Raw genomic sequence first — 56,797 nt, 5'->3', positions numbered from 1 at the left:
CTATGTTCCGCTTTCCGTCTAGAACGCAATTCGACAAAAACATTGGGTAGGGGATGATTCGAATGAACCTCGTCATTAAAGCTTGCTGGGCCGCCGGCCTGTTGCTGACGGTGCTCGCGCCGGCCGCCCGTGCCGATGATTACCAGCTCAGCCACAACCAGAGGATCTCGTGCAGCCGCGGCCTGGCCCCGGGCAAGCTGAACACCGCGACCTGCAAGTCATACACCTACCTCTTCAACACCAAGACCTCGGAATATTTCCGTTGTCAGGTCTCGCTGGCGCTGACCCGGGACAACAAGGAAGTCATCAACGTCCAGACCGACGGCGGCTGTACCAAGAAGCCGCGCATCTTCGACACCGACGGCCATTACGATTTCGACGCGACCGAGACCGAGCCGCCGAACACCAATTCGTTCTTCGGCCCCGGCGGCTACTCGGTGTGGGCCGCCGACGTCGGCGCGCAGAAGGTGCGCGGCTGCATCATCATCTCCTCCGGCCTCGGCTCCGACATCTCCAAATGCCTGGACATGACCTTCCAGTGAGGGGCTGACCAGACCTGGCTGCGCCACCTCGCCGCACCTGGCGAGTTCCCCAAAAATCGAACCAGCACAGCCATTTACTGCAGTCCTGTTTTGACTTTTGGATGGGTTGACCCGCCCCCCTCATCCGGCCAACTTCCGGCCGGTTTGGGGAGTAGAAAGATCATGAAACGAACGATTTTCGGCGTGGCCGCGGCTCTTGCTCTGGCGGCCTCGGCACCTTGCGCGCAGGCGCAATCCTTTATCAATGTGCTGACCGGTGGCACCTCCGGCGTCTACTATCCGCTCGGGGTCGCGATCGGGAAGATCTACGGCGACAAGATTCCTAACGTGAAGACGCAGGTGCAGGCCACCAAGGCGTCGGTCGAGAATCTGATCCTGCTCCAGCAGGGTCGCGGCGAGATCGCGTTCACGCTGGGTGACTCGCTGAAAGCGGCCTGGGATGGCGACGAGGAAGCAGGCTTCAAGTCCAAGCTCGACAAGCTGCGCACGATCGGCGCGATCTATCCGAACTACATCCAGATCGTCGCGACTGCCGAGAGCGGCATCAAGACGCTTGCGGATCTCAAGGGCAAGAGCCTGTCGGTCGGCGCGCCGAAATCGGGCACGGAGCTGAATTCGCGCGCCATCCTGGCGGCGGCCGGCATGAGCTACAAGGATCTTGGCAAGGTCGAGTATCTGCCGTTTGCCGAATCCGTCGACCTCATGAAGAACCGCCAGCTCGGCGCGACGCTGCAATCGGCCGGGCTCGGCGTGGCCTCGCTGAAGGATCTGTCGACCTCGAGCCCGATCGTGGTGGTGTCGGTGCCGAAGGAGACCGTCGACAAGATCGGCCTGCCCTTCATCGCGGCGACCATTCCCGCCAACACCTACACCGGGCAGGACAAGGACGTGCCGACTGCGGCGGTGGTCAACTACCTCGTCACCAGCTCGGCGGTGTCGGACGATCTCGCCTACCAGATGACAAAACTGGTCTACGAGTCGCTGCCCGAACTCGCCAACGCGCATGCGGCCGGCAAGGAGATCAAGCTCGAGACGGCCGCCAGCGGCAGCCCGGTTCCGCTGCACCCCGGCGCGATCCGCTATTACAAGGAAAAGGGGCTGATCAAGTAACGTCGGCCTCGTTATCGGACGTCATGGCCGGGCTTGTCCCGGCCATCCACGTTCTAAGGCCAGGCGAGAAAGATCGTGGATGCCCGGGACAAGCCCGGGCATGACGGCGCGGATGGACCGTGCCAATGCTATAAGCGCTCGACGATTGGGGATGGGTTGAAATGCTGGAGAAGGCAGAGGGCGCTCAAGAGCCCATCAAGGTCGAGTTCGACAATTTCGAGCACGGTTTTCCGGAAGGCTTTGGCCCGGGCTGGTGGGGCACGCTCGCCTACTGGATCGGCATCGCCTTCGCGATCTTCCAGCTTTATGTCGCGGCCTTCAATTATCTGCCGAGCCAGGTGGTGCGCGGCGTCCATGTCGGCTTCCTCATTCTCCTCACCTTCGGCCTGATCGGCAACTTCACCGCCAAAAGCGATTTCGGCCGCGCGATCGGCTGGCTGATCGGCGGCATGGGCTTTCTGTGCGGGCTCTATCAATGGATCTTCTATGCGGATCTGATCGCACGTGACGGCGATCCGACGCGCCTCGATCTGGTGGTCGGCACGCTGCTCGCCGTCCTGATCTTCGAGGGCACGCGGCGGCTGATGGGCGCAGCGCTCCCGCTGATGTGCGGCGCCTGTCTCGTCTACTGGTTCTTCGGCCAGTATCTGCCGTCACCGCTCAACCATCGCGGCTATGATTTCGACCAGATCGTCACGCATCTGTCGTTCGGCACCGAAGGTTTTTACGGCGTGCCGATCTACGTCTCGGCGACCTACATCTTCCTGTTCATCCTGTTCGGCTCGTTCCTGGAGCGCGCCGGCATGATCCAGCTCTTCACCGACGTTTCTCTTGGGTTATTCGGCAGGACCCGCGGCGGCCCGGCCAAGGTCGCGGTGTTCGCCTCGGGCATGATGGGCACGATCTCCGGCTCCGGCGTCGCCAACGTCGTCACCGTCGGCCAGTTCACGATTCCGCTGATGATCAGGTTCGGCTATCGCCGCGCGTTCGCGGCCGGCGTCGAAGCGACAGCGTCGATGGGTGGGCAGATCATGCCGCCGGTGATGGGCGCGGTCGCCTTCATCATGGCAGAGACGCTCGGCGTCCAATATTCTGAGATCGTGAAGGCGGCCGCGATTCCCGCGATGCTCTATTTCGCCTCCGCCTTCTGGATGGTGCATCTGGAGGCCGGCAAGCACGGGCTCACCGGCATGAAGCGCTCGGAGATTCCGAGCGCCTGGAAGGCCCTGGTGACGCGCTGGTATCTCGTGCTGCCGCTCGCGGCGCTGGTCTACATGCTGTTCGAAGGTTTTACGCCGCTCTATGCCGGCAGCATGGGCCTCGCGCTCACAGTGGCGCTGATCCTTGGCACCGCCATCACGACAGGCGCGTCTTCGATGGCGATCCGCTATGTCTTCTGGATCGGGCTCGCGCTCGTCGTCGCGGCGCTCTCGCGCGACGGCCTTCAGATCGTGCCGGTCGCAGGCGTCGTCGTCGCGCTGATCGTGATCACTGCGTTCGTGCGTGGCGGATTTTCCGCCCTGCGCGCCTGCCGCGATGCCTTGGCTGAAAGCGCCAAATCCGCGATCACCGTCGGCATGGCCTGCGCCATCGTCGGGGTCATCATCGGCATGATGTCGCAGACCGGCGTCGGCACCATCTTCGGCGGCTGGGTGATCGATCTCGGCGAGAAGAGCCTGTTCCTGGCACTGATCATGACCATGCTGCTGTCGATCCTGCTCGGCACCGGCATCCCGACCATCCCGACCTACATCATCACGGCAGCGCTCGCGGCGCCCGCGCTGGCCAAACTGGGTGTGCCCCTGATCGCAAGCCACATGTTCGCGTTCTATTACGGCATCATGGCGGACCTCTCGCCGCCGGTGGCGCTGGCCGCGCTTGCCGCAGCACCGATCGCGAAGGAGAATCCGGACAAGATCGGCTGGGAGGCGATGCGCATCGCGCTCGCCGGCTACGTCATCCCCTTCATCTTCGTCTATTCGCCGGCGCTGATGCTGCAGGGCGGCGATCCCATGGCGGCCAAGCTCGGCTTCTACGGCGCGGTGGCATTGGCGACTGTCAAGGCGCTGGTGGCGATCGCGCTGTTCGGCATGGTCGCGATCGGATTCCTGTTCACGCGCCTGACGTTCCTCGAACGTTTGGTCGCGCTCGGTGCCGCGCTGTGCCTGCTCGGCGACTTCCCGTTCAGCGACACCGCGGGCTTCCTGCTCGCCGCTGCGATCGTGCTGTGGCAGTGGCGGCGGCGGCCGCCGGCGCCGGTCGAGGCGGTGTGAGCCTCTGCCTCGTCACAGCCTCAGGCCTGAAGGCGCTGGCGCTGTCCGCGTTCACACTGGTGTGGACGCATTCGATCGCGAAGGTCGACTGGCAGGAAGACTGGCGCGTCACCCCCGCCGGGCTCGAACTGGTGCAGGCACGCGTGAAGGGCACCGGCCCCGGCATGGAGCCGCCGCCCGAGGCGCGCCTCGTCGACGGCTGGTTTCAATGGAGGCCCGCGCGCGCGCCGATGCCGGAGGTCGTGCTGGGCAATTCGGACGCGGCTGGCGAATGGCGGCTATGCCATGACGGCAAGTGCCGGACGTTGTCCGAGATTGTCGGTCATCCCATTGGTGCTAACGTCACAAAGATGATCGTCTGCAAAGAACAATAATAAGGGAGACACGCGATGGGTCGGCTCACGGGCAAGGTTGCGATGGTGGTGGGTGCCGGCTCGATCGGGCCTGGTTGGGGCAACGGCAAGGCCACCGCGGTCACCTTTGCCCGCCAGGGTGCGCAGGTGTTTTGCGTCGATCGCAACGGCGCGGCCGCCGAGGAGACCGCGAAGATCATCGCGGACGAAGGCGGCCAGGCGAGCGCGTTCACGGCCGACGTCTCGCATGCGCGCGAGGTCGAGGCGATGGTCGCGGCATGCCTCAAGGCCTACGGCCGCATCGACGTGCTCGACAACAATGTCGGCATCGCCGAGATGGGCAGCGTGGTCGAAGTGACCGAGGAAAGTTGGGACCGGGTCTTCAGCGTCAACCTCAAGAGCGCCTATTTCGCCATGAAGCACGTCATCCCCGTGATGGTGAAACAGGGCGGTGGCTCGATCATCAACATCTCCTCGATCGCTTCGATCCGCCACATGGGCATCTCCTACGTCACGTACGGCACCTCGAAGGCGGCGATGAACCAGATGACCCGCACCACCGCGATCGAGTTCGCGCGCCACTATGTCCGCGTCAACGCGATCCTGCCCGGCCTGATGAAGACGCCGATGGTGGAACATTCCGCAGGTCTTGCGAACAGCTATGCCAAGGGCGATGTTGAAGCGATGTGGCGGGCGCGCGATGCGCAAGTGCCGATGGGCCACATGGGCGACGCTTTCGACGTCGCCAACGCCGCGCTGTTCCTGGCCTCGGACGAAGCGAAATATGTGACGGGCATCGAGCTCGTGGTGGACGGCGGGATCACGTGCAAGGCGGGGGCCTAGGCGTCGTTCCGTGTTCGCCGTCGTCCTGGACAAGCGAGCGTAACGAGCGCTGATCTAGGACCCATAACCCCAGGGAGAAGTTTGACGAAGGCTGGCGGCTCCGGCTACTTCAACATTCGGCATTCGGGGTAATGGGTCCTGGCTTTCGCCAGGACGACATCATTGCGCCAGCGCCAGAATCCCGCCGGCGAATGAATGCCATGCCGCCGTTTCGCTGATCGGCCAGTTCAGCACCTTCACCGCCAGCAGCGCGAGCGTGCCGGTGATGTAGACTGGATGCACTCGGCCCGCGGTGCGCCAGTCGCGTACCATGGCGACGACGAGCAGCAGCGAAGCGACCATCGCGGGCGCGATGGTGACGGGCACCGGCGGCGGCCCTGGCGGTCCCGAAGGCGCGAGGAAAGTGAGAAACCAGCGCGCGATCGCGGCATCGAGGATGGAGACCGCCGCGAGCAGCATCAGGCGTTTGTGAATCTCCGGCTTTCGCGTGTTCATGATCGCGAGCACGAATACACCAGCGAAGAACGCGATCCCGCTCATCGGCACGATCGAGAAGGCGATGCCGGCCTCTTTCTGGCCGAGCGCCGCGGAATGCTGCATCACATGGACGGAGGCGAGGAAGCCGAAGATCGTCATCGCGGTCGCGAGCGAAACGCCGGCTATGCCGAGCGCACGGTGATTGACCATGCGGCCTGAGGCGGCGAGCCACGTCTGGATCACGAAATAGAGAGACCAGGTGAAGAACAACAGGCCGTGGAAATGAATGACGGGGCTTGCGGACAATGTCCGGTTCGCGAGCGGCACAAAATAGGTCGGTGCGAAGCCGAGAAAGGCGGTGGCCGCGCAGGCCAGTGCCATGTGGAGATAGAAATATCGTGCGGGCGACGCATCTCGCGCGCGCACACGACGGTCGTCGATCAGGGTCGTCATGAGGGATGAGTCTGGAGAGGCGGCGTTTGGTTCAAACCCCTAGCCACCTGTGCAGGGTGCTTGTCGGGATGACGAAAATCTAACCCCCCGCGCTCAGTTCCGCGCGATCGAGCTCCTCCTCGACCCTGTGAAACGCGTCGTCACCGATCACCTCGGTGGCCCGGAGGTCGAAGATCGATTTTCGCGCGGCTTCGATGGCGCGGCGGCGCAGCGGATCGGCGGGCAATTCGCCGTTGGTGATGCCACCATGGGGATCGTCGTCGGCCTGCATCAGGATGGCACGATATTCGAGCCGCAGGATTTCGGCTTCCTCCGACGGATCGTCCTCGATCGCGTCGAGCGCCGCGCGATAGGCGACGGCGCGGGCGCGCGCGACCTCGATGCCGACGGGATCGTCGTCCTTGAGGCCGAACGCCAGGATCAGCGGCCGCAAGGTCAGGCCCTGCACGACCAGCGTGCCGAGCACGACCGCAAACGCCGAGAAGACGATGAAGTCACGATGCGGAAAGTTTTCCGGCAAGGCAAAGGCGGTGGCGAGCGTGACGAGGCCGCGCATGCCACACCAGGAGATGATGAGGCCGCCCTTGGCGGAGGCGACCTGCTTCGGATCCTTGGGGTGATAGATCCCGTGCGCCACCAGCGTGCGTAGCGTCGTGCGGTAGAGCGTGACCCAGGCCAACCGGACCAGGACCACGGTGAGCAGGATCCAGGCGGCGGCCAGGCAATAGTCCCAGCGCACGTCCGCGTCCAGCCGCGTCCAGATCGGTCGCATCTGCATGCCGATCAGCATGAACGCGAGCACGTTGAGCACGAACACCATCGTATCCCACACCGCGTAGGACGGCACCCGCAACCGCGCCGGCATGCGAGCGGGTGCAGCGCGTGCCATCGTGATGGCGTACACGACGATGGTGAGGATGCCGGAGAGGCCGAGATGTTCAGCGCCGATCCAGACCATGAAGGTAGTGGCGAATTGCATGATGATCGAACTGGGAGCCTCCGTGATCTGCACGATCACCAGTGGCATGACTCGCGCGGCGAGATAGCCGGCAACGACGCTGCCGACCAGCGCCAGAGCCATGGTTGGCGCGACCTGGCTCCATGCCAGATGCTCGGTGGCGATCGCTCCGACGGCGATGCGATAGATCAGGAGCGCGGTCGCGTCGTTGAGCAGGCTCTCGCCTTCCAGGACCTTCACCATGCGGTGAGGCAGCTTCACCTGGCTCAGGATCGCGACCGCGGCGGCCGCGTCCGGCGGGGCCACGATGGCGCCGAGCGCAACCGCGGCGGCCCAGGGCATATCAGGCATCAGCCGGTGCGCGACGTAGGCCACAGCGGCCGTGGTCAAGCCGACCGCGGCGACGACGAGGGTGGAGACCGGAACCCAATTGTTGCGGAGATCGCGCAGCGAGGTGTCGAAGGCGGCATCGAGCAGGACCGGTGCGACAAAAAGAGCCAACGCCAGGTCGGGCTCCAGCGTCCAGGACGGGCTCGACGGCACAAAGGCGATCAGTGCGCCCCCGATTGCGAGAAAGGTCGGGTAGGGGACCTTGATCCGCCGCGCCAGCGCCGATAATGCAACGGCGCCGAGCAGAAGCACGATGATCCATTCGAATGTCGACACGTTGATCCCCGAACCCGATTTGAGCGGCGCCACAAGCTAGCACCAATCCGGTCGTATGATGGATGATGCAGCCCCAAGGCAAGACCTCAAGGCGGACCTTAACTCAAGACTTTCCAACTGTGGCGAGCATGCGTTTTCTCATTCAATGGTCCGGCGCCGGGTTGCTCTTTGCGCTCTCGTTCGTTGCGGCTCATGCTGCGACCGGCGGCGAGCCGGCCGCGGTGCCGCAGGTCGACATCGCGCCGTGCCTCGCGGCCGCCGCAGCCGACGACATTGACAAGGCCGCCACGGCCTGCGCTGCCGTGATCGACAACGAGAAGACGGCGAAAGGCGACCTGATCAGGGCGCTGATCGCGCGCGGCGGGCTTTATGCGCGGCACGACCAAGTCGACCGCGCGATCGCCGACGACAGCCGCGCGCTGGAGCTCGATTCCGGTCTTGCCGATATCTTCAACGCGCGGGGCGAGCTCTGGCTAAGGAAGGGCGACAAGCCCAAGGCGGTGCAGGATTTCGGCGCAGCGTTGAAGATCGATCCGAACCACGAGAAGGCCAAGGTCAATAACAAGGCGATGGCGCGCGAGATCGAGCGGATCGGCGCGCAGATGGCGGTCGCGGGCAAGCCCAGCTTCATTTGCAAGGGTGCGCGCCGTCCCGTCGAGAAGGCGATCTGCGCCAACCGCGAGCTCGCTGATCTCGACCGTGAGGTCTTTGCCGCCAACGCGCGCGTGTTGCGCGAAGCCCGCAATGCAGGCGAAGCGAAGGCGCTTCAGCGCGAGCAGGACGATTTCATCGCCCGCCGCAACGCCGGGTTCGGCCGGCCGGGGTACGATTTGAAGAAGGCGATGCAGGAGCGGCTGCAGCGGCTCAACGGGGTGGACGGGTATTGAGGCTCCTCGTCTCGCTCGTAAGAGCGGGACGAAGGAGGGAAGGGATCGGTGCGCCGCTGGCACGCCTCGATTTGAACCGATTCTTTGGCTGCCGCGACAATGGTGAAAGCCTGATGTCCCGGAGCCCTATGCCATGTGCGGCACGCATCCTTCCGCGCAAATGCTCTCGTTTGCAAAAATCTCGTTTCGCTCGCTCCTGCTCAGCGCGGCAATGAGCGTCGTTCTCGTCGCCTCTGCTTCGGCCGGCGTCGATTGCGTAATCGGGAGCAAGGCCGCTCCGGCTGAGCTGATCCCGGCCTGCAGCGCCATCATCGACCAGGCCTCGAATCCATCCCTCGATCGCGCCGCGGCATTGCTGGTGCGCGCCGACGCCAATGCGCGAACCTCGGGCGGCCTCACGCAGGCGCTGCGAGATATCGATCGCGCCATCGCACTCGATGGCAAGAACGCAAAAGCCTGGCGCCTGCGTGGCGATCTCCTGCGCGAGGCCGGCGGCGATCTCAACCGCGCCGCGGCGGACCTCAGCAAGGCCATCGAGCTCGATCCGCAGGATTCGGAATCTTACGAGCTGCGCGGCGTCGTCTACACCAACCAGCACCGGCTCGACCGCGCGCTTGCCGATTACGACCAGGCGATCAGGCTGAAGCCTGACAATGCACAGGCCTGGTCCGACCGCGGCGTGACCTATTATCTCGGCGGCGACAACGAGAAGGCGATCCGCGATCTCAGCGAGGCGTTGCGGCTCGATCCGAACCGGCCGCGCAGCTACACCAATCGTGGCGCCGCCTACAAGAAGCTCGGCCAGCTCGACAAGTCGGTTGCCGACGACGGCGAGGCGATCCGGCTCGATCCGAAGGTGCCCGAATATTACGATAATCGCGGGCTGGCGCTGGCCGCGATGGGGGAGTACGACAAGGCGATTGCCGATTACGATCAGGCGCTCCGGCTGGCACCGCGGCCGAATTTCTTCACAAACCGCGGCGATTCCTACCACCTCAAGGGCGAGCTTGGCGCGGCGCTGAGCGATTACGAGGCCGCGCTGAAACTGGATCCGAATTTCGCGCAGACCTACAATAACCGCGCCGTGCTCTACAAGAAGATGGGCGAACGCAGGAAGGCGCTGGCCGACTATGAGACCGCGCTGCGGCTCGATCCGGCAACGACAACGCCGCCGCCGGCCGCCGTGCCATGATCGCGGAGATTGCGAAATTCGGCGGCGAGCCGCTGCGGCCACTCGCGGCGAATTCCGGCAATGGCCCGTCGTTCGATTGTGCCACTGCGAAGCGCGAGGTTGAGAAGGTGATTTGTGCCGATCCGCAGCTGGGGGTGCTCGATCGCCAGATCGCCGAGACCTACGAGCGCGTGCTGAAATCGGCCGGGTCCCGCTTCGCCGGCGGCCTCCGTCGCACCCAGCGCGATTTCCTCACCACCCGCAATACGAGCTTCGGCCGCCCCGGCTATGATCTCAGGAAGGTCATGCAGGAGCGGCTGCAGCGGCTGAATGCGATGGATAGCTGAGCATTGTCCTTTTCAGCTTGAACCGCGGCCCGTTCCCGGGAAAATACCCCTCAAACAAGGCCGGTACTTGATCCCTGTCATGGCGGGACGTCTGTCCTGCAACAAGGTCAAGGCCAGGCGAATAAGGGAACGGGAGCGCGGGAATGAACGTCCGAGGAAACATCGACGGAAAAAGTCTCTATCACGAGGTTTATGCGCGCTCGCTGGCTGACCCCAAGGGCTTTTGGGCCGAGGTGGCCAAGGAGATCGACTGGATCGAGCCACCGAAAAAGATATTCGATCCCTCGCAAGGCGTCTACGGCCGCTGGTTCAGCGGTGGCGTCGTCAACACCTGCTACAACGCGCTTGACCGTCAGGTCGAACGCGGCCGCGCCGACCAGGTCGCGCTGATCCATGATTCGCCGCTGGCAAATAGCGTCACCAAATTCACCTACGCCGAACTGCTGGCCGAAGTGCAGGCGCTTGCCGCCATCATGCAGGATTTTGGTGTCGCCAAGGGCGATCGCGTCATCCTGTATATGCCGATGGTCCCCGAGGCCGTCGTCGCGATGCTCGCCTGCGCGCGCATTGGCGCGGTGCACTCCGTGGTGTTCGGTGGCTTTGCCGCGAAAGAGCTCGCCACCCGCATCGACGATGCGCAGCCAAAGTTGATTCTGTCGGCGAGTTGCGGCATCGAGCCCGGCCGGATCGTGCGGTACAAGCCGCTGCTCGACGAGGCGATCAGGCTTGCGGGGGCAAAGCCGAAGGCCTGCATCGTGCTGCAACGTCCGCAGCTCGTCTGCGCCCTCACGCCCGGCCGCGACTATGATTGGGCGGGCCTGCGCCGCAAGGCGATGAACGACGGCAAGAAGGCGCCTTGTGTGCCCGTCGCCGCTACCGATCCGCTCTACATCCTCTATACGTCAGGCACGACCGGCATTCCCAAGGGTGTCGTGCGCGACAATGGCGGCCATCTCGTCGCGGTGAAATGGTCCATGTTCAACCTTTATGGCGTCAAGCCGGGCGAGGTCTGGTGGTGCGGCTCCGACATCGGCTGGGTGGTCGGCCACAGCTACATCGTCTACGGCCCGCTGCTGCATGGCGCGACCTCGATCATGTATGAGGGCAAGCCGGTCGGCACGCCCGATGCCGGCGCGTTCTGGCGCGTGATCAGCGAGCACAAGGCCGTCGCCTTCTTTACTGCGCCGACCGCGTTCCGCGCGATCCGGAAAGAAGATCCGGAAGGAAAATTCATCCGGCAATACGACCTCTCGACGTTCCGCACGCTGTTCCTGGCCGGCGAGCGCGCCGATCCGCCGACGGTGGAATGGGCGGAGCAGCAGTTGAAAGTGCCTGTGATCGACCATTGGTGGCAGACCGAAACCGGCTGGTGCATCGCCGGCAATCCGGTTGGCTTAGGTCAGCTGCCGGTGAAGCACGGGTCGCCGACGGTGCCGATGCCGGGCTATCAGGTCGACGTGGTCGACGAAGCGGCAAAGCCGGTCGGTCCGAACACCATGGGTTCGATCGTCATCAAGCTTCCGATGCCGCCGGGCTGTCTGCCGACGCTGTGGAATCAGGACGAACGGTTCAAGGAAGCCTATCTCACCGAATTCCCCGGCTACTACAAAACGTCGGATGCCGGCTACAAGGACGACGACGGCTATGTCTTCGTCATGGGCCGCACCGACGACATCATCAACGTCGCCGGCCATCGGCTCTCCACCGGCGGCATGGAGGAGATCCTGGCTTCGCATCCCGATGTCGCTGAATGCGCCGTGCTCGGCGTCAAGGACGCGATCAAGGGCGAGGTGCCCTGCGGCTTCCTGGTGCTCAAGGCGGGTGTGAAACGGGCCCCGGCCGAGATCGAGAAGGAGATCGTCGCGCTGGTGCGCGACAAGCTCGGTCCCGTTGCCGCGTTCAAGCTCGCCATCACCGTCGGCCGCCTGCCCAAGACGCGATCCGGAAAGATCTTGCGCGGCACGATCAAGAAGATCGCAGATGGTGAAGCTTGGACCATGCCGGCGACGATCGAGGACCCCAAGGTGCTGGACGAGATCGGCGATGCGCTGAAGGGGCGGGTGTGAGGTTTGCAATGGGGCTTGAATAGGCCGCATTTTTCCGCTCAATCCTCATCCTGAGGAGCGCGCCTGGCGCGCGTCTCGAAGGATGAAAGGCCCCGCTGCGGCAGCTTGGCCTGCATGGTTCGAGACGCCCGCTGCGCGGGCTCCTCACCATGAGGATGAAGGGCCTGCCATGAATTCGAAGCCGTTTCTAGCGATTGCATTTGCGGGCCTCATTCTCTCCGCCTGCTCCGCGCGCTACCAGACGCCGGTGGCGATGGGCGGCGATGATGACGACGCGGTCTGCCAGAGCCGCGGCTATGCGGCCGGATCGCCCGAATACGTGGCGTGCCGCAAGGACCGCGACGTCCAGCGCAGTTCCGCGACCACCCGCGCCGACCGCCGCCAGCGCGACCTCGGCGAATACATGCTGAACCATCCGGACCGGCCATAAAGGCTGCGCTGCGCCGCTGCGCTCGCAATGACGAGGTTGCTGAAGCTTCTTGCGTCAGACTAAAAACGCGGCGAGTTTCCCCGCCGCGTTTGCATTCGATGACGACTGAAGTGGAAGGATTACTCCTCCTCCTGGTCCTGCTTCTTGCCGCCGAGCGTCTTCAGCTTGGCGAACACAGCATCGACGTTGAGATCGTCGCTGGACCTCTCCGCGGGTTCGTACTCGTCCTTCTTGGTGGTTTCTGAGGCCGGCAGCAAAGTGGCGCCGCCATAGGCTGCGTCGATCGGCTTTTCCTTCGCCGCGCGCGCGACCTCGAAATCGAGCTCGATCTGCGAGCAGAGGCCGAGGGTGACGGGATCGATCGGCGTCAGCTGGGAGGTGTTCCAGTGGGTGCGATCGCGGACACTCGCGATCGTACTCTTGGTCGTGCCGACCAGGCGCATGATCTGGGCGTCCTTGAGCTCGGGATGGTTGCGCAGCAGCCAGAGGATGGCGCTCGGGCGTTCGTGGCGGCGCGAGACCGGGGTGTAGCGCGGGCCCTTGCGCTTGGGCTGCGGCGGCAGCACCACCTTGCTCTCCTGGAGGCGGAGCCGGTAGTCCGGGTTGTTCTCGCCCTTCTCGATTTCCTCGCGGGTCAGCTGGCCATTGGAAAGGGGATCCATGCCCTTGATGCCCTGGGCGGCGTCGCCATCGGCGATCGCGCGCACCTCGAGGGGGTGCATTTTGGTGAAATCGGCGACCTGATCGAAGGTCAGCGCGGTATTGTCGAGCAGCCAGACGGCGGTCGCCTTGGGCATCAGAGGTGCGTTGCTCATGGCAAATCTCCTTTGTGCTTCGCCCACCCCTTTGGAGGCGAAACCGGTGGTCATCAGCGATGACTGGGAATTCGCGCTATATAAGCCCGGAGGGGCTAGCCACGCAATGGTTCTGCTATAGATAGTGCCTTGACAGCGCCCGAAAGGGGGCCCAATTCCCTCTGAAGTCTCTGTAAGACCGTACCCAAGCCCTGTTCATCCATCGACCGCTTCCCGCCCATTTGGCGAGGTGATTCGGTCCCGAGATCGCTCAATGTCAGCCAAACCAGACCTCAAGATCGTGCTTTGTTCTCCCCGTGGCTTCTGCGCCGGGGTGGTCCGGGCGATCGACACCGTGGAACGGGCGCTCGATAAATACGGCGCCCCCGTCTATGTTCGCCACGAGATTGTGCACAATAAATACGTCGTCGATGGGTTGAAGAAGAAGGGCGCGATCTTCGTCGAGGAACTCGCCGAGATCCCGGAAAACACCACCGCGCCGGTGGTGTTCTCGGCCCATGGCGTGCCGAAATCGGTCCCGGCCGACGCCACCTCCCGCAATTTGTTCTCGCTGGATGCGACCTGCCCCCTGGTCACCAAGGTGCACCGCGAGGCCGCGATCCATTTCAAGCGCGGCCGCGAGATCTTCCTGATCGGGCATTCCCATCATCCGGAGGTGGTGGGCACGCTCGGCCAGCTCCCGACCGGCGCCGTGACCCTGATCGAGACTGCCGAGGACGCCAAGACCATCGCCCCGAAGGACCCGAACAACCTCGCCTTCGTGACCCAGACCACGTTGTCGATCGACGACACCGCGGAGATCGTGGCGCTCCTGAAGGAACGCTTCCCGAACATCAACGGGCCGCACAAGGAAGACATCTGCTACGCCACCACCAACCGCCAGCTCGCGGTGAAGAAGGTGGCGCCGGTGGTCGACGCCCTGATCGTGGTCGGTGCGCCGAACTCGTCGAACTCGCAGCGCCTGCGCGAAGTCGCCGAACGCGAGGGTTGCCCGATCGCCGTGCTGGCGCAGCGCGCCACCGAAATCGACTGGAAGCGGTTCGAGAACATCACCAGCCTCGGCATCACCGCGGGTGCCTCGGCACCGGAAGTGATCGTCGAGGAGATCATGGACGCGTTCGCCGAGCGCTTCACGCTGCATGTGGAGACGGTCTCGGCCGCGGAAGAGAACGAGTTCTTCCCGCTGCCGCGCCAGGTGCGCCCCGAAGCCGCCGCCGAGTAGACGTTCATGGCGGTCTACACCGACGTTGCCGCCGACGAGCTTGCGGACTTCCTCAACCAATACGATCTCGGCGAGTTGCTCTCCTACAAGGGCATCGCCGAGGGCGTCGAAAATTCCAACTTCCTGCTGCATACGACCAAGGGGTCGTTCATCCTCACGCTCTATGAGAAGCGCGTGGCGAAGAACGATCTGCCGTTCTTCCTCGCGCTGATGACGCATCTTGCCGAGCACGGCGTCAACTGCCCGCTGCCGGTGAAGGGAACGGACGGCGAGGCGTTGCGCGAGCTGTCGGGCCGGTCGGCCGCGATCATCACCTTTCTCGAAGGCGTCTGGCCGCGCAAGCCGAACGCGGTCCATTGCGCCGGCGTTGGCGAGGGGCTCGCCAGGATGCATCTGGCCGGCGCGAATTTCGCGATCAGGCGTGCGAACGCGCTGTCGGTCCCGGGCTGGCGGCCGCTGTTCGATGCCGCATCACACCGGGCCGACGAGGTGCAGCCCGGCCTGCGCGCGTTCCTGAGCCAAGAGCTCGACTACCTCGAGAGCGGGGTCTGGCCGACGCTTCTGCCCGAAGGCGTGATCCACGCCGACCTCTTCAACGACAACGTCTTCTTTCTCGGCGACAAGTTGTCAGGGATCATCGACTTCACTTTCGCCTGCAATGACTGGCTCGCCTATGATGTCGCGATCTGCCTCAACGCCTGGTGCTTCGAGCCGGATCATTCCTTCAACGTCACCAAGGCGCGGGCCTTCCTCAATGCCTATGGCCGCGTGCGAAAGCTGTCCGAGCCGGAAGAGGCAGCGCTGCCGCTGCTCGCGCGCGGCGCTGCGATGCGCTTCCTGCTGACGCGGCTGGTCGACTGGCTCAACGTTCCGCCCGGCGCGCTGGTTCGGCCGAAGGATCCGCTGGAATATGTCCGCAAGCTGCGCTTCCACCAGAGCGTTTCCAGCGTGCGCGACTACGGGCTGATGCCGTCGGGGCTGGTGGCGTGAGCGAGCTTCCGATTGTCACGATCTACACCGACGGCGCCTGCTCGGGAAATCCGGGGCCCGGCGGCTGGGGCGCGATCCTGAAGTTCGGCGACAAGGAAAAAGAACTGAACGGTGGTGAGCGCCACACCACCAATAACCAGATGGAATTGATGGCGGCGATCTCCGCGTTGGAAGCGCTGAAGAAGCCGTGCACGGTCGATCTCTATACCGACAGCCAATATGTCCGTCAGGGCATTACCGGCTGGATCCACGGCTGGAAGCGCAACGGCTGGCGCACCGCCGACAAGAAGCCGGTGAAGAATGTCGAGCTATGGCAGCGCCTGGATGCCGCGCTGAAGGCCCATGACGTGCGGTGGCACTGGGTCAAAGGTCACGCAGGCCATCCCGAGAACGAACGCGCCGACCAGCTCGCGCGCGACGGGATCGTGAAGGCGCGGTTGCAGCAGAGGCTGGCGGAGTAGGCGCGCGGTCGGCGCTCCTTCCTCATGCTCCGCCGTCATCGCCCGGCTTGACCGGGCGATCCAGTACGCAGCGGCCTCTCGATTCAACAACAACTGCTCTGGAATACTGAATGCCCCGCTTTCGCGGGGCATGACAGAGTCGTTTGTGGCTGAAAGCGGCGTCTAAAGCTTACAGCTGCCCGAGCAGCGTATCGCCGCCGGACACCTCGACCTTGCCGGGCATCGCCTCGAGGTTCAGCTTCTTGACCACGCCGTCCTCGACCAGCATCGAATAGCGCTTGGAGCGGATGCCGAGACCGTTGCCGGAGGCGTCGAGCTCCATGCCGATCGACTTGGTGAAGTCGGCATTGCCGTCGGCGAGGAAGATGGCCTCGTCGCGCTGGTCGGTATCGCGCTTCCAGGCGTTCATGACGAAGGCGTCGTTGACGGAGACGATGGCGATGGTGTCGACGCCCTTGTCCTTCAGGGCGTAGGCGTTGAGGAAAATGCTCGGCAGATGCATCTTGTGGCAGGTGCCCGTATAGGCGCCGGGCACCGCGAACAGCGCCACTTTCTTGCCCTTGAAGATGTCGTCGGTGGTCTTCACCTGCGGGCCTTCGGCCGTCATCACGCGGAATTTCGCCTCGGGCAGTTTGTCGCCAGTCTGGATCGCCATCGTCAGTCTCCCTGAAAATCGGTCCCGCTTTTTAGACCGTGCGGCGGCGCTGCACAATGTTGCCGGTAGGGCAGGCGGTGAGGGCGGGACCCTTCACCGTTATGTCATCAGCCGGCGAACCCGCCGCCGTCGAGGAAGGCCTGCTCGTCCGGGGTGGTGTCGCGGCCGAGCAGATGGTTGCGGTGGGGGAAGCGGCCAAACCGCCGGATGATGTCGGCGTGCTCACGCGCGTATTTCAGATTTTCGGCATTGTCGGTGTTTTGAAACAGCGCGACGCAGTGCAATTGGTCGGGCAGGTGCTCGGAATGCATGAAGGGCAAATAGAGGAATTCGAGCAGGACCGGATCGATCCTTTGATCTGCGCCCCGCGCAATGGCGCGGCGGGCGACGTCGCGCGCCAGCGCATCGCTGGCAAAGGCCTGCGACGTGCCGCGAAACATGTTGCGCGGAAACTGGTCGAGCACGATGACGAGCGCGAGTGCGCCCTCATCGGTCGCCTCCCATGACGAGAGTTCGCCGGCGACCGCCTTCTGCCACAGCGCGAGAAAGCGGCGCCTGATCTCCGCGTCGAATGCGTCGTTGCGCTCGTACCAGGCATCGCGGCCGGCCTCGCGCCAGAAGGCGAGGATGCCGGCCGGACTGATGTTGCCGTCGTCGGTCATGAACGAAAGAGGCGCTTACGCCGCCTCCGCCTTCTTCTCGTCGCGCAGCTGCCGCCGCAGGATCTTGCCGACATTGGTCTTCGGCAGGTCGGTGCGGAATTCGATGTGCTTGGGCACCTTGTAGCCCGTCAGCTGCTCCTGGCAGAACTTGACCAGGGCCTCCGCCGTGAGGTTCGGGTCCTTCTTGACCACGAACGCCTTCACCGCCTCCCCCGACTTGGAATCGGGAATGCCGATGACGGCGCATTCGAGCACCCCGGGGTTGCTCGCGATCACTTCCTCGATCTCGTTCGGATAGACGTTGAAGCCGGAGACCAGGATCATGTCCTTCTTGCGGTCCACGATCTTGGTGTAGCCCTTCTCGTCCATGATGCCGATGTCGCCGGTGCGGAAATAGCCGTCCGCGGTCATCACCTTGGCCGTCTCCTCCGGCCTGTTCCAGTAGCCCGACATCACCTGCGGGCCCTTGGCGCAGATCTCGCCGGGCTGGCCGAGCGGCATCTCGTTGCCGTCGTCGTCGCGGATCGAGATCCAGGTCGAGGGCACGGGGATGCCGATAGTGCCGTTGAACTCCGGATTGGTCGTGGTGTTGCAGGTCAGCGTCGGAGATGTCTCCGACAGGCCGTAGCCTTCGGCGATGGAGCAGCCCGTGATGGCCTTCCACTGCTCGGCGACGGGGCGCTGCACCGCCATGCCGCCACCGTTCGAGATCTTCAGCTTGGAGAAGTCGAGCTTTTTGAAGTCGGGATGATGCATCAGGCCGTTGTAGAGCGTGTTCACGGCAGGGAAGTTGTTGACCTGGTACTTCGCCAATTCCTTGATGAAGCCCGGGATGTCGCGCGGATTGGGGATCAGGAGATTGCAGCCGCCGGCGCGCACCGCGAGAAGGTAGCAGGCTGTCAGCGCGAAGATGTGATAGAGCGGCAGCGCGCAAACGACCATGAGTTGATCGACATGCGGCGGCGCGGCCATCGCCGGCTGCAGCCAGGCGTCGTTCTGCAGGACGTTGGCGACGATGTTGCGATGAAGCAGGGTGGCGCCCTTGGACACGCCGGTGGTGCCGCCGGTATATTGCAGGAAGGCGACGTCGCCGGGTGACAGCTTCGGCTTGTTGAAGGCCAGAGAGCGGCCGGCGGAGATCGCGTCGTTGAAGGACACCGCGCCCGGCAGCGACCATGCCGGCACCATCTTCTTGACGCGGCGGACGACCAGATTGACGATCACTCCCTTGAAGCCGAGCAGGTCGCCCATGCTGCCGACGATGACGTGCTTGACTTGCGTCTTGGCGATCACCTGCTCGACGGTGTGGGCGAAGTTCTCGAGCACGATGATGGCTTCGGCGCCGGAATCCTTGAGCTGGTGCTCGAGCTCGCGCGGCGTGTAGAGCGGATTGACATTGACCACCGCGAAACCGGCGCGCAGCACGGCTGCGGTCGCGACCGGATATTGCAGCACGTTCGGCATCATGATCGCGACGCGGGCGCCGCGTTGCAGGCCGCGCCCTTGCAGATAGGACGCCATCGCCAGCGACATCTGGTCGAGGTCGCGATAGCTGATCGACTTGTCCATGCAGATGAACGCCTTGCGGTCGGCGAACTTGGCGAAGCTCTCCTCCAGGAGGTCGACCAGCGATGAATATTGCGTCGGCTCGATATCGGCGGGGACGCCGGGCGGATATTGCTTAAGCCAGATGCGCTCCATGGAAACTCCCCTCATTGACCAGAGCCCGTTGTGTCTCGGGCTTGCCTCGTTGCCGTCAGTATCGAGCCTGCCGGAACGGGTGGCAAGCGGTCGAGGCTTAGGACAAACGTCAGGGAGTGGCTACCGGAATCCTTGCAAATGGCGCTGCCGCAACTGCGAAGTGCGGCGCGGTCTCGCCTCGCGTCGGCTGTTAACTGTTGTTGGCGGGCTTGGCGGGCTTGGTCGCGGCCTTGGGCTTGGCGGGCTTGGCCGCCTCGCCGCTCACCGCAGGCTTTGCCACCGCATCGGGCTTGGCTGCGGCATGCTTGGTACCGGCCGGCTTAGCTGCGGACTTGCCGTCGGCCGGCTTTGCGGCCGCCGCCGTCTTGGCATCGGGCTTCGCCGCCGCCGTCTTGGCATCCTTCGGCTTGTCTGCCGCGTCGGGCTTTTTGGCGACGCGCGACTTCTTGCCACGCGGCTTTGGCGTGGCCTGCTGGTCGGCATCGGCCGCGACCGCCGCGATCAGGGCGGTCCCGGTGCGGGTCGGACCGGTATACACCAGCACGGGCTCGGCCGCCGCCGGGGCCGAGGCCATCAGCTCGGAGGCCTTCATCAGAGGCGGCTGAAGCCCGGCCGTGAAGAAGGTGACTTGGGCTTCGCCGCCGGTGGCCGAGGCGGACCCGGACGTGCCGCCATTGGCCGCGATCAGCGCGTCGTCATCGTCGCTGGCCGGCCGCTTGCGATGGCCGCCGCACATGTCGTCACGCAGGTTCGGCGGCGAGGCGTCGACCGGGACCAGCTTGTCAACGGTGCCGAGCGAGGGGCGGAGCCAGGTGAGATTATCTTGCGAGAAGCCGCGCTCCAGCAGCTGCGCCGCCTTCACCGCGCGCGCGGTCCCGGAGTTGGCGCCCAGCACGACGGCGATCAGCCGGCGGCCGTTGCGGGTGGCCGACGCGACGAGATTGTAGCCGGAGGCGCAGATGAAGCCGGTCTTGAAACCGTCGGCGCCGGGATAGCGGCCGATCAGCTTGTTGAAATTGCCGGTGACGCGCTTGCCGAAGCGGATTGCCGGAATGTGCACGAAGTACTCGTACTCGGGCAGGTCGCGCAGGAACGAGCGCGCGAGAATGCCAAGATCCCGCGCGGAGGTGATCTGTCCGTCGGCGGGCAGGCCGTTCGGATTGACGTAACTCGTCTGCGTCATGCCGAGCTTCTGCGCCGTGTCGTTCATCAGCGCCGAGAAACCATCGATCGAACCGCCAACGCCTTCGGCGAGCACGACGGCCATGTCGTTCGCCGATTTCACCATCATCATCTTGAGCGCGTTGTCGACGGTAAGCTGCGTTCCCGGGCGAAAGCCCATCTTCGAGGGCGACTGCGAGGCTGCCGTCGGCGAAACCGTGAGCAGTGTGTCGAGTGTGAGCTTGCCGTCCTTGACCGCCTTCAGCGTCACATAGGCGGTCATGATCTTGGTGACGGAAGCCGGATACCAGGGAATGGTCGCGTTCTCCGCCTGCAGCACCTTGCCGCTATCGGCCTCGATCAGGAGCAGCGCTTCGGCGCTCGCCGCGCGCGGCGCGAGCAACGCGGCACACGCGAGTGCCGCGGCGAACAGGTTGAACAGGGATTGACGAAGCAGCGGGCGAAGAGCGTGCACTATCCGATTCCGGTCCTTGGAGACCCGCCGGTTCCGGTCGGCTCTCGTGATCTGATGTTCGGTTCTGAAATCCAGCGCCGCCGCTTGCGGCGCCGCAAACCTATACCGGCTGGTGCGTCGGGAATAGGGGCATCAGCCGGGTATTCCGCAATGAAATGGGCCGAATTTCGACGATACGATGGGGACTTGCCAAGGCGGCTTGTTAAGGCGACTTGGCGGCCGTCGCGGCAGCCTCAGCCGCTGTCACGCTGGCCCGTGCGTTCTCCTGAACCATGAATTGAGCCCTGGCGAGGTCGGCGAAATGGCCGCCTTTGGCCACGAGTTCATCGAAAGTTCCGCTTTCGATCACGCGCCCGTTCTCGAACACCAGGATACGCGTGGCATTGCGGATGGTGGAGAGACGGTGGGCGATCACGAAGGTGGTGCGGCCCTTCATCACTTCGTCGAGAGCGGTATTCACCTTGGCCTCGGTGACGGCGTCGAGTGCGCTCGTCGCCTCGTCCAGGATCAGGATCGGCGGATCCTTCAGCAGTGCACGTGCGATCGACAGCCGCTGGCGCTCACCACCCGACAGCATCCGGCCCCGCTCGCCGGCATTGGTCTCGAAGCCGCCGCTGCGCTCGATGAATTCGAGCGCCTGCGCGCGCTCCGCCGCCTTGCGCATCTCGGCCTCGGTGGCGTCCGGCTTGCCGACGCGCAAATTCTCCGCGATCGAGCGGTTGAACAGCAGCGCCTCCTGAAAGACCACGCCGATGTTCCGCCGCAGCGATGTCAGCGTCACCCCGCGCACGTCCATGCCGTCGATCCTGATGAAGCCGGACTGCGGATCGAAGGCGCGATGCAGCAGCGCAATCGCCGTCGACTTGCCGGCGCCCGTCGCGCCGACCAGTGCGATGGTCTGGCTGGGAAGCGCGGTGAAGGAGAGGTCCTCGACCGCCGGCCGCTTGCCGTCATAGGAGAAGGTGACGTCGTTGAATTCGACGAGGCCGGAGAGCCGACCCGCATCGATCGCGTCGTGCCGGTCGTGCACCGCAGGAACCGCATCGAGCACGTTGAAGAACTCGCGCAGGCGCGGGGCTTCCATGAACACGTTGTTGATGAAGCTCACGACCTGCTCCAGCTTCTGGATCAGAAGCGTCGCGAAGCTCACGAACATGACGATCTCGCCGACAGAGGTCAGCCCCTGGTCGTGCAGCGCGATGCCGAAAGTGAAGATCGCGAGCACGGTGATCGTGGTGGAGGCGCGCGTGATGACGGTGACGAGTGCCCACCACGACAGCACCGGCATTTGCGCCGCTAGCAACTCGTCGGCGACGGAGCGCAGGCCCTTCACCTCGGATTCGACGCGGACGAAACTCTGCACCAGCGCGACGTTGCCAAGGGCGTCGGACGCGCGCGCGGAGAGCTCGCTGTAGTGCTCCTCCACCTCCATCTGCATGCCGAAGGTTCTGCGCACCACGAAGGTGGTCAGCGCGGTGAAGACGATGCAGAGCACGAACAGCAGGATTGCAAGCCGCCAGTTCAGGTAGAGCGATAGCGGCAGCAGCACCACGACCGAGAGGATCGCGGCAAAATGCTCTCGAAAGAAGCCGACCCATAACCGCCACAGCGCATCTGTGCCGTTCAGCATCACCTTCATCAACCGGCCCGAATGGGTGCCCGAATGGAAGGTCAGAGGCAGCTGCAGGATGTGCTCGAAATAGTCCGTCAGGACCGCCTGCCGCTGGCGGTGGGAGAGCCGGTCGGCCTGCAACGCTACGACCGCGCTGCAGACGATGGTGAACAGTCCGAACGCGACCCATGCAACCAGGAACGGCCAGGCCGAGTTGGAGCCTGCGACCGTCTTGCCGGAGAGCACATCGACGATCCGGCCGAACAGCACCGGTTCGGCGAATTGCGAGCCCGCAAGCAGGAGATTGACGACCGCAAGCAGCCAGCCCAGCCGTGCCTCCTTACCGAGCAGCTCGAGAACGCGGGTGTAGAGGCGGAGAATGGGCATGGGCGAGGAGCTCGGGCGGCTGGAACGGAGTGAGCGCATACTCTAATCAGGGATCGCCCGTGAGATATAGCGGAAGCTGTCGGTTTTGCTCAGTTGATCAACCGCCCTGCAACTGGCGGCAAGAACCCGCTGTCGAAGATGTCGCCCGCCGCCGGCCGGTTGCGGAATTTGAAATCCTGCCCGATCTGGTCGATCGCGCGATCCATGCGCGCCGGGTCGATGTCGCCGAGGCCGTTGCGACGGACCTCGTCCGTCAGGATGTTGTCGACGAGGACGGTGCGCAGCCGCTCCAGCTCAAGATCGCGATCGCCGCCGTCGATGCGGCTCGCGGCTTCGTCCGCCGCACGCGCCGGGTCCTTGACGGTCGCGTTGATGCCGGCGATCAATGCGCGGACGAATCCCTTCACGGTGTCCGGCTTGGCCGCGGCGAAAGCCGGGTTGACCACGACGGCAAAGCCATAGGCCTCGCAACCATAATCGGCATAGCGAAGCGCGACGAGATCGCCGCCTGGCACGCCGCGGTCGCGCAGGTTCACTGCCGAGAGATAGCTGAAGCCGGCGACGGCATCGACCTGTCCCGCGGAGAGGATCGGCTCGCGCACCGCGGCGCTGATCTTGTGGAATTTCACGTGAGCCGTGTCGATGCCGTTCTGCTGCGCCAGCGCCGGCCACAGCCGCATCGACAGATCGCTATCGGCAACGCCGACGGTTTTGCCGTCCAGGTCGGGCAGGAGGTGGATGCCGCGGCTCCTGCGGGCGACGATCGCGTAGGGCGCGCGGTTGAACAGCACGAATACCGCCTTGACCGGGGTCGCATCCTTGTCGCGGAAGCGGATCAGCTCGTTGATGTCGACGAGCGCGAGCTCGCTGTTGCCCTTGGCGACGCGCGCAAGCGCCTCCGGCGATCCGGCCGCGCTGCTGAAGGAGACGTTGAGACGTTCGGCGCCGAAGCTGCCGTCCTTGGCGGCAAGAAAGAACGGCGCCATGCTCGCATCGATCGGGCGGTCGAAGGTGAAGTGGATCGCAATGGAGGGCACGACGGTCTCGGCCGCGGTAGCATCGCGCGCAGTCAGCACCGCAAGCGAGATTGCAGCGGCCAGCAGACCGCGAAGAGCAATTGTCGTGAATTCGAACATCAGTCGCGCCGGTCCGGTGTTGTTATGGCTTGGTGACGCTCGGAGCGCCGGCTGGCGACAAGCTTGTTCGCGCCAACATGAACGGCGGATGAGCGGCGGTTGCGTCACGATCACGCAACCCCGTTCAGCTTGTGTTGGGGTTGGGGAACCCAACATGGGATGCGGGTGTTTGAGAGACACGAGCCTGTCATCAGGCACCATTCGAGGTCCCAAGGAGGGTCCAGGACATGTTTGACAGATTTTCAGGATTTGCCGGCCGTAAGGCCGTTCTCGCTACCGCCGCGGTGCTGGCGCTGACCGCAATAACCCCGACCGCTTCCTACGCGGGCGGCCGTCATTGGCATGGTGGCGGCGGTGGCGCGGCGGCTGCTGCAGCGTTTGCCGGCATCGTCGGCACCGGTCTTGCGATCGCCGCGACCCGCAACGCCTACGCCTATGACGATGGCCCCTATTATGGCGGCCCCGCCTATTACAGCGGCCCTGCCTATTACGGCGACGGCCCGTATTACGGACCCGGCCCGAACTACCAGTATCAGCGTTACGGCGGCACGGCTCCGTCGGAGCTCTGCGGCCAGGGCCACCGCACCAACTGCTACTAGTTTTGGCCACAACAAAAGGTTGACCACAAACGGGCCGTCGTGCTTGCCGCGGCGGCCCCTTTTTGGGCTCTACTATCGCGCGTTAACGTGCTGGCCATGGGTTTAGAGTAGCGTCGCGTACATGAGTGATTCGCTTGAGCGGCTATATCTGGCTGTGCTCGCGGCCAGGGACCTTGATCCGGCAACATCGCGCACAGCGCGGCTGTTTCAGCGCGGCCCGTCAAAAATGGCGAAGAAGCTGGCTGAAGAGGCCATCGAGGTCGTCATCGACGCGGTCAACGGCGATAGCGAAGCCGTGATCCGGGAAAGCGCAGATCTACTCTACAATCTGACCGTGCTCTGGGCCTCGGCCGGCGTGCGCCCCGAGGACGTCTGGCGCGAGATGACGCGGCGTGAAGACATGCTCGGCATCGCCGAGAAACTGCCGAAGTCGGCTATGAAACTGCCCAAAGTTGCGTCACCGCGTGTCGCCGCCAGGCGGCCAATCGTCGCGCTCGAAGGCCGCACCGCGCGCAAGCGCCACTAGTATTGGCACAAATCGGTCCCATCTCGGCATGGACAAATCCGTCCCATGGTGCTTCATCGCGGCGCCATGCTGAAACGTATTTACGACTGGTGCATCGACGCCGCTCACAAGCCTTACGCGCTCTGGATCATGGGCGCCGTGGCTTTCGCTGAAAGCTCCTTCTTTCCCGTCCCGCCGGACGTGATGCTGATCCCGATGTCACTGGCGCGCCCGCAACGCGCCTGGGTCTATGCGGCGATCTGCACTGCGACGTCGGTGCTGGGTGGCCTTCTGGGCTACGCTATCGGTGCGCTGCTCTTCGACTCGGTCGGCCATTGGCTGATCGAAGTCTATGGCCTCGGCGGCAAGGTCGACGCCTTCCGCGCCTCCTATGCCGAATGGGGCGCCGTGATCATCCTGCTCAAGGGCCTCACGCCGATCCCCTACAAGCTCGTGACCATCACGTCCGGCTTTGCCGGCTACAATCTCGGGCTCTTCATCCTGTGCTCGATCGTGGCGCGTGGCGGGCGCTTCTTTATCGTGGCGATCCTGCTAAACCGCTACGGCGACTGGATCCGGATCAAGATCGAGAAGCATCTCGGATTGGTGGTGGCAATCGGCGCCGCGGTGCTCGTGCTCGGCTTTGTCGTCGCAATCAAATTGATCTAACGCCCAAGGCGCTTTGCCACCGCGCCTCGTTCGGCTACGGTTGCCGCCATGATGCTTCGATCCGGCAATCCGGTCCTGCGACTGGGCACGCTGACATTTGCGGCGCTTTCGGTCCTGCTCGCTGCCGGCGGTACCGGATGGCCGCAATCCGCACCGCCGGCGCTCGGCTTGCAGGAGCAAGGACCGCAGGCCGCACCGGCGCCCTCGACAGCTCCTTCGTCGCCGCCGGCGCACGAGGAAAACCCCGGGCTGATCAACGAAATGGGCAAGCTGTTCGAAAAGCTGCCCTCGATCCTGCCGCCGATCAAAAGCCCGAGCGAGACCATGAACGATTTGTCGCGCCTGGCGAAGCCGTCGACCATGGTGTCGGGACGCGTGGCCTGTCCGGCCTCGTCGAACGGCGCGCCCGACTGCAAGCTCGCCGCCGACAAACTCTGCCAGAGCAAGGGCTACACGGAAGGCAAGAGCCTGAATGCCGACTCCGCGGAAAAGTGCTCGGCCAAGGTTCTGATCCCGGGCAGGCAACGCAAACCGGATGACTGCCGCACTGATACCTTCGTCACCAGCGCGCTGTGCCAGAACTGAGGACGTCGCGCGAGCAAGCAAGGAGCGCCCATGAGCCGCACGGAGCAGGACTTCCTCGGACAGCGTGAGATCGCCGACGACATCTATTACGGCGTCCAGACCATCCGCGGGAAGGAGAACTTCCACATCACCGGCATTCCGATGAACCAGGAGCCTTACTTCGTGAAGGCGCTTGGTTACGTCAAGAAGGCCGCCGCCATGGCCAACCGCGATCTCGGCGCGGTGGACACCAAAGTCGCGGAAGCCATCATCGTGGGCTGCGATCGCGTCATCGCCGGCGATATGATGGACCAGTTCGTCACCGACTTCATCCAGGGCGGGGCCGGCACCTCCACCAACATGAACGCCAACGAGGTGATCGCCAATCTCGCGCTGGAATCGCTCGGCTTTGCCAAGGGCGACTACCAGCACGTCAGCCCCAACGATCACGTCAATTACGGCCAGTCCACCAACGACACCTATCCGACCGCCTTTCGGCTGGCGCTGATCCTGCGGCTCGAGAGCTACATGACGGCGCTGCGTCAGCTCCAGGAGGCGTTCTTCGCCAAGGGCAGGGAGTTCGAGCGCGTGCTGAAGATGGGCCGCACCCATTTGCAGGACGCGGTGCCGATGTCGCTCGGCGCCGAATTCCGCGGCTGGGGCACCACCATGGGCGAGGAGGTCGATCGAATCTCCGAGGCCCGCGCGCTGCTGCGCGAGATCAATCTCGGCGCCACCGCGATCGGCACCTCCGTCACCGCGGCGCACGGCTATCCCAAGCTCGCGGTCCGGCATCTGAGCGCGCTCACCGGCGTCGACTTCATCCTAGCAGGCGATCTCGTGGAGGCGACGTCGGATACAGGCGCCTATGTGCAACTCTCCGGCGTGCTCAAGCGCACCGCGAGCAAGCTGACCAAGATCTGCAACGACATCCGCCTGCTCGCCTCGGGCCCGCGTGCCGGCTTCAACGAGATCAACCTGCCGCAGCTTCAGCCGGGCTCCTCGATCATGCCCGGCAAGGTCAATCCTGTCATCCCCGAGGTCGTCAACCAGACCAGCTTCCTCGTGATCGGGCTCGACACCACCGTGACGCTCGCGGCGTCCGCGGGTCAGCTCCAGCTCAATGTGATGGAGCCGGTGATCTCGTTCGCGCTGTTCTTCTCGATCCGCACCATGGAGCGCGCGGTCAACAGCCTGCGTGAGAATTGCGTCGTCGGCATCACTGCCAACGAGGAGCACACCCGCAACATGGTGCTGAATTCGCTCGGTATCGTCACGGTGCTGAAGCCGCTGCTCGGCTACAAGGACTGCGCCGAGATCGCGCGCGAGGGCTACAAGAGCGGCAAGTCGCTGCATCAGATCGTCGTCGTCGAGCGCAAGCTGCTGACCCAGGAGAAATGGGACGAGATGTTCTCGTTCGAGCGGCTGATCAATCCGGATTTGCTTGCGTGATGTCGTCGGTCCGCGCTGAATTCCGCGGCTTGGAATTGCGGTAACGGCGTCCCTCCACGGCGCTAAAACGCAATACTTGACAGTGGAAAGATTGCCTTGTTGGTATGGCTCCCAACTTCGATGTGACCGCCAACAGAGGATCGTCTCGCAATGTCCATGCCTGCCTTGTTCAAGGGACGCCTGTCGATCCCCGTGATCGGTTCGCCGCTCTTCATCATCTCGGTGCCCGATCTCGTGATCGCGCAGTGCAAGGCGGGCGTGGTCGGCTCGTTTCCGTCGCTGAACGCGCGGCCGCCGGAGCTGCTTGACGAGTGGCTGGCGCGCATCACCGAAGAGCTCGCGGCCTATGATCGCGCGCATCCCGACAAGCCGTCGGCGCCGTTTGCGGTCAACCAGATCGTGCACAAGTCGAACAACCGGCTCGATCACGACATGCAGCTTTGCGCCAAGTACAAGGTGCCGATGATTATCTCCTCGCTCGGCGCACGCGAGGAGCTCAATCAGGCCGTGCACGGCTGGGGCGGCATCGTCTTCCACGATGTGATCAACCAGAAGTTTGCGCACAAGGCGATCGAGAAGGGCGCCGACGGCCTGATCCTGGTCGCCGCGGGCGCCGGCGGCCATGCCGGCACGATCTCGCCATTGGCGTTCGTCGCCGAGACGCGAAAATGGTTCGACGGCCCGATCGCGCTGTCGGGCGCGATCGGCAACGGCAAGGCGATCCGCGCCGCGCGCATACTTGGCGCCGACTTTGCCTATATCGGCTCGGCCTTCATCGCCACCAAGGAAGCCAATGCGGTCGACAAATACAAGGAGATGATCGCGGGCGCGACGGCTGACGACATCGTCTATTCCAACCTGTTCACCGGCGTGCACGGCAACTATCTGAAGCCGTCGATTCTCGCCGCCGGTATGGATCCGGAGAACCTGCCGACGTCAGATCCCTCCAAGATGAACTTCGGCACCGACGCCTCCGGCGAGCGCGCCAAGCCAAAAGCCTGGAAGGAAATCTGGGGTTCGGGCCAGGGCGTCGGCAGCATCGACGGCATCGTGCCAGCCGCCGAAATGATCGCGCGCTTCAAGAAGGAATACGACGAGGCGGTCGATCCGCCGTTGTGAACTTCGCCGGGACGACAGCTTTTGCTCAGCACCGAATGTGCATCACGGAGAAACGATGCCCCCCATCTACCGCGTCGATGGCGACAGCGTCGTCACCAGCCCGGATGCCGCGGGCCCGTGGGACCGGCGTATGCAGCACGGTTCGGCGCCGGCCGCGCTGGTGACGTGGGCGGCTGAGCGCATTCCGACGCCAGTTGCAATGGACATCGCGCGCGTCACCATCGACCTGATGCGCCCGGTGCCGGTGGCACCACTCACGATCGCGACCGAGATCTTGCGCGAGGGCCGCAAGATCCAGCTCTGCGGAGTCAAGCTGCTCGCCGACGGCGTCCAGGTGGTCGGCGCCACCGTGCTCAAGATCAAGCGCCAGGCGCTGACGCTGCCCGAGCACGTCAAGGCGCTGCCGGTTACGCTGCCGTCGCCGGAGGACTCGCTGCTCGAGGACGGTCATGCCGCTACCAGCCCGTTCGTACGTTCAGTCTCGATGCGCGCTGCGCGCGGCCGCTTCGGGCAAGCCGGCGCCGGCGCGATCTGGTTTCGCGTCGACCATCCCCTGATCGCGGGCGAACCGCTCTCCCAGGCGATGCGCGCCGTGGTCGCGGCCGATTTTTCCAACGGCACCGCCTCGTCGCTCGATTTCCGCGCCTGGACCTACATCAACGCTGACCTCACCGTGAGCTTTGCGCGCCAGCCGGTCGGCGAATGGATCCTGCTCGACGGTGATTCCTGGATCGGCCCCGATGGTGCCGGGCTTGCGATGTCGCGGCTCGCCGACCGGCAGGGCTATTTCGGCCGAGCCGTGCAAAGCCTGGTGATCGAGAAGCGGTGAGGCACCTTATCTATCCCACCATCCGGCCCCGCCCGCTCCAAAAGCTCGCGCGCAGCATCTTCTTGTCGACCTTGCCGACGCCGGTCATCGGGAGTTGCTTGACGAACTGGATCTGCTTCGGTGCATGAGCCGAGCCTTTTCGCGTCTTCACCAGATTGATCAGTTCATCGGCGTCAGGTTTTGCGCCTTCGCGCAGGACGACGACAGCGGTCACGGCCTCGCCCCATTTCTCGTCGGGGATGCCGACGACCGCAACCATGGCCACATCGGCGTGCTGTGACAGCACGTCTTCGATTTCCCGCGGAAAGATGTTGAAGCCGCCGGAGACGATCATGTCCTTCTTGCGGTCGAGGATGAACATGTAGCCGCGATCGTCCTTACGAGCGATGTCGCCGGTGTGCACCCAGCCGTTCTTGAGCGTCTCGGCGGTGGTGTCGGGCCGCTTCCAGTACTCCGCCATCGCATGCGGAGCGCGCACGCAGATTTCGCCGGCCTCGCCCGTCTTCACCTCCTGGTCGTTGTCGTCGAGGATCTTGACCTCGCACGCCGCGATCGGGAAGCCACAGGACAGGAACAGTTCGGGCGTTTTGGGATCGTGATCCGCCTTGCGCAGCACCGAGATTGGGTAGCATTCGGTCTGGCCGTAGAGCTGCGAGAACACCGGCCCGATCCGTTCGATGCCCTCGACCAGCCGGCTCGGCGACATCGCGGAGGCGCCGTAGAGCACCAGCTCGAGCGAGGAGAGGTCGGTCCTGCTCAATGCGGGATGATCGAGCAGCACATAGACCATGGTCGGCACGAACAGCGTGAAGTTGATGCGCTCGCGTGCGATAGTCCCCAGCACCGCCTCGGGATCGAAACCCTTCAGCATGTGCACGGTGCCGCCCCGCATCAAGGTCGGTAGCACTTTCGTGCCGGCGACATGGCTGATCGGTGCCACCGCGAGGTAGCGCGCGCCATCGGGAATCTCGAAGTCGGCGAGGATCGCGGCCGCGGCTCCGGCATTTTCGCGGTGGTAGCGCAACGCGCCCTTGGATTTGCCGGTGGTGCCACCGGTGTAATTCAGCGTGGAGAGGTCGTCGGGTCGGGCGAGGCAATGCGCGCTGGCATGGCCTTCGATCTCGATCGCCTGCAAGAGATCGACGCCATAGTTGGCCGGTCCCGTGGTGAACACCGCCTTGAGCCAGGTCGCCTGCGCGGCGAGCTCGCCGCCGCGATCGTGGAAGGCGGCCGCATCGACCACCAGCACCTCGGCCTCGGAATCCTCGAGCTGGAACATCTGGTCTCCCGGCGATCCCAAAGGATGCAGCCAGGTGACGCAGAGCCGCGACAATTGCGCGGCAACGCCGGCGCACCAGGTGTCGGCGCGGTTCGCGGTGAGGAAGGCGACCCGCGCGCCGGGCTGCAATCCAAGCCGCATGAACACGCCCTGGATGTGCCCGATCAGGTCGATGGTGCCCTGATAGCTCAGCGATCCGCCGGGCCACGCGAACGCGGTTCGGCCCGGATAGCGCGACAGCGCCCGCAGCGCCTGCGCGCAAGTCGGGGACGATGCATGGAGCGGATCGGACATATGTTTCCTCGCTGCTTTGTCATCGGCTTCCGGCGTGCCAATGTTTACCGCGACGCTAGCACAGGGAATGCGGGATGGAACGACTAAGCCCGCGCGAGGGAGGCACGCGTGACGTCAGATCGGCTGCAACATTTCCACGGTCGTCTCGCCCTGCCGCTGATTGCCGCGCCGATGTTTCTGGTCTCGGGCGTCGAGCTCATGGTCGCGGCCTGCCGCAACGGCGTGATCGGCAGCTTCCCCACCGCGAATTGCCGTAGCACCGAACAACTCGATGAATGGCTCACCGACATCGAAGCGCGGCTGCGGTGGCATGAAGATCAAACCGGCCGAAAGGCCGCGCCGCTTTGCCCAAACCTGATCGTGCACCGCTCCAATGCACGGCTGGAGCAGGATCTCGCCGTGTTGCTGCACCACAGGCCGGAGATCGTCATCACCTCGGTCGGCTCGCCCACGACGGTGCTCAAGCCGCTGCACGACGTCGGCGCATTGGTGCTTGCGGATGTTGCCTCGATCCGCCACGCCGAACGCGCGGCGGAAGCAGGTGCCGACGGGCTCGTGCTGCTTACCGCCGGCGCGGGCGGGCAAACCGGCTGGCTCAACCCGTTCGCCTTCGTCCGCGCGGTGCGTGCGTTCTACGATGGCATCGTCGTGCTCGCGGGGGGCATCAGCGACGGCCACGCATTGCGCGCGGCCGAAGTGCTCGGCTGCGATCTCGGCTACATGGGTACGAAGTTCATCGCGACGCGGGAGAGCATGGCGGATGAGCGTCACAAGCAAATGCTGGTCGACGGCAGCGCGGACGACATCTTGCTGACCACCGCGTTCACGGGCCTGCAGACCAGCATGCTCAAGCCGTCGATCCTGGCAGCCGGTCTCGACCCCGACGATCTGCCGGCGCGCGGTGCAATCGACGTCGGCAAGGACATCGACGTCAACGCGCGCGAGAGCCGCCCCGAGCGCTGGCGCGATATCTGGAGCGGCGGGCATTCGATATCGGGTGTAACCGAAGTGATGGAGGCCAACGATCTCGTCGCGCGGACGGTCGCGGAGTATCGAGAGGCGGGTGGCCGCCTCTCCCCGTAAAAACCCGGAGACCGACAGGGCCCGTCGCCTCCATCACAGTTAATCGAGCGCTCCTTAGAAGCGGTCACTTAACGGCAGATTAACCATCGATCGCCCAGAATCCCCTCAGGCGCCAATCAGGACCGAGAGGGACAGGCGATGGACTTCGACTTTCTCAACGCCAAGACGGCGGCTTCGCTGGACGAAATTCGCGTTCGCGTGGCCCATGCGCTGGCCCGCCACCCGCTGTGCCGCAATGTTCGCTTCGACATCGTCAGCGTCCCCCGCACCCGCCGGGGCGGCAATTGGACGGTGGCGCTGCAATCGGTCGAGCCGCGTGGAGTCTGGGAGGCCTCGGAGATCGTGGCCGACATCCAGGACGCTTACGATCTGGCGCTAGCTGCTTGATTTTGTTGACCTTTCCAGATGATGTCGCCGCAGTCCGCGCGATTGCCGCCGCGATGGCACGGTTAAGCCTTAATTTTCGCCCAGTTTGCGGGCAGTGATCACGTGGACTTGAAGCCGGTTGCGGAGAGACGTTTGTCGAAAGCCATCACCATCGTCGTGCTGACCTGCTTCCTCGTCCTCGGCGCCGCCACCACCGCCATTCTCGGCCGCGACAGCGTGCCCAGCGTCAGCGCCGAAATGATCACGCAGGCGCCGGCGCCCAAGCTGCTTGCAACCAATCGGGCCGCCAAGGCCGACCGTCTGGTTCCGACGCTGGCGCTAGCCTCGGCCGCCATCGACCCGGTTCAGGTTCCGGCGGACAAGCTCTCGCAAATGCCCGTGCTGACCGAGCCGCTGCGTCAGGCGTTTGCCGCCGCCACGCCATCCGATTTCCCGATGCCCAAGGCGAGCGTGAACGAGGCTCCGGCCGCTGCAGAGATTCCTGCCGTCGAAGTCCCGGCCAAGCCGAAGGTCGTCGCCAAGCCGCAGCCGCAGAAATCCTATTCGCTGTTGTCCGACGTACAGATTGCGGGCATCAGGGACCGTCTGAAGTTGTCGTCGTCGCAGGAATATTACTGGCCGTCGGTCGAGACCGCGCTGCGCAACGTTGTCCGCAAGATCTCGGCAAACAAGCTGTCCAATCCGAACGTGCAGGGCGTGCCGATCGATCCCAATTGCGACGAGGTCCAGCAGTTGAAGTCGGCCGCGATGCCGCTGCTGTTCCAGCTGCGTGACGACCAGAAAGAGGAAGTGCGCAAGCTCGCCCGCATCATTGGGCTCGAGAAGGTGGCGCAGCAGATCTGACGCGCAAGTTCCTTCCGGAACTGCGGCTATATCGGGAACATCCTGCAATTGACAAGCGTTGCCCGCTCCAAAGAGGGAGTGGACCAATGCGCGCCTCGACAGCCTATTTCGTCGGTGCAGGAACCATCGTCGCAGCCATCGCCATTGGTCTCGGCGGCGGCATTGTCGCCGGCAATATCATGAATCCGGTCTCGCCCAAGCAGGGGCCTGATACCAGCAAGATCGCGCAGCGCGCTGACGCCAAGCCCGCCACGACGGAAGCGCCATCCGAGCGGCTGCAATATCTCACCGGCTCGCAAGCCTTCGGCGCCATGGTCGCCGCGCCAGCGCAGGCCGAAGCCAAATCCGACGCCAAGGCCGAGTCCAAGCCTGAGGCAAAGTCCGAAGCGGTGAAGCCCGACACGCAGACCACTCAAGCCAACGCTGAACAGCCAGCGCAACAGCCTTCGCAGGCGGCAGCGGTGGAGCCCCCGAAACCGCCACCGGCGTCGCCTCCGCAAGTCGCAAAGCCTGCCGAGCGGCAAGCATCGACAGAGCCGTCATCCTCATCCGACAACGCCTATGCCAAGGCCAGGGATTCTGACGTCAAGCGCGCCACGTCTGAACGGCGCCGGACGGAGCGCCGTGAGCGCTGGGCCGAGCGCCGCCACTACGATTTCCGCGAGCCGCGTGGGATGCGCGACCGCACCGATTGGGACGACGTCGCGCGCAACATCCGCGAAGATGCCGATGCGCGCGAGGTCCCGAGCAGGCCGCGCGGCGGCTTTCCGCAGATCAGGCTATTCGGCGACGACGATTAGCGTCCATCCTCGCCGTCGTGCGCGCGCCCGACCTATGACCGGCGCATCGACGTCTATGGCCTGACGGCTTTGACGCCGCCGAGATTTGTGTTGTGGACGCGAGCACTCACCCGCCGTGTGACTCCACGACCTTGCGGCAGCCGTCCGAAAGCTTCGACTTGTTCTCGCGCAGGCAGGCATTCATCTGTGGCGGCTTGCCGATATGTTCGGCGCAGAATTTGTTCGCGTCGCTTCGGCAGGTCATCTGCTCCTGCGGCGTCGGACCGGATTGCGCAGCGGCGTTCTGGGCGGTAGCGGCGAGCAGCAGCACGGCAAGAACCGAGATCTTCATAAAACACCTCCTTGGGAATGTCGTTGGTCCCGCCTGGGATCAAGCGGGCCGGACCATCTCGCGAGCGCCGGGCGCAGGTCCATGCCATGTTCATGGCATCGGCCAGCCCGTCCCGCCGCCGTACCCCCATTTTCATGGCATGTATCAGCGCGCCGTCTTTTGTCATTCAGGCTGCACGTCGGCCGCGAGACCCGGTGATTGCATCGGGACGCCGAACGGGAAGCAGGAGAGCAAGATGTCGAAAAGAGCGGGAGCGCTGAGCGCCGGGCTGACAATTTTGGCGCTGGCAGGTGCGGCGACGGTCTCGCTGGGCACGAGCCCGGCGCAGGCGGTGGTCTATTGCAAGACGGTCGGCATACCCAAGGGCTGCGTGGTGCGGCCGAGAGCGGCAGTGGTCGCTGCGCCGGCCGCCGCAGTCGCGGTCGCGACACCCGGGGTCGGTGCGCCCGGTGTCGGCGTGCGTGCGGGCACGCCGATGAATCGCGGTGGTCCGGTCAATCGCGTCGGCGTGCGCTGAGAAAGACGAAAGAGTTCGGGCGAAGGAGCATTGCGGACGAACCCCCGTCTTCCGCAGGCAAATCATCCGGCCCGTCCCTCTCTCCGCGCGTCCCACACGTTCGGAGAGGGGGCTTTTCAGCCGACGGCGGCACCGCTGTCGGGGAAAATCTGCGGCAATTGCAGCCGCACGCGCGTGCCTGAGGAATCCGAGCTCAGATCGAGCATCGCCCCGCAGCGCGCGGCACGGCTCCTCATGTTGCGAAGCCCCCGCGCGGTCTGGCCCGCGTCGGTGGCTCTGCCGCTGCCGACCGGCGCAGAACCGTTCGCAAAGCCCTTGCCATCATCCGCGACCTTGATCACACCGAACGGCCCCTGACCTTCGTCGACCGTCTCGATGGTGACCGCGATGCGGCGGGCCTGTGCGTGCTTGACCGCATTGGTCACGGCCTCGTCGAGGATGCGCACGATCTGGATGACATGCCATGGCCTGAGCTCGGGATGCAGCGGCAGCCCCTGCGGCGTGGCCACGTGCCAGTCGAGCGCGATGTCGTGCGGTCGCAATTGCGCGGTCGCTCGCTCGCGCCAGGAGCCGAGTGCGAGCATCAGGTCGCCGCCGATGTCGTCCATGGAGTCGATGACGAGGCGGAGGTCCTTCAGCGCCGCACGGGCAGCGTCGGTGATGGTCGCGCCCTCGTGCCCGCGCTCGGACAGTGCCACGATGCTGATGAGCTGGCCGCCGAGGCCGTCATGCAGGTCGCGCATCAGCCGCGTGCGCTCATTGGCGAGCGCGGCTGCCCTTGCGCGCTCCTCCTCGCGGGCAAAGCTCGCCTTCAGCCGCTCCTCGGCCTCACGTACGCGCGTCACGAGCTGGTCGGCAAAGCTGTCGACCTGGTTCAGCGCGCGCGCGAACCGCCAGGTCAAGCCGGCGCCGATCGCGACCAGCATCGCCGAGTAGGACAGGCGCGAGAGGAAGATGCGCTCGTCGGTCACGATCTCGAACACCGACAGCATGTCGTGGACCCAGCAGATCAGCACGATGGTCACCGCGCAGCCGAGCGTGAAGCTTGCCGCGTCCTGCCGCCGCACCACCGCGGCAGCGGTGACGCAGGCCATTAGGAGCAGGCAGAGACCGACGGTAGGAATGCCAAGCAGGAGAAACAGAATGCGCGGCAGCGGCGGGCCGGCGATCAGTCCGACGCCGAACACGACGAGCCCCGGCGCGAACAGCAGCATGCCGTAGCGCGGCCAGCGCCAGCCGAAGAACAGCACGCCGAAGACGACGACCAGGGCGCTCTCGATCGGTGCGGACGCGAGCAATACCGCGGCGAGCCGGGACGTGTTGAGGGGGGGCACCGGTGGCGGCGCAAAGGCCTGCACTACGCCGAGTACCATCGCCACGGCCAGCACGCCGTAAACCGGCTCGCGGCGGCGCATCAGCCACATGATCGCCAGGATGACGGCGAGGATCGACTGCCAGGCGGAGAACACCACGGGCAACGTGACGAACATCAGCGTGCGTGTCTCGTAGGCCGGCCGCAAGGCCGCATCCGGCCCGACATAGACGGTGTCGAGAAAGCCCTTGAGCGGTCCCCAAACCAACAGCCGTACCGCGATCTCGTTCGCGCCCTCGCGCAGCAGCGAGGACGGGATCGCCCCGATCTGCGGAGTGTTGCGGTCGGGCCGGTTGGCGTTGGCATCGCGTCGGGAATCCAGGATGACGACGCCGTTGATTGAGACTTCCACCGCGTTGCTGAAGCGCGGCAGGAATACCGACCATCCCGACGCGACATCGCCGCGGCGGAACGTGAAGGCGCCGGTGTAGAGCGGCGGGTCGGCCAGGGAATAGCGTGACGACGTGAAAATGCGGCAGCGTCACGGGACGTGCCACGCCGTCCTCGCGCAGCGAGAATTCGCTCAGCGCAAAGTCGTCGGGGTCGCTGGGCTGGAGCAGCCGCAGCCCGAGGACGGTCGCGACCACTATCAGCGCCTGCAGCAGCAGATAGGGCACGAGACGCGAGACCAGCAGCCGGCGCCGCCCGGGTTTGACCGGTGCCTTGGCCACGATCTCGCTCACAGCTTGATCAGGCCCTGCTGCACCGCTTCGAACACCGCTTCGCTGCGGGTGTGCACTTCGAGCTTGCGATAGATGTTCTTGATGTGGCCGGGCACGGTCTGCCGGGACAGGCCGAGATGGCTTGCGATCTCGGCGTAGCTGAAACCTTTGGCAATGCCCCAGAGGATGTCGATCTCGCGTGGGGTGAGCCTTGCGGTGTTGAGCGCGGGGCCCGGCGGAGGCTCGGCCGCATTCTGCGCGGAACCTTGCGTCCTGCGCACGATGAAGCGGGCGATCGAGGCCGAGATCGGCGAATGGCCGGCGACAAGATCGCGCACGGTGGTGGCGATATCAGTGGGGAACGCATCCTTCAGGAGATAGCCGGTGGCGCCAACCGTGATCGCGGAGATCACACTTTCTTCGTCGCCGAGCGCCGAGATCACCATGATCTCGGTGTCGGGAAAGCGTTGCCTTGTCTCGCGGATCAGCTCGACGCCGTGGCCGTCGGGCAGCCGCAGATCGGTGAGCAGCACGCGCGGCACAGCCGCGCTCAGCGCCGAACGAGCCTCTCCCAGCGTACCGGCGCTTCGCACCTCGTAGCCGGCCTTGACCAGCGCGTCCTGGAGCCGCCAGCAGGTCGGCGCGTCGTCCTCGACGAGGAGGATGGTGATGGCTTCACCCGTCTCGCCCTGTTCGGTCATGATCATCGTCGTCCTGCACCGCGTGTCCCCCGCGGCGCAGGGCCAAGTTTAGCCGCGGTGCGGGCGCCGCGACACCCATAATCATGGGGGCGCAAGGCATCGGTCTGGCGTTCCCGACGCGATGCCTACTGCTTCGTCGCACTGGCTCGTCCGGCGGCATGGGCGGGCCCGGCAGTCGCTGCACCAGATGCGCGCGGTACCGGCATTGTTCTTGTAGAACTGCTGATACGGCTCCTTGATCACGTCGAGCTTCGTCGGCCGCAGTCATGCCGCCGGAGGTTTGGCCTGACGCCCACGGCGGCACCGGGAAGTGAGATAGGCCACAGACGGGTTGACTTACGGGAGGAGACCCTCGAAATCATCCCGGAGCCAGCCTAGGGCCCTTGACGGATTGAAGCCTGCACCATGGTCGGATTGATCCTCCCGGCTCCGATGTCACGCCTGCAGCGTCTGGCCGGCCGTGTTGCGCTGGCGATTGCTCTGATGCTGGCAGCGGCGACGACCGCGCAGGCCGACAAGCGAGTGGCGCTGGTCCTTGGTGTGTCCAACTACCAGAGCGTCGCGCGGCTGGCCAATCCTGACAACGACGCCGCCGCCATCAGCGACGTGTTCAAGCGGATGGGGTTCGATATCGTGGAGCTTCGCCGCGATCTCGGCGTCATCGAGATGCGGCGGGCGGTGCGCGATTTTGCTGCGGTTGCCGCGGATTCCGACATGGCCGTGGTCTATTACGCCGGTCACGGCATCGAGGTGAACGGCGCGAATTTCCTGATTCCGGCAGATGCCAGGCTGCAGAGCGATTTCGACGTCGAGGACGAGGCGGTTCCGCTGGACCGGATTCTCCAGGCGATAAATCCGGCGAAGCGGCTGCGGCTCGTCATCCTCGATGCCTGCCGCGACAATCCGTTTGCAGAGCGGATGACACGCAGTGTCGCCACGCGTTCGATGGGCCGCGGCCTCGCCAAGATCGAGCCCGCCACGGCGGATACGCTGATTGCGTTCGCCGCCAAGGCCGGCGCGGTCGCCGGCGACGGCGACGGTGCGCACAGCCCGTTTGCGACCGCGCTCCTCAATCATTTGGCGACATCGGGCCTCGACCTTCGCCTGACGCTTGGCCGGGTTCGCGACGAGGTGCTCAAGAGCACGGGGCGGCGGCAGGAGCCCTTCGTCTACGGATCGCTCGGCGGCGACACCGTGGCGCTGGTGCCGCCGGTTGCATCGCCGATCGATCCGAACGCGGGAGCCCGGCGGGATTATGAGCTTGCAGCGCAGGCCGGCACCAAGCAGGCCTGGCTTTCCTTTCTCGCCGTTCATGCCACCGGCATCTATGCCAACTTTGCGCATGCGGCGCTCGACAAGCTCGAGGCCGCAGAAAAAATCAGCGAAAACGCCGATGCCGTACAGCGGCAGGCTGAGCAGCAGGTCCGGCAGAAGAGCGACGATTTCAGGAAACAGATCGAGGAGCAGGCGGCGCGTGAGACGGAACGGGCCACGCAGCAGATCTCCGAGCAGGCCCGGCGCGATCTGGAGAAGGAGCGCCAACGCATCGCCGAGCAGGCCAAGCGCGAGCTCGACGATGCCCGGCGGCAGGTTGCGGAGGCGCGCCGGCAGGCGGAGGACGCGGCCCTTCAGGTCGAGCAGGCGATGAAGCAGGCCGCGCTGGAGGCGCAGCAACAGATCGAGGCGGTGAAGCGCGAGGCAGACCGGCGCGAGAAGGAGCGCCAGGCTACGCTTGCCGCTCTGACCCCGCCCGCCGCGCCCGCTGCTGCTCTCGCCGTGGCGCCGACTAGCGTGCCAGCGATGGATCCTGCGGACATCGCCCGCTTGCTCCAGGCGCACCTGAAGCGTGTCGGTTGCGATCCCGGTGCGGCCGATGGCGCCTGGACTGCACCGTCGCAAAAGGCGCTCGACAGCTTCAACAGATATGCCGGTACGAAATTCGACGTGAAGGTCGCAAGCCTCGACGCGCTCGATGCGGTGCGCGCCCGGCCCGATCGCATCTGCCCGCTGGTTTGTGCGAGGGGGCAAAAGGCGGTTGGCGACCGCTGCGTCCAGATCGTCTGTGACAACAAATTCGTGCTGGACGCCCAGGGCGTGTGCCAGCGGCGTCCCGATCCGTCGCCCCAGAAACCAAAGGCGGTGTCCCGCCACGAACCGAGCCCGCGCGCGCCGTCTGCTCCGGCCAGCAGCGAGGGCGGCAAATGTCATACCTATGGCGGAAAACAGTACTGCCAGTGATGCGGCGTTGCTCGCCCTGGGTTGACGGGGTGGCGAGATCCTCGCGTCCGTCCAGGATGGCCCCTCTACGAAGCCTCTGCCCGCGGCGGCGGATATCGCCGGGCCAGCGCCGACAACGGCAAGTGTCGCTCGCCCTCAGGTAGCTCGAGATAGGCGAGCACGAGCGGCCGTTTCCAGTCACCGACGCCGAAATCCATCGCCATCCATTTCTGCGGTTCGGGGCCCTCAAGACCGCGCACCCAGACGAAATAGCGGGGGAGATCGTCGGCTTCCGTTTCCGTCACGCGTCTCCTGGCCATCAAAGCTGCTCGCTGTATCGTTACGTGTTGCCACACGATATGGGGACTGGCCTGGCAAAGTCGAACCGTCGAGGGAGGGGATGCCGGGAAGCACGCGGCCCTCTCCTGGCGAAGTGTCCGAAGGATGCGAGCCGTACATCCGCGAGGAAGCTCCGATTTGATCTTTCGATACTGTCCTTCTAGCCTCACGGTGACGTCTCCCGCGCACGGGTGGTGCGAACGCAAGGGTTTGTTCAGTGAGGATTCTGATTGTCGAGGACGATGCCGCCATGGCGCGCGGCCTTGCCGAGCGGCTCAAGCTGTCCGGGTTCGCCGTCGATATCGAGTCTGACGGGGCTTCGGCGGCGCAGACCGCCTTGCTGGAACCCTACAGCCTCATCATTCTGGACATCAACTTGCCGAACGTGTCGGGTTTCGGCGTCCTGCACAAGATACGGCAAGCCGGGTCGACCGTTCCGGTCATGATTCTGACTGCCCGTTACGCGACCGGCGATAAGGTCAGCGGGCTCGATCTCGGCGCTGACGATTATCTCTCCAAGCCATTTGATATCGCCGAATTTGATGCCCGCGTTCGCGCGCTCGTGAGAAGGGGACAGGGGCTTCCAAATCCAACCTTGATCTGTGGCCCGCTCGCGTTCGACCGCGCCGCGGGCACGATTACACTGAGCGGCCGGCCGCTTGAATTGCGACGGCGCGAGTTTGCCGTGCTGGAAGTGCTGATGACCCGCGCCGGCAAAGTCGTCTCCAAGGAGCGCCTGATCGCGGAGGTATTTGGCTTCGACGAGGCGGTAGCGCCGAACGCGGCGGAACTCTACGTTGGTCGCGTTCGCCAGAAACTCGGTCCTGACGGGCCGCGGATCCGAACCGTCCGCGGGCTAGGCTATCTGCTGGAGGTACAGTGATCGCCACCTGGCGGCCGTCGTTGAGGCGAACGCTCCTCACCAATCTGGTGGCGCCCGCCATTGTATTGGCGATGGTGCTTGGAATCGGCGGTATGTTGCTGATCCAGCGCGTTGTGCAGACAGTTCATGACCGGTTGCTCGATGGGTCGGTTCTCGCCATCGCCGAACGCGTCGGCGTGGAAGATGGCGAACTGACGGTCGACTTGCCGCAGGTTGCGCTCGGCATGCTGGAAAGCCAGTCGCACGACAGCATCTATTACAGCGTGACTTACCTCGGCGAATTGATCACCGGTTACAAGGATCTTCCACTATCCGGCTTCGATCGATTGAAGGCTGGCGAAACCGGCCATCGCGATGGCGCGTATCGCGGCAAAACGGTTCGTATCGGCGCGCAGGCGCGGCAGGTCTACGGCAGGCCGGAGCTGGTCCTCGTCGCAGTGGCCGAAACGGTGCAGGCGCGCCGCGTCGTCGAACGTGAAATGCTGATCGGACTGGCGATGCTCGAGGCCGGGTTGATTAGCCTCATCGCTTGCCTCGGCTGGTACGCCGTCGATCGAGGCCTGAGGCCGCTTGGCGAACTCAAGCAAGAAATCGACGCGCGCGGTATTCAGGGCGGTCCAAATCTCAGTCCGCTCGACCTTTCCCGGGTGCCGCAGGAAGCTTTAGCACCGGCGCTCGCGGTAAATTCCCTGCTACAGCGGCTGGATCTGGCCATCGGACTGGTGCGCCGATTCACAGCCGATGCCTCGCATCAGATGCGAACCCCATTGGCGATACTGCGGACGCATCTCGATCTGGTGCGACGCCTGGGGTCGGAAACCCCGGCGGGCCAATCTGCCCTCGACGAGGTCGATAACGCCATCAACCGCCTTGAACGGCTGCTCGGGCAGCTCGTGACACTGGCACGGGCCGACGAGCAGAACATTGCGCAACCGGCCGCGGAGAACGTTGACCTGAATGAGGTCGCCTTCAATGTCCTGTCGGAGCGTGCCCCACAGGCTTTCGCGAACGACATCGACGTCCAGTTCGATCGATCCGACTGTCCCGCGGTCATCGCCGGCAATACGGTCCTGATTGGCGAATTGCTGGCAAACCTGATCGACAATGCGATCCGCTACAACCGCCCCGGGGGGATGGTCCTGGTTCGCGCGGTTGTTGACGCCACGACCGCGCGAATTGAAGTCGAGGATACCGGTCCGGGAATTCCGGAGGCCCATCGGGCCCGCGTTTTCGAGCGTTTTTATCGGATTCCGATGGCGAACGGCCCTGCAGGCAGTGGTCTTGGACTAGCCATCGTGAAAGCCTTGTCGGACCGTCTCGGGGCCCAAATCGTGCTTGCACCTGGCCCGGAAGGCCGGGGTCTGCGGGTTTCCGTGAGCTTTCCTCTTGCCAAGCGTGATGGTGAAAGCTCAAGTTGAGGCCGGATTGTGCGCTGCCGTACGAATGGCTGCGGTCCTGAACAAACTGAAGTCCGCAAAGCGGCTCATGGACGAGGAAACGTCACGATGGCGGCTGCCAAAGCCTTGGCCTTGTGCGTTGGGATCTTGCTGACGTGGCCTGCCATGTCGGAGCAGGCGCAGCTCGGCCCTCTCAAAGGGCAAGCATCCGCTATCGCCGGAGCTCGAGAGCAGCTCAACATCGTATCGACGACCCAGGACGCGGACGTCGCCGACTTGCTTGCCGATTTCCGGGCAAGTCATCCGGACATCGAGATCGTCCATACAAAGATCAACTCGAACGATATCTACAATCAAGTCGTGGATCCCTCGACCTCCAGCGCAGCACCCGGAGACATTGTCTGGAGCTCCGCGATGGATCTGCAGATCAAGCTCGTCAATGACGGCTATGCTCAACCCTATGTCTCGAAGGAAATTGCGCATATCCCGGATTGGGCCATCTGGAAAGACGAAGCCTATGCCATCACGGCGGAGCCGATTGTCATTGTTTATAACAAGAACCTCGTTGCGGAGTCCGATGTACCCCGAACCCGCACTGACCTGAAGAGCCTTCTAAGCCGAAAGCCTGACATCTATCGAGGTAAGATCGCAACCTATGACCCGGAGCAGAGCGGGACCGGTTTCCTGTTCATCACGCGCGATGCCGGAATCACCAGGACAACGTGGGATTTGGTCCGTGCGTTTGGCAGCGCCGGTATCAAGCTCTATTCGACCACCGGAACGGTGCTTGATCGGATTTCATCCGGCGAACATCTGCTCGCCTACAATATGATAGGGTCTTACGCGATCGAACGGGCCAAGGAAGATGCCTCTATCGGAATCGTGTTTCCTGCCGACTACATCACCTTGATGTCGCGAATAGCCTTTATACCCGTCACCGCGCCCCACCCGGAATCGGCGAAATTGTTTCTTGATTACCTGCTTTCAGAACGCGGCCAGAAATTTCTCCTGGCCCGGTCAGTCGGTCCTGTGCGCCTCGGTCTCGGCGCGGAAGGCGTGATACCTGCGGATCGCAGCGGCGCAGTCAAGCCGATCCATATTGGTGCAGAATTGCTCACCTATCTCGATCAATCGAAACGAGCGAGCTTCCTCAAAGAGTGGCGCCGCGCGTTGCAGGATCGATAGAAATCCAGGGATCTGGATTTCAGACGGAATAACATCCGAGAGAAGCCCCCCATATCTGCCGGCTCATCAAGCGCGTCGTCTTCAAACCGATTTTCTTGCGGAGTGCGGCAGCGACAGGTTGGTGACAGGCAGCTGATATACGATGAGGCAGCAATCGTAGCTTGAACGATCGCTCCTCGCGTATCGGTCAATCCGGCCGCGATCAAGTTTGCAACACCTGCAAGACGGGTGAACAAGACAAAAAAACATAAACGATAAAAGGGAGGACGGCATGACGGTTACCACCGGACAGTCGAAGCTTGGCATGGTGCTCCGCGTCACCAGTGGCAACTTTCTTGAGATGTTCGACTTCTTTCTGTCGGGCGTCTACGCGTCGTACATCGCCAAGGCATTCTTCCCACTCGAAAATGAATACGCGTCACTGCTGCTGACCTTCGTTGCGTTTGGCGCAGGCTTTCTGATGCGCCCGCTCGGCGCCATCATCCTCGGCGCCTACGTGGATCGGATCGGCCGGCGCCAAGGCCTGATCGTTACACTGTCGATCATGGCTGCCGGCACGGTGCTCATCGCGTTCGTGCCAAGTTACGCAACCATTGGCATATTGGCCCCGATCCTCGTCTTGATCGGACGCCTGCTGCAAGGCTTCTCGGCTGGCGTCGAGCTTGGTGGGGTTTCCGTCTATCTCTCGGAAATGGCCACACCGGGAAAGAAGGGTTTTTACGCCAGCTGGCAATCGGCAAGTCAACAGGTCGCGATCATCGTCTCGGCCTCGCTGGGTTTCGCTCTCAATGCATGGCTTGCACCGGCGCAGCTTGACGATTGGGGCTGGCGTATTCCGTTCTTCATCGGCTGCCTGATCGTTCCTTTCGTATTCTTCATTCGACGCTCGCTGCAGGAAACCGATGAATTCCTGGCGCGGAAGCATCATCCGACACCCCGCGAGATCTATCGCTCCATCCTCGCAAACTGGAGCATTGTGCTTGCCGGGATGATGATGGTGATCATGACCACGGTGTCGTTCTACCTCATTACCGTCTACACGCCGACATTCGGCAAATCGGTCCTCAAGCTGACCGCGGCCGATGGCCTGATCGTGACGATTTGCGTGGGAATATCGAACTTCATCTGGCTTCCCATCATGGGCTCGTTGTCCGATCGGATTGGTCGTCGGCCGATCCTCATCGCCTTTTCGACTTTGGCATTTCTGACTGCATATCCCGCGCTTTCCTGGTTGGCCGCAGGCCCGACGTTCCCGAAGATGCTGACGGTCCTACTTTGGTTGTCTTTCATCTACGCCAGCTACAACGGCGCGATGATCGTCGCATTGACCGAAGTCATGCCGGTGGGTGTGCGAACGTCGGGATTCTCCCTCGCATATAGTCTGGCAACGACGTTCGGCGGGTTTACGGCAGCGATCTGCACCTGGCTGATCGCTGCCACTGGTGACAATGCGTCGCCGGGATATTGGATGAGCGCGGCAGCGCTCTGTGGTCTGGCCGGGACGTACCTCGTTTACAGGCCGCAACAACGACGCGCGCTATCCGGCGCCAATTCGGTCGAGACGGTGATAGGGACGTGACCACCAAAGTGCTCGATGACGTCGACCGTCATCGAGCAAGCACAGTCCTCGAATAATTGCATCGAAGGAAATTGCCGATGAGCGTGACGATCGTCGTGCGCAGGCGAGTTGCGCTAAGCTTGCTGATTGTCTTGGCGGCCGCGGCTGGAATCGCCAAGGCGTCCGAAGTCAGGGTCATGATCTCGGGAGGCTTGGCGACGCCTTATAAGGAGCTCGTACCGCAATTTGAACGCGCGACGGGAAATACGGTCGTCACGGCCTATGGCCCCTCGATGGGAACGACGGAGAACGCCATCCCCGTGCGACTGGCACGCGGCGAGGCGGCGGACGTGCTCATCATGGTCGGCGACGCGCTTGGCGAGATGATCGAGCAGGGCAGGGCGGTCAGAACCAGCCGCGTCGACCTGGTACGCTCGCCGATCGGGATCGCGGTACGCGCCGGAACGCCAAAGCCTGATATCGGTACTCCTGACGCATTGAAGCAGGCACTGTTGAACGCGAAGTCAGTTGCATACTCCGACAGCGCCAGCGGCGTCTATGTGGGCACCGAGCTGTTCAAGCGTCTCGGGATCGCCGCCGAGATGAAGGACAAGGCCAAAATGATTCCGGCGGAGCCGGTCGCGAGTGTTGTTGCACGCGGTGACGCCGAACTCGGCTTTCAACAGATCAGTGAACTTCTGCCGATCGCTGGAGCCGACCTTGTCGGGCCGCTCCCGCCAGACGTCCAGAAAATCACGATCTTTTCTGCAGGCATAACCTCCGGTGCCAGTCAGCCGGAAGCCGGACGGGCTCTGATTGCCTTCCTCGCTTCCGCTGCTGCTGCTCCGGCCCTGAAAAAAGCGGGTCTCGATCCCTTTGCAGCATCGGAGAAATAGACCGCTTCAGATCTGCGCGAGGCGGACGATTCCAGCGAAGGGGGACTTGATAATGAAGCAGTATCTCAACAGCTTCGGCGCACGCCAGACACTTGTCGTCGGTGCAAAGAGCTACGCCTACTATTCGCTTGCCGCAGCGGAAAAGAATGGCCTTCCCAGCATCTCCAGAAGCTCGCGATCGAGATCCGCGAGTCCGATGGTGCGAATAAGGCCATCATACCCTTGACCTGCCGCATCGATACGCTCGACGAGCTCGAATATTTCCGCAACGGCGGAATTTTTCAATACGTCCTGCGCCAACTCGCTGCCTGACCGTCAACCCGAAACGAGGACGCCATGCCAACGAATTCCGCGCCGCTACCGAGGATCGAAGCGGAAACCATGCGCCGCATTACATGGCGCCTGCTTCCGTTTTTCATGGTGTGCTATTTCATTTCATACGTTGACCGCGTCAATGCCGGGTTTGCGGCCCTGCAAATGAACAAGGATCTGGGCCTGACGCAGGCTGCCTTCGGGGCGGGCGGGGCGCTGTTCTATATCGCCTACATTCTTTTCGAGGTCCCCAGTAATCTGGCGATGCAGAAAGTTGGCGCGCGGATCTGGATCGCGCGCATTATGATCACATGGGGGATAGTCGGTATTCTCTCCGCTTTTGCGGTAGGGCCGATTACTTTTTATCTGAGCCGCTTCTTGTTGGGTGCAGCGGAGGCCGGGTTCTTTCCTGGTGTGATCCTGTATCTGACCTTCTGGTTTCCGGCGGCCTATCGCGCACGGATCGTTGCGGTTTTCATGGTGGCGATACCGCTATCGAGCTTTTTGGGATCGCCAATATCCGGCGCTTTGCTGGCGATGGATGGCGTGCTCGGCCTTCGTGGTTGGCAATGGCTTTTCATCGTTGAAGCCATTCCGGCCGTCCTGCTCGGCCTGGTCTCGTTCTTCGGGCTTCCGAACAAACCCGCTGATGCAAAATGGCTCGAGCCGGAGGCGCGCAATTGGCTCGACGCGCGCCTGCAGTCGGAACGATCGATGGCGAAGCAGGTCGGCCACATGTCGCTGTGGCAAATTCTGACCAACAAATATGTGCTCATCCTCGGTTTGATCTATGCGGGAAGCTCGGCCACGAGCAACGCGTTGTCGCTGTGGCAGCCTCAGATCGTGAAATCGTTCGGGATGTCCAACATGGAGACCGGCTTCCTGAATGCCATCCCATTTGGCATCGCCTCCGTTGCGATGATCTTTTGGGGAAGATATTCGGACAGGTCGAACGCCCATGCCCAAAACACCGCAATACCACTTGCGTTATGCGCAACGGCGCTGCTTGCGACCATGCTCACGAGCTCATTACCCGTGACGCTTGCTATTCTGAGCGTGGTCTTGATCGGTAATTATTCGATCAAGGGACCATTCTGGGCCCTGGCGACTGGGACACTCTCTCCGGCAACTGCTGCGGCCGGAATTGCCGGCATCAATACCCTGTCGCACATCGGCACTTCTGGCGCGGTGTGGCTGCTCGGCGTCATTAAGGAGGCGACGGGTAGCTTCCCCATGGCCTTGATACCGCTGGCTTTGCTTCAAATCGCCGGGATCATCGCGGTGCTTTGGATCAGCAAGCAGGAAACGCTACCCGCCACCTCCGCCGCAAGCCCCGTACATTGAGTGCAAGGCAGCATGTCTGACATTCACAAAACCCCGCGGCTCTCATCTTCGAGGACATAGTAATGCCTGCTCAATCCAAAACGAAGCGGCCCGCTACGCTCATTCCAGGCGATGGTATCGGCCCCGAGATCGTGAAATCGGCCGTCGACATTCTCGAAGCGCTCGGCTCTCCATTCGAATGGGACATCCAGCAGGGTGGCCTGGCCGCGATCGAGGAAAGCCGTGATCCGCTGCCGCAGGCGACGCTGGACAGCATCCGACGTACGCGGCTCGCCCTGAAGGGCCCGCTAACGACGCCGGTGGGGGGAGGATTCCGCTCGATCAATGTTCGTCTGCGCGAAGAATTCGGCCTTTACGCCAATTTGCGGCCGGTTCGAAGCATGGTTCCCGGAGGACGATTCGACGAAATCGATATCGTGCTGGTGCGCGAGAACCTCGGCGGGCTCTATGTCGCTTTCGAACACTATATTCCAATTGGGGAAGATCCGCACGCGGTCGCCATTTCGACCGGGGTCAATACGCGTGAAGGATCGCGCAAGATCATCGAATTCGCATTCGACTACGCGCTCAAGAACGGTCGCAAGAAGGTGACCGTCGTGCACAAGGCCAACGTGCTGAAGGCGCTGACCGGCATCTTTCTCGAGGTCGGTCACGAGGTTGCAAAGAAGTACGAGGGCAGGGTCAAGATGGACGATCGCATCGTCGATGCCACGGCGATGCAGCTCGTCATGAATCCCTGGCAGTTCGACGTCATCGTCACTACCAATTTGTTCGGTGACATCCTGTCGGATCAGCTCGCCGGTCTGGTCGGCGGCCTCGGCATGGCGCCCGGCGCCAACATCGGTCCGGATGCGGCGATCTTCGAGGCCGTGCACGGCTCGGCACCGGATATTGCCGGCAAGGGAATCGCCAATCCGCTCGCTTTATTGCTGGCGGTCGGGCTGATGCTGGAGCACATTGATCAGCCTGATCTCGCAAACCGTCTTAGAACGGCAATTGATCAGGTCTTGCGCGAGGACGGCGTTCGCACGCCCGATCTGGGCGGCAAAGCGTCCACTGGCGACTTCACTCAAAGCATCATCCGTCGATTGGGAGGGTAAGCAAATGACCGCTGTTGCTGCATCGCACCCGGCAATCCCCGCTGACAGCACGGCGCAAAAGCTGTCGCGTATCAAGGCGATTGTGGCTGCGTCGTCCGGAAATCTGGTCGAGTGGTACGACTTCTATGCTTACGCATTTACCTCGATCTATTTCGCGGCGGCGTTCTTCCCGTCTGGCGACCAGACCAGCCAGTTGCTGGCGACGGCCGGCATTTTCGCCGTAGGGTTCTTCATGCGGCCGCTCGGTGGCTGGCTGTTCGGCTGGATCGCCGATGCGCATGGCCGCAAGAATTCGATGGTGCTGTCGGTGCTGCTGATGTGCGCGGGATCGCTGATGATCGGAATGCTCCCCACGTACCAAACAATCGGCGCCGCGGCGCCGGCGCTCCTACTGTTTGCGCGCATGGCACAAGGCCTGTCGGTCGGCGGGGAATATGGAACGGCGGCAACTTATATGAGCGAGATTGCCGGCAAGGGCAACCGCGGGTTCTATTCGTCATTCCAGTATGTCACGCTCATCGGCGGGCAACTTCTCGCACTCCTCGTTGTCGTGGTTCTGCAGCAAACCTTGTCGCTCGACGAGCTGAAGGAATGGGGATGGCGGGTGCCTTTCCTGTTCGGCGCCGTCGCGGCCGTTGTGGCGTTGTATCTCCGCCGCTCGTTGCAGGAGACGGCCTCGGCGGAGACCATGCACCGCAAGGAGGCAGGTTCTCTCTCCGGCCTCTGGCATCATAAGCGCGCGCTGCTGATCGTTCTCGCATTCACGATCGGCGGATCGCTATTTTTCTATACGTTTACGACCTACATGCAGAAATTCCTGGTCAACAGCGTGAAGCTGGATGCCAAGACGGTCAGCTCGATCATGACCGCTGCCCTGATCGCCTTCATGCTGCTGCAACCGGTGTTCGGGGCGCTATCGGACAGGATCGGCCGGCGCAACAACATGATCCTGTTCAGCGCATGCGCTACCCTCGCTGCGGTGCCGCTATTGATGGCATTGTCCAGCACCACCAACGTCTACGCCGTTTTTGGCCTGATCATGATCGGTCTTGTGATTGCGTGCTTCTATACCTCGATCAGTGGCGTCGTGAAGGCCGAACTGTTTCCGCCCGAGGTGCGCGCCCTAGGCGTCGGACTTCCCTACGCGATTGCCAATGCGATGTTCGGCGGAACGGCGGAATATGTTGCATTGTCGCTGAAATCGTCCGGATACGAAACCCTGTTCTTCTGGTACGTCGCGGCGATGGCGCTGGTCGCCCTGGTCGCGTCGCTCTGGATGCCGGATACGCGGACGCGAGGCTATCTCGACGGCGATGGCCGGATCTGAACTGAAACACGACGGCCCCGTCATGCCTGCGACGGCGTCCGGAGAGCATTGAATTCGAATGGGAGAGACGCGCTGATGGCCAAGGGATCAGATTTGTTGGTTGCCGCACTCGAGAACGAGGGCGTCGACCGAATTTTCGGCGTTCCCGGCGAGGAGAACCTCGATGTCGTGGAAAGCTTGCGCAACTCGTCGATCAAGCTGATCCTGACACGCCACGAGCAGGGCGCGGCCTTCATGGCCGCGACTTATGGACGGCTGACCGGCAAGCCCGGCGTGTGCATCACCACGCTTGGCCCTGGCGCATTGAACCTGACGACTGGCGCCGCCTACGCGCTGCTCGGCGCCATGCCCATGATCATGCTCACGGGCCAGAAGGGCATCATGAGCAGCCGACAGGCCAAATTCCAGATCGTCGATGTGGTTAGCGCTTTCAAACCGTTGACCAAGCTGTCGCTCCAGATCGTCAGCACAAGCGGCATTCCGACAATCGTTCGCGATGCCTTCCGGATCGCCATGGAAGAGCGTCCGGGTCCGGTTCTTCTGGAACTGCCCGAGGACATCGCGGGCGAGGAATCCGAAGACGTCGCGATGGTGGCGCCGCATCCGATCGAGATCCCGGTCGCCCATCGTGCCTCGCTGGATCGCGCTGCCGACATGATCCTCAAGGCCAAGCGGCCCTTGATCATGCTCGGCGCCGCCGCGTCCCGGCCGCGCAGCACGGCCGGCATCGGCGGCTTCGTCCGCCGCACGAAAATTCCGTTCTTCACCACACAAATGGGCAAGGGAACGGTACCCGGCGGCAGCAACCTCTACATGGGGACGGCTGCACTCAGCGAGCGCGATTACGTTCATGAAGCGGTCGACCGAGCCGATCTGATTATTGCCATAGGTCACGACACCATCGAAAAGCCGCCCTTCATCATGGGCCCCAAAGGTCCTCAAGTCATCCACGTCAGCTACACGCCGGCCAACGTGGAGCGGGTCTACTTTCCGCAGTGCGAAGTGGTCGGCGATGTTGGACCGAGCCTGGAGTTGCTGGCCGATCGTCTCGAGGGGCGGCTGCATCATGCCGGCGCGCTGTTAAGCCTTCGCGAAAGTATCCTGGCCCGGATCGGCGATCGCGCGACCGAGGACCGTTGGCCCCCGACGCCGCAACGCATCGTGCACGATGTGCGAAAGGTCATCCCTGAAGACGGCGTCGTCGCGCTGGATAACGGGATGTACAAGATCTGGTTCGCCCGCAACTACCGCACCTATGTGGCGAACACGCTGCTGCTGGACAATGCCCTCGCGACAATGGGCGCCGGGCTGCCATCCGCCATGATGGCGGCGATGCTGCATCCGGAACGCCGCGTGCTCGCGGTCTGCGGCGACGGCGGCTTCATGATGAATTCGCAGGAGATGGAAACCGCGGTTCGCCTTAAATTGAATCTCGTCGTGCTGATCCTGGAAGATTCGGCCTATGGCATGATCCGCTGGAAACAGGCGGTCGATAGTTTCCCGGACTTTGGCCTCACGTTCGGGAATCCGGATTTCGTCAAATACGCCGAGAGCTACGGCGCGAAAGGCTCGCGGGTCGAAAGCACGGATTCGTTGATTCCGACGCTCGAAAACGCTTTCAAAGGTGGCGGTGTGCACCTCGTCGTCGTGCCGATCGACTACAGCGAAAATACCCGCGTGCTCGTGGATGAACTTCGCGAGAAGCTGAAGCAGGTTATTGAGCCGACCGTGTGAGCCGTCGGCGAGGGCCGATTGATGAGCTGAGCTGAAATTGGCGTGGTCGCAAGCGCCGGCAATGGAGAGTGCAATGAGTGAGCAGATCAACGAGCAGGCTGAGAAGATGCGGGAAATGGCGCAGACCACGCTGGACAAGGCGAAAGAGGCTGTGTCGAAATACATAACCGAATCCCAGAAGTTGAGAGAGAAGGCCGATTCCAGCGTTCGCTCAACCTATTCGGCGGCGAAGGAGATGAACGAAAGAGCCGTCGCGTTCGCCGAGGAAAATGTGGCTTCGGGCTTCGAGCTTGCGCAACGGCTGTTGCATGCCAAGGACCCGCAGGAAATGGGTGCAGTTTATCAGAGCCATCTCAAGGAGCAGATGGAAAAAATGAACGCGCAGTTTCGCGAGCTTGCAAGTGCAATGAACCAGCCGTCGACTGTTGACCTGAATAAGTAGCGCCGGTCGCCTCAGAGCGAAATCAATCGCTGATCACAGGATGTTGCCTGCACGCGTTCCGAGCGCGGACGATGCATCATCCGATCAAGACAATCGCATCGCAGTGCGTCGGGGAGGCTCCAAGGTGGGCACGGAAAAGTCAGATACGCTGATCCATGACGTGCCGGCCGGCTGGGCACGGCGGGCTCATGCTGACGCTGCGAAATACAGCAGCATGTATGCTTCGTCGGTGTCGACGCCGGATGCTTTCTGGGCGGAGCATGGCAAGCGGATCGACTGGATCAAGCCGTTCACGAAGGTGAAGAATACCTCCTTTGCGCCCGGCAAGGTCTCGATCAAGTGGTTCGAGGACGGCACCACGAATGTGGCGATGAACTGCATCGACCGGCATCTTGCCCGGCGTGCCGGTCAGGTCGCGATCATCTGGGAGGGCGACGATCCCGCCGAATCCAGGCACATCACCTACGCGGAGTTGCACGATCAGGTCTGTCGTTTCGCGAATGTCCTGAAAAGTCACGGTGTGAAGAAAGGCGACACCGTCACGATCTACCTGCCCATGATTCCGGAAGCCGCCTATGCCATGCTCGCCTGCGCGCGAATCGGGGCGGTCCATTCCATCGTGTTCGGCGGGTTCTCGCCGGATGCCCTGGCCGGACGTATCGAGGGCTGCCAGTCCAAAGTCCTGGTCACCGCCGATGAGGGGCTGCGCGGCGGGCGCAAGGTACCGCTGAAGGTCAATGCCGACGATGCGCTGAAGAAGGTGGCCGGCATCGTGAAGACGATGATCGTGGTCAAGCGCACCGGCGGTGGCATCGACTGGGTCGACGGCCGCGACGTCTGGTACGCGGACGAGGTGGCAAAGGCCTCGGCCGACTGCGCGCCGGTCGAAATGAACGCGGAGGATCCGCTATTCCTTCTTTACACGTCGGGTTCAACCGGTGCTCCAAAGGGCGTCGTTCACAGCACGGGTGGCTATCTCGTTTTTGCGTCGATGACGCACCAGTATGTGTTCGACTATCACGACGGCGACATCTACTGGTGCACCGCCGATGTCGGCTGGGTCACCGGCCACAGCTACATCGTCTATGGGCCGCTGGCCAACGGCGCGACCACGCTGATGTTCGAGGGGATCCCGAACTATCCCTCAACATCGCGCTTTTGGCAGGTCGTCGACAAACACAAGGTCAACATCTTCTACACCGCGCCGACCGCGATCCGTTCGTTGATGGGTGCGGGGGAAGAGCCGGTCAAACAGACCAGCCGTGCGTCGCTGCGCTTGCTCGGCTCGGTGGGCGAGCCGATCAATCCGGAAGCGTGGGATTGGTATCACCGCGTGGTCGGCGATGGACGTTGTCCGATCGTCGATACCTGGTGGCAGACCGAGACAGGCGGCATCTTGATCTCGCCGCTTCCCGGCGCGACGGCTTTGAAGCCCGGTTCGGCAACCCTGCCGTTTTTCGGAGTGATGCCGGAAGTGGTGGACGCAAGTGGTGCCGTGCTGACCGGCGCATGCGAAGGCAATCTCGTCATTGCCGATTCCTGGCCAGGCCAGATGCGCACGGTCTACGGCGACCACGAGCGCTTCATGCAGACCTACTTCGCGACCTATCCGGGCAAGTATTTCACCGGCGATGGCTGCCGGCGCGACGCCGACGGCTACTACTGGATCACCGGCCGCGTCGACGACGTCATCAACGTATCCGGTCATCGCATGGGGACAGCCGAAGTCGAAAGCGCGCTCGTCGCACATCAGAAGGTTTCCGAAGCCGCTGTTGTCGGTTTTCCGCACGACATCAAGGGGCAGGGCATCTACGCCTACGTCACCTTGATGTCGGATGCGGAGCCCTCCGGAGAGTTGCGCAAGGAACTAGTGGCCTGGGTCCGCAAGGAGATCGGACCGATCGCCGCACCCGATGTCATTCAGTTTGCGCCGGGCCTGCCCAAGACCCGCTCTGGAAAGATCATGCGTCGTATTCTGCGCAAAATCGCCGAGGACGAAGTCGGCGCGCTCGGGGACACCTCAACCCTGGCGGATCCGGCGGTGGTCGATGATCTCATCAAAAACCGCCATAGCCAAAAGGCGGCGCGGAAATGAATATCGACGCGATTTCGATCGGCGACAATCCCCCGGAGGACGTCAATGTCATCATCGAGGTTCCGATCGGCGGTGAACCGATCAAATACGAAATGAACAAGGCGGCGGGCGCGCTGTTCGTCGACCGCTTCCTGTATACGCCGATGCGCTATCCCGGAAATTACGGCTTCGTTCCGCACACGCTTTCGGACGATGGGGATCCGATCGACGTGCTCGTGGCCAATTCGCGGCCGATCGCTCCTGGCGCCATAATCAATGTGCGGCCGATCGGCGTGCTCAAGATGGATGACGAGGGCGGCGGCGACGAGAAGATCATCGCCGTGCCGATGCCGAAACTGACGATGCGCTACGCACACGTCAACGGGATCGCCGACATGCCGCAGATCGCGATCGAGCAGATCCAGCACTTCTTTGAACACTACAAGGATCTGGAGCCGGGGAAGTGGGTGAAGGTGATCGGATGGGGCGACAGTGCCGAAGCGCGCCGGCTGATCGTCGAGGCCATCGCGCGGGCAAAGAGCTGAAACCGAGATATGGGCAATGATATGAGACTGGTTCTGTTGGGGCCGCCAGGCGCAGGTAAGGGCACGCAGGCGACGAGGATCGTCACTCGATTTGCGATCCCGCAATTGTCGACCGGCGACATGCTGCGCCAGGCGGTTGCGGAAGGCACGGCTGCGGGATTGCGCGTCAAGCACATCATGGATCGGGGTGAACTTGTGCCCGACGACGTCGTGGTATCGGTGATCGCTAATCGTATCGACCATTCCGATGCGGTAAGCGGCTTTATCCTTGACGGCTTCCCGCGCACGGTCGCGCAGGCCGAAGCGCTCGATCAGGAACTCGCCACCCGGGGCATCAAGCTCGATGCGGTGCTTGAGCTCGAGGTCGACGAAGATGCGCTGCTCGACCGCATCAAAGGGCGCGCCGACGATGCGGCAAGCCGAGGCGAGCCGGTGCGCCGCGACGATAATCCCGAGGTCTTCAAGACCCGGCTCAGCGTTTATCGCGAGCAAACCGCGCCGGTCACGGAATACTACCGGTCGCAGGGACTGCTCAACGTCGTCGACGGTTTGCAGCCGATTGACGCCGTGACCGAACAGCTCGCCGCGGCGCTTGCGGCAGTAACGTCCGATCAGATCAGGAGTGATGTCAGATGAAAGCGTTTACCTTCCAGGCACCCCCCAACATCCTGTTCGAGGCAGGCGCATCGAAAAAGCTGGCGGAGTTGGTCGCTGGATACGGGGCAAAACGTGTTCTGCTGGTCACGGATAAGGGCGTACGCAATGCAGGCCTGACCAGAAACGCCGAGGCTGGCCTGGTTGCCGGCGGCTGCGAACTGACGATATTCGAAGATGTGGAGGCGGATCCGCCGTCGCATATCATCGAGCGGGCGGTCGCACTGTGTCGTGACAAGGACATCGAGCTGGTTGCCTCAATCGGCGGCGGCAGCGCGCTCGATACCGCGAAGTTGGTGGCCTATCTGGCCAAAACGCCTGATCGCCTCGAAGATATCTACGGCGTCGGCCTTGCCAAGGGCGAACGCCTTCCGCTGCTGCTGGTGCCGACAACGGCCGGAACGGGCTCGGAGGTGACCCCGATTGCGATCGTCACCACGCCGACGACCGAGAAAAAGGGCGTCGTTGCGCCCCGCCTGCTCCCGGACTGGGCGATCCTCGATCCGGAGCTGACGCTCGGCCTGCCGCCGCATGTCACCGCGGCGACCGGCATCGACGCCATGGTCCATGCGATCGAAGCCTATACCAGCAAGCACCGGAAGAATCCGATGTCGGACCAGTTGGCACGGCAGGCTCTCGCCCTGCTGTCGGCGAATGTCCGGACGGTCTGTGCGGACGGATCTAATCTCGAAGCGCGGTCGCAAATGCTGCTGGGTTCGATGCTGGCCGGCATGGCGTTCGCCAATTCCCCGGTCGCCGCCGTGCACGCGCTGGCCTATCCGATCGGCGCGCTGTTCCACGTGCCGCATGGCCTGTCGAATGCCTTGGTGCTGACCCAGGTGCTGCGGTTCAATTTGCCGGAGGCGGAAGGCCTCTACGCCGAACTGGCGCCGATCGTCGATCCCAAATCGGAAGGAATGAGCGTCAGCCA

General features: G+C 63.4%; 52 protein-coding genes and 2 pseudogenes (1 of these 54 cut by a window edge). 39 read left to right on the top strand and 15 right to left on the bottom strand.

Annotated features, from left to right (window positions below; translation table 11 throughout):
- Window positions 1-62: 62 nt before the first annotated feature.
- The 5 genes from AC0L23_RS09575 (at window position 63) to AC0L23_RS09555 (ending at window position 5,121) form a co-directional block, all read left to right on the top strand.
- Window positions 63-542: a hypothetical protein gene (locus AC0L23_RS09575; RefSeq protein ID WP_018453125.1), complete on the top strand. Its 480-nt coding sequence runs from the start codon at window positions 63-65 to the stop codon at window positions 540-542.
- 162 nt (window positions 543-704) lie between these two features.
- Window positions 705-1,652, top strand: a complete 948-nt coding sequence (locus AC0L23_RS09570; RefSeq protein WP_018453126.1) for a TAXI family TRAP transporter solute-binding subunit — start codon at window positions 705-707, stop codon at window positions 1,650-1,652.
- A 161-nt stretch (window positions 1,653-1,813) separates the two neighbouring features.
- Window positions 1,814-3,925, top strand: coding sequence for a TRAP transporter permease (locus AC0L23_RS09565; RefSeq protein ID WP_085384262.1), 2,112 nt, complete (start codon window positions 1,814-1,816; stop codon window positions 3,923-3,925).
- Window positions 3,922-4,299, top strand: a complete 378-nt coding sequence (locus AC0L23_RS09560; RefSeq protein ID WP_198293337.1) for a DUF1850 domain-containing protein — start codon at window positions 3,922-3,924, stop codon at window positions 4,297-4,299. Before AC0L23_RS09565 ends, AC0L23_RS09560 begins: the two co-directional genes overlap by 4 nt.
- Window positions 4,300-4,314: 15 nt before the next feature.
- A complete protein-coding gene (locus tag AC0L23_RS09555; protein WP_085361122.1) occupies window positions 4,315-5,121 on the top strand; it encodes an SDR family NAD(P)-dependent oxidoreductase in 807 nt (268 codons plus the stop codon).
- 159 nt (window positions 5,122-5,280) lie between these two features.
- Here AC0L23_RS09555 and AC0L23_RS09550 read toward each other — a convergent pair whose 3' ends face one another.
- Window positions 5,281-6,051 carry a hypothetical protein gene (locus tag AC0L23_RS09550; RefSeq protein ID WP_018453130.1) on the bottom strand — a complete coding sequence of 257 codons (771 nt, stop codon included), beginning with the start codon at window positions 6,049-6,051 and terminating at the stop codon, window positions 5,281-5,283.
- 79 nt (window positions 6,052-6,130) lie between these two features.
- Entirely contained in the window at window positions 6,131-7,708 is a 1,578-nt protein-coding gene (locus AC0L23_RS09545; protein ID WP_085361121.1) for a cation:proton antiporter, read from the bottom strand.
- 95 nt (window positions 7,709-7,803) lie between these two features.
- Between AC0L23_RS09545 and AC0L23_RS09540 the strand changes: the two genes are divergently transcribed.
- From AC0L23_RS09540 to AC0L23_RS09525, 4 genes and pseudogenes are all read left to right on the top strand, one after another.
- Window positions 7,804-8,562, top strand: coding sequence for a tetratricopeptide repeat protein (locus tag AC0L23_RS09540; RefSeq protein ID WP_085384261.1), 759 nt, complete (start codon window positions 7,804-7,806; stop codon window positions 8,560-8,562).
- A 133-nt stretch (window positions 8,563-8,695) separates the two neighbouring features.
- A pseudogene (locus tag AC0L23_RS09535) lies at window positions 8,696-10,080 on the top strand (tetratricopeptide repeat protein).
- Between the two features lie 143 nt (window positions 10,081-10,223).
- Window positions 10,224-12,146, top strand: a complete 1,923-nt coding sequence (locus tag AC0L23_RS09530) for a propionyl-CoA synthetase (RefSeq protein WP_085361119.1) — start codon at window positions 10,224-10,226, stop codon at window positions 12,144-12,146.
- A 169-nt stretch (window positions 12,147-12,315) separates the two neighbouring features.
- The gene (locus AC0L23_RS09525) at window positions 12,316-12,576 is read left to right on the top strand and encodes a hypothetical protein (RefSeq protein ID WP_018453135.1); all 261 of its coding nucleotides are present in this window, start codon (window positions 12,316-12,318) and stop codon (window positions 12,574-12,576) included.
- Window positions 12,577-12,695: 119 nt separating this feature from the next.
- Here the strand turns inward: AC0L23_RS09525 and AC0L23_RS09520 are convergent, their stop codons facing one another.
- Window positions 12,696-13,391 (bottom strand): DUF1013 domain-containing protein, encoded by a 696-nt coding sequence (locus tag AC0L23_RS09520; protein ID WP_007597507.1) that lies wholly within the window; start codon window positions 13,389-13,391, stop codon window positions 12,696-12,698.
- A gap of 253 nt (window positions 13,392-13,644) precedes the next feature.
- On the opposite strand from AC0L23_RS09520, the gene ispH reads away from it, so the two are divergent.
- The 3 genes from ispH to rnhA are packed head-to-tail and all read left to right on the top strand — an operon-like array spanning window position 13,645 to window position 16,064.
- Window positions 13,645-14,613: a 4-hydroxy-3-methylbut-2-enyl diphosphate reductase gene (gene ispH / locus AC0L23_RS09515; RefSeq protein WP_007597506.1), complete on the top strand. Its 969-nt coding sequence runs from the start codon at window positions 13,645-13,647 to the stop codon at window positions 14,611-14,613.
- 6 nt (window positions 14,614-14,619) lie between these two features.
- A complete protein-coding gene (locus AC0L23_RS09510) occupies window positions 14,620-15,603 on the top strand; it encodes a homoserine kinase (RefSeq protein WP_018453137.1) in 984 nt (327 codons plus the stop codon).
- The gene (gene rnhA, locus AC0L23_RS09505; protein WP_018453138.1) at window positions 15,600-16,064 is read left to right on the top strand and encodes a ribonuclease HI; all 465 of its coding nucleotides are present in this window, start codon (window positions 15,600-15,602) and stop codon (window positions 16,062-16,064) included. Before AC0L23_RS09510 ends, rnhA begins: the two co-directional genes overlap by 4 nt.
- 169 nt (window positions 16,065-16,233) lie before the next feature.
- Here rnhA and AC0L23_RS09500 read toward each other — a convergent pair whose 3' ends face one another.
- The 6 genes from AC0L23_RS09500 to AC0L23_RS09475 form a co-directional block, all read right to left on the bottom strand.
- On the bottom strand, window positions 16,234-16,719 hold the full coding sequence (locus AC0L23_RS09500) for a peroxiredoxin (protein ID WP_085361118.1): 486 nt from the start codon (window positions 16,717-16,719) through the stop codon (window positions 16,234-16,236).
- Between the two features lie 107 nt (window positions 16,720-16,826).
- Window positions 16,827-17,381, bottom strand: coding sequence for a DUF924 family protein (locus tag AC0L23_RS09495; RefSeq protein ID WP_018453140.1), 555 nt, complete (start codon window positions 17,379-17,381; stop codon window positions 16,827-16,829).
- A 15-nt stretch (window positions 17,382-17,396) separates the two neighbouring features.
- Window positions 17,397-19,082, bottom strand: a complete 1,686-nt coding sequence (locus AC0L23_RS09490; protein ID WP_018453141.1) for a long-chain fatty acid--CoA ligase — start codon at window positions 19,080-19,082, stop codon at window positions 17,397-17,399.
- A gap of 190 nt (window positions 19,083-19,272) precedes the next feature.
- Window positions 19,273-20,718 carry a D-alanyl-D-alanine carboxypeptidase family protein gene (locus AC0L23_RS09485; RefSeq protein ID WP_085361117.1) on the bottom strand — a complete coding sequence of 482 codons (1,446 nt, stop codon included), beginning with the start codon at window positions 20,716-20,718 and terminating at the stop codon, window positions 19,273-19,275.
- A gap of 202 nt (window positions 20,719-20,920) precedes the next feature.
- Complete coding sequence (locus tag AC0L23_RS09480; RefSeq protein ID WP_018453143.1) at window positions 20,921-22,717, bottom strand: glucan ABC transporter ATP-binding protein/ permease; 1,797 nt, start codon at window positions 22,715-22,717, stop codon at window positions 20,921-20,923.
- Window positions 22,718-22,806: 89 nt separating this feature from the next.
- Window positions 22,807-23,853: an ABC transporter substrate-binding protein gene (locus AC0L23_RS09475; protein WP_018453144.1), complete on the bottom strand. Its 1,047-nt coding sequence runs from the start codon at window positions 23,851-23,853 to the stop codon at window positions 22,807-22,809.
- Window positions 23,854-24,080: 227 nt separating this feature from the next.
- Between AC0L23_RS09475 and AC0L23_RS09470 the strand changes: the two genes are divergently transcribed.
- The 7 genes from AC0L23_RS09470 to AC0L23_RS09440 all read left to right on the top strand — a co-directional run bounded on the left by AC0L23_RS09470 (window position 24,081) and on the right by AC0L23_RS09440 (window position 29,590).
- On the top strand, window positions 24,081-24,452 hold the full coding sequence (locus AC0L23_RS09470; protein WP_018453145.1) for a hypothetical protein: 372 nt from the start codon (window positions 24,081-24,083) through the stop codon (window positions 24,450-24,452).
- 121 nt (window positions 24,453-24,573) lie between these two features.
- A complete protein-coding gene (gene hisE, locus AC0L23_RS09465; RefSeq protein ID WP_007597487.1) occupies window positions 24,574-24,978 on the top strand; it encodes a phosphoribosyl-ATP diphosphatase in 405 nt (134 codons plus the stop codon).
- A 45-nt stretch (window positions 24,979-25,023) separates the two neighbouring features.
- Complete coding sequence (locus tag AC0L23_RS09460; RefSeq protein WP_085385485.1) at window positions 25,024-25,626, top strand: YqaA family protein; 603 nt, start codon at window positions 25,024-25,026, stop codon at window positions 25,624-25,626.
- A gap of 48 nt (window positions 25,627-25,674) precedes the next feature.
- On the top strand, window positions 25,675-26,211 hold the full coding sequence (locus AC0L23_RS09455) for a hypothetical protein (protein ID WP_018453147.1): 537 nt from the start codon (window positions 25,675-25,677) through the stop codon (window positions 26,209-26,211).
- Window positions 26,212-26,241: 30 nt separating this feature from the next.
- Complete coding sequence (locus AC0L23_RS09450) at window positions 26,242-27,642, top strand: aspartate ammonia-lyase (protein WP_085361116.1); 1,401 nt, start codon at window positions 26,242-26,244, stop codon at window positions 27,640-27,642.
- Between the two features lie 150 nt (window positions 27,643-27,792).
- The gene (locus tag AC0L23_RS09445; RefSeq protein ID WP_018453149.1) at window positions 27,793-28,761 is read left to right on the top strand and encodes an NAD(P)H-dependent flavin oxidoreductase; all 969 of its coding nucleotides are present in this window, start codon (window positions 27,793-27,795) and stop codon (window positions 28,759-28,761) included.
- A 55-nt stretch (window positions 28,762-28,816) separates the two neighbouring features.
- Complete coding sequence (locus tag AC0L23_RS09440; protein WP_085350797.1) at window positions 28,817-29,590, top strand: thioesterase family protein; 774 nt, start codon at window positions 28,817-28,819, stop codon at window positions 29,588-29,590.
- Between the two features lie 10 nt (window positions 29,591-29,600).
- Here AC0L23_RS09440 and AC0L23_RS09435 read toward each other — a convergent pair whose 3' ends face one another.
- A complete protein-coding gene (locus AC0L23_RS09435) occupies window positions 29,601-31,163 on the bottom strand; it encodes an AMP-binding protein (RefSeq protein ID WP_085350796.1) in 1,563 nt (520 codons plus the stop codon).
- A 108-nt stretch (window positions 31,164-31,271) separates the two neighbouring features.
- Between AC0L23_RS09435 and AC0L23_RS09430 the strand changes: the two genes are divergently transcribed.
- The 4 genes from AC0L23_RS09430 (at window position 31,272) to AC0L23_RS09415 (ending at window position 34,276) form a co-directional block, all read left to right on the top strand.
- Window positions 31,272-32,246 (top strand): NAD(P)H-dependent flavin oxidoreductase, encoded by a 975-nt coding sequence (locus AC0L23_RS09430; RefSeq protein ID WP_085361115.1) that lies wholly within the window; start codon window positions 31,272-31,274, stop codon window positions 32,244-32,246.
- 138 nt (window positions 32,247-32,384) lie between these two features.
- Entirely contained in the window at window positions 32,385-32,633 is a 249-nt protein-coding gene (locus tag AC0L23_RS09425) for a hypothetical protein (protein ID WP_018453152.1), read from the top strand.
- Window positions 32,634-32,765: 132 nt separating this feature from the next.
- Window positions 32,766-33,476 carry a hypothetical protein gene (locus AC0L23_RS09420; protein WP_018453153.1) on the top strand — a complete coding sequence of 237 codons (711 nt, stop codon included), beginning with the start codon at window positions 32,766-32,768 and terminating at the stop codon, window positions 33,474-33,476.
- A gap of 86 nt (window positions 33,477-33,562) precedes the next feature.
- The gene (locus AC0L23_RS09415; RefSeq protein ID WP_085350794.1) at window positions 33,563-34,276 is read left to right on the top strand and encodes a hypothetical protein; all 714 of its coding nucleotides are present in this window, start codon (window positions 33,563-33,565) and stop codon (window positions 34,274-34,276) included.
- Window positions 34,277-34,382: 106 nt separating this feature from the next.
- Here AC0L23_RS09415 and AC0L23_RS09410 read toward each other — a convergent pair whose 3' ends face one another.
- Window positions 34,383-34,607 carry a cysteine rich repeat-containing protein gene (locus AC0L23_RS09410; protein WP_085350793.1) on the bottom strand — a complete coding sequence of 75 codons (225 nt, stop codon included), beginning with the start codon at window positions 34,605-34,607 and terminating at the stop codon, window positions 34,383-34,385.
- Between the two features lie 235 nt (window positions 34,608-34,842).
- Between AC0L23_RS09410 and AC0L23_RS09405 the strand changes: the two genes are divergently transcribed.
- Window positions 34,843-35,124, top strand: a complete 282-nt coding sequence (locus AC0L23_RS09405; protein ID WP_026232471.1) for a hypothetical protein — start codon at window positions 34,843-34,845, stop codon at window positions 35,122-35,124.
- Between the two features lie 116 nt (window positions 35,125-35,240).
- Here the strand turns inward: AC0L23_RS09405 and AC0L23_RS09400 are convergent.
- Together AC0L23_RS09400 and AC0L23_RS09395 are read right to left on the bottom strand one after the other, a co-directional pair.
- A pseudogene (locus AC0L23_RS09400) lies at window positions 35,241-37,179 on the bottom strand (sensor histidine kinase).
- The gene (locus AC0L23_RS09395; RefSeq protein WP_018453158.1) at window positions 37,176-37,859 is read right to left on the bottom strand and encodes a response regulator; all 684 of its coding nucleotides are present in this window, start codon (window positions 37,857-37,859) and stop codon (window positions 37,176-37,178) included. Before AC0L23_RS09395 ends, AC0L23_RS09400 begins: the two are co-directional and overlap by 4 nt.
- 405 nt (window positions 37,860-38,264) lie before the next feature.
- Here AC0L23_RS09395 and AC0L23_RS09390 point away from each other — a divergent pair, with 405 nt between their 5' ends.
- Window positions 38,265-40,097 (top strand): caspase family protein, encoded by a 1,833-nt coding sequence (locus AC0L23_RS09390; protein WP_085361114.1) that lies wholly within the window; start codon window positions 38,265-38,267, stop codon window positions 40,095-40,097.
- Window positions 40,098-40,162: 65 nt separating this feature from the next.
- Here the strand turns inward: AC0L23_RS09390 and AC0L23_RS09385 are convergent, their stop codons facing one another.
- On the bottom strand, window positions 40,163-40,396 hold the full coding sequence (locus tag AC0L23_RS09385) for a hypothetical protein (protein WP_026232472.1): 234 nt from the start codon (window positions 40,394-40,396) through the stop codon (window positions 40,163-40,165).
- Between the two features lie 236 nt (window positions 40,397-40,632).
- On the opposite strand from AC0L23_RS09385, the gene AC0L23_RS09380 reads away from it, so the two are divergent.
- The 5 genes from AC0L23_RS09380 to AC0L23_RS09360 all read left to right on the top strand — a co-directional run bounded on the left by AC0L23_RS09380 (window position 40,633) and on the right by AC0L23_RS09360 (window position 46,334).
- Window positions 40,633-41,298: a response regulator transcription factor gene (locus AC0L23_RS09380; RefSeq protein ID WP_018453161.1), complete on the top strand. Its 666-nt coding sequence runs from the start codon at window positions 40,633-40,635 to the stop codon at window positions 41,296-41,298.
- Window positions 41,295-42,716, top strand: a complete 1,422-nt coding sequence (locus AC0L23_RS09375; protein ID WP_018453162.1) for a sensor histidine kinase — start codon at window positions 41,295-41,297, stop codon at window positions 42,714-42,716. Before AC0L23_RS09380 ends, AC0L23_RS09375 begins: the two co-directional genes overlap by 4 nt.
- An 87-nt stretch (window positions 42,717-42,803) precedes the next feature.
- A complete protein-coding gene (locus tag AC0L23_RS09370) occupies window positions 42,804-43,880 on the top strand; it encodes an ABC transporter substrate-binding protein (RefSeq protein ID WP_085350789.1) in 1,077 nt (358 codons plus the stop codon).
- A 271-nt stretch (window positions 43,881-44,151) separates the two neighbouring features.
- On the top strand, window positions 44,152-45,459 hold the full coding sequence (gene tcuC / locus AC0L23_RS09365) for an MFS transporter (protein WP_018453164.1): 1,308 nt from the start codon (window positions 44,152-44,154) through the stop codon (window positions 45,457-45,459).
- 77 nt (window positions 45,460-45,536) lie between these two features.
- On the top strand, window positions 45,537-46,334 hold the full coding sequence (locus tag AC0L23_RS09360) for a substrate-binding domain-containing protein (RefSeq protein ID WP_018453165.1): 798 nt from the start codon (window positions 45,537-45,539) through the stop codon (window positions 46,332-46,334).
- Window positions 46,335-46,454: 120 nt separating this feature from the next.
- On the opposite strand, the gene AC0L23_RS09355 is transcribed toward AC0L23_RS09360, so the two are convergent.
- On the bottom strand, window positions 46,455-46,634 hold the full coding sequence (locus tag AC0L23_RS09355) for a hypothetical protein (RefSeq protein ID WP_143273402.1): 180 nt from the start codon (window positions 46,632-46,634) through the stop codon (window positions 46,455-46,457).
- 36 nt (window positions 46,635-46,670) lie between these two features.
- Here AC0L23_RS09355 and AC0L23_RS09350 point away from each other — a divergent pair, with 36 nt between their 5' ends.
- From AC0L23_RS09350 to AC0L23_RS09310, 9 genes are all read left to right on the top strand, one after another.
- Window positions 46,671-47,990, top strand: coding sequence for an MFS transporter (locus AC0L23_RS09350; RefSeq protein WP_026232474.1), 1,320 nt, complete (start codon window positions 46,671-46,673; stop codon window positions 47,988-47,990).
- A 62-nt stretch (window positions 47,991-48,052) separates the two neighbouring features.
- Window positions 48,053-49,090 carry an isocitrate/isopropylmalate dehydrogenase family protein gene (locus AC0L23_RS09345; protein WP_018453168.1) on the top strand — a complete coding sequence of 346 codons (1,038 nt, stop codon included), beginning with the start codon at window positions 48,053-48,055 and terminating at the stop codon, window positions 49,088-49,090.
- 4 nt (window positions 49,091-49,094) lie between these two features.
- The gene (locus tag AC0L23_RS09340; protein ID WP_018453169.1) at window positions 49,095-50,417 is read left to right on the top strand and encodes an MFS family transporter; all 1,323 of its coding nucleotides are present in this window, start codon (window positions 49,095-49,097) and stop codon (window positions 50,415-50,417) included.
- 75 nt (window positions 50,418-50,492) lie between these two features.
- The gene (locus tag AC0L23_RS09335; RefSeq protein ID WP_018453170.1) at window positions 50,493-52,151 is read left to right on the top strand and encodes an acetolactate synthase large subunit; all 1,659 of its coding nucleotides are present in this window, start codon (window positions 50,493-50,495) and stop codon (window positions 52,149-52,151) included.
- A 73-nt stretch (window positions 52,152-52,224) separates the two neighbouring features.
- The gene (locus tag AC0L23_RS09330) at window positions 52,225-52,593 is read left to right on the top strand and encodes a phasin family protein (protein ID WP_143273907.1); all 369 of its coding nucleotides are present in this window, start codon (window positions 52,225-52,227) and stop codon (window positions 52,591-52,593) included.
- Between the two features lie 40 nt (window positions 52,594-52,633).
- Window positions 52,634-54,688, top strand: coding sequence for an acetate--CoA ligase (gene acs, locus AC0L23_RS09325; protein ID WP_240543312.1), 2,055 nt, complete (start codon window positions 52,634-52,636; stop codon window positions 54,686-54,688).
- Window positions 54,685-55,212 carry an inorganic diphosphatase gene (ppa, locus tag AC0L23_RS09320; RefSeq protein WP_018453173.1) on the top strand — a complete coding sequence of 176 codons (528 nt, stop codon included), beginning with the start codon at window positions 54,685-54,687 and terminating at the stop codon, window positions 55,210-55,212. The genes acs and ppa overlap by 4 nt, the downstream gene beginning before the upstream one ends.
- Before the next feature lie 21 nt (window positions 55,213-55,233).
- The gene (locus AC0L23_RS09315; RefSeq protein WP_085361182.1) at window positions 55,234-55,848 is read left to right on the top strand and encodes an adenylate kinase; all 615 of its coding nucleotides are present in this window, start codon (window positions 55,234-55,236) and stop codon (window positions 55,846-55,848) included.
- Window positions 55,845-56,797 carry the 5' portion of an iron-containing alcohol dehydrogenase gene (locus AC0L23_RS09310; protein ID WP_018453175.1) on the top strand. Its footprint extends 220 nt past the window's final position, so 953 of the gene's 1,173 nt are visible here — the first part of the coding sequence; the start codon lies at window positions 55,845-55,847; its stop codon lies off the right edge, out of view. The genes AC0L23_RS09315 and AC0L23_RS09310 overlap by 4 nt, the downstream gene beginning before the upstream one ends.

The sequence above is a fragment of the Bradyrhizobium sp. MI1.4 genome (assembly GCF_055811315.1).
This window is presented reverse-complemented; position numbering and strand designations above follow the sequence as displayed.

What these genes read in the sequence shown, in the direction of transcription:
- AC0L23_RS09575 (WP_018453125.1), top strand. Translation starts at nt 63, where the DNA reads ATGAACCTCGTCATTAAAGCTTGCTGGGCCGCCGGCCTGTTGCTGACG.
- AC0L23_RS09570 (WP_018453126.1), top strand. Translation starts at nt 705, where the DNA reads ATGAAACGAACGATTTTCGGCGTGGCCGCGGCTCTTGCTCTGGCGGCC.
- AC0L23_RS09565 (WP_085384262.1), top strand. Translation starts at nt 1,814, where the DNA reads ATGCTGGAGAAGGCAGAGGGCGCTCAAGAGCCCATCAAGGTCGAGTTC.
- AC0L23_RS09555 (WP_085361122.1), top strand. Translation starts at nt 4,315, where the DNA reads ATGGGTCGGCTCACGGGCAAGGTTGCGATGGTGGTGGGTGCCGGCTCG.
- AC0L23_RS09550 (WP_018453130.1), bottom strand. Translation starts at nt 6,051, where the DNA reads ATGACGACCCTGATCGACGACCGTCGTGTGCGCGCGCGAGATGCGTCG.
- AC0L23_RS09540 (WP_085384261.1), top strand. Translation starts at nt 7,804, where the DNA reads ATGCGTTTTCTCATTCAATGGTCCGGCGCCGGGTTGCTCTTTGCGCTC.
- AC0L23_RS09530 (WP_085361119.1), top strand. Translation starts at nt 10,224, where the DNA reads ATGAACGTCCGAGGAAACATCGACGGAAAAAGTCTCTATCACGAGGTT.
- AC0L23_RS09525 (WP_018453135.1), top strand. Translation starts at nt 12,316, where the DNA reads ATGAATTCGAAGCCGTTTCTAGCGATTGCATTTGCGGGCCTCATTCTC.
- AC0L23_RS09520 (WP_007597507.1), bottom strand. Translation starts at nt 13,391, where the DNA reads ATGAGCAACGCACCTCTGATGCCCAAGGCGACCGCCGTCTGGCTGCTC.
- ispH (WP_007597506.1), top strand. Translation starts at nt 13,645, where the DNA reads ATGTCAGCCAAACCAGACCTCAAGATCGTGCTTTGTTCTCCCCGTGGC.
- AC0L23_RS09510 (WP_018453137.1), top strand. Translation starts at nt 14,620, where the DNA reads ATGGCGGTCTACACCGACGTTGCCGCCGACGAGCTTGCGGACTTCCTC.
- AC0L23_RS09500 (WP_085361118.1), bottom strand. Translation starts at nt 16,719, where the DNA reads ATGGCGATCCAGACTGGCGACAAACTGCCCGAGGCGAAATTCCGCGTG.
- AC0L23_RS09495 (WP_018453140.1), bottom strand. Translation starts at nt 17,381, where the DNA reads ATGACCGACGACGGCAACATCAGTCCGGCCGGCATCCTCGCCTTCTGG.
- AC0L23_RS09490 (WP_018453141.1), bottom strand. Translation starts at nt 19,082, where the DNA reads ATGGAGCGCATCTGGCTTAAGCAATATCCGCCCGGCGTCCCCGCCGAT.
- AC0L23_RS09480 (WP_018453143.1), bottom strand. Translation starts at nt 22,717, where the DNA reads ATGCCCATTCTCCGCCTCTACACCCGCGTTCTCGAGCTGCTCGGTAAG.
- AC0L23_RS09475 (WP_018453144.1), bottom strand. Translation starts at nt 23,853, where the DNA reads ATGTTCGAATTCACGACAATTGCTCTTCGCGGTCTGCTGGCCGCTGCA.
- AC0L23_RS09470 (WP_018453145.1), top strand. Translation starts at nt 24,081, where the DNA reads ATGTTTGACAGATTTTCAGGATTTGCCGGCCGTAAGGCCGTTCTCGCT.
- hisE (WP_007597487.1), top strand. Translation starts at nt 24,574, where the DNA reads ATGAGTGATTCGCTTGAGCGGCTATATCTGGCTGTGCTCGCGGCCAGG.
- AC0L23_RS09460 (WP_085385485.1), top strand. Translation starts at nt 25,024, where the DNA reads ATGGTGCTTCATCGCGGCGCCATGCTGAAACGTATTTACGACTGGTGC.
- AC0L23_RS09455 (WP_018453147.1), top strand. Translation starts at nt 25,675, where the DNA reads ATGATGCTTCGATCCGGCAATCCGGTCCTGCGACTGGGCACGCTGACA.
- AC0L23_RS09450 (WP_085361116.1), top strand. Translation starts at nt 26,242, where the DNA reads ATGAGCCGCACGGAGCAGGACTTCCTCGGACAGCGTGAGATCGCCGAC.
- AC0L23_RS09445 (WP_018453149.1), top strand. Translation starts at nt 27,793, where the DNA reads ATGTCCATGCCTGCCTTGTTCAAGGGACGCCTGTCGATCCCCGTGATC.
- AC0L23_RS09440 (WP_085350797.1), top strand. Translation starts at nt 28,817, where the DNA reads ATGCCCCCCATCTACCGCGTCGATGGCGACAGCGTCGTCACCAGCCCG.
- AC0L23_RS09435 (WP_085350796.1), bottom strand. Translation starts at nt 31,163, where the DNA reads ATGTCCGATCCGCTCCATGCATCGTCCCCGACTTGCGCGCAGGCGCTG.
- AC0L23_RS09425 (WP_018453152.1), top strand. Translation starts at nt 32,385, where the DNA reads ATGGACTTCGACTTTCTCAACGCCAAGACGGCGGCTTCGCTGGACGAA.
- AC0L23_RS09415 (WP_085350794.1), top strand. Translation starts at nt 33,563, where the DNA reads ATGCGCGCCTCGACAGCCTATTTCGTCGGTGCAGGAACCATCGTCGCA.
- AC0L23_RS09410 (WP_085350793.1), bottom strand. Translation starts at nt 34,607, where the DNA reads ATGAAGATCTCGGTTCTTGCCGTGCTGCTGCTCGCCGCTACCGCCCAG.
- AC0L23_RS09405 (WP_026232471.1), top strand. Translation starts at nt 34,843, where the DNA reads ATGTCGAAAAGAGCGGGAGCGCTGAGCGCCGGGCTGACAATTTTGGCG.
- AC0L23_RS09395 (WP_018453158.1), bottom strand. Translation starts at nt 37,859, where the DNA reads ATGACCGAACAGGGCGAGACGGGTGAAGCCATCACCATCCTCCTCGTC.
- AC0L23_RS09390 (WP_085361114.1), top strand. Translation starts at nt 38,265, where the DNA reads ATGGTCGGATTGATCCTCCCGGCTCCGATGTCACGCCTGCAGCGTCTG.
- AC0L23_RS09385 (WP_026232472.1), bottom strand. Translation starts at nt 40,396, where the DNA reads ATGGCCAGGAGACGCGTGACGGAAACGGAAGCCGACGATCTCCCCCGC.
- AC0L23_RS09370 (WP_085350789.1), top strand. Translation starts at nt 42,804, where the DNA reads ATGGCGGCTGCCAAAGCCTTGGCCTTGTGCGTTGGGATCTTGCTGACG.
- tcuC (WP_018453164.1), top strand. Translation starts at nt 44,152, where the DNA reads ATGACGGTTACCACCGGACAGTCGAAGCTTGGCATGGTGCTCCGCGTC.
- AC0L23_RS09360 (WP_018453165.1), top strand. Translation starts at nt 45,537, where the DNA reads ATGAGCGTGACGATCGTCGTGCGCAGGCGAGTTGCGCTAAGCTTGCTG.
- AC0L23_RS09350 (WP_026232474.1), top strand. Translation starts at nt 46,671, where the DNA reads ATGCCAACGAATTCCGCGCCGCTACCGAGGATCGAAGCGGAAACCATG.
- AC0L23_RS09345 (WP_018453168.1), top strand. Translation starts at nt 48,053, where the DNA reads ATGCCTGCTCAATCCAAAACGAAGCGGCCCGCTACGCTCATTCCAGGC.
- AC0L23_RS09340 (WP_018453169.1), top strand. Translation starts at nt 49,095, where the DNA reads ATGACCGCTGTTGCTGCATCGCACCCGGCAATCCCCGCTGACAGCACG.
- AC0L23_RS09335 (WP_018453170.1), top strand. Translation starts at nt 50,493, where the DNA reads ATGGCCAAGGGATCAGATTTGTTGGTTGCCGCACTCGAGAACGAGGGC.
- AC0L23_RS09330 (WP_143273907.1), top strand. Translation starts at nt 52,225, where the DNA reads ATGAGTGAGCAGATCAACGAGCAGGCTGAGAAGATGCGGGAAATGGCG.
- acs (WP_240543312.1), top strand. Translation starts at nt 52,634, where the DNA reads ATGTTGCCTGCACGCGTTCCGAGCGCGGACGATGCATCATCCGATCAA.
- ppa (WP_018453173.1), top strand. Translation starts at nt 54,685, where the DNA reads ATGAATATCGACGCGATTTCGATCGGCGACAATCCCCCGGAGGACGTC.
- AC0L23_RS09315 (WP_085361182.1), top strand. Translation starts at nt 55,234, where the DNA reads ATGAGACTGGTTCTGTTGGGGCCGCCAGGCGCAGGTAAGGGCACGCAG.